This window comes from Halomonas sp. LES1 (assembly GCF_031846005.1).
Taxonomy (GTDB): domain Bacteria; phylum Pseudomonadota; class Gammaproteobacteria; order Pseudomonadales; family Halomonadaceae; genus Halomonas.
The window spans coordinates 450,343-507,284 of sequence record NZ_JAVRGC010000001.1 but is presented as its reverse complement, the minus strand read 5'-3'; the positions used below and the strand labels follow the sequence as shown (position 1 = coordinate 507,284).

The following is a 56,942-nucleotide window of genomic DNA, read 5'->3' as shown; positions in this document are numbered from 1 at the left end:
CATGGGCCAGGTGCTCTCGCCCGGCAACTTCGCGTTGGGCAACGAGCGCCTCTCCTTGACCGACGCCGTGGCACGGGCCGGTGGTATCAACGAAACTACCGCCGAGCCCTCGGGAATCTTCGTCATTCGCAGCCAGACTTTCGACAGTGACAAGTTGGCCACCGTGTATCTGCTCGATGTACGCAACGCCGCCGCCTTCAGCATGGGCAGCCAGTTTGTCCTCGAGCCCCAGGATGTGGTCTACGTTACCACCGCGCCCCTGGCGCGCTGGAACCGTGTGATCAGCCTGCTGCTACCCTCGCTGGTGTTGCCGGGTAGTGTGGCGGAGAGTGCCAGCGACGTCAGCGATCTCTAATCCACCCATAGCGAGCGGCTTGTGTTTCAACGTATCTTGGTGGTGTGTACTGGTAACGTCTGTCGTAGCCCCGTGGCCGAAGCCATGCTGCGCCGGGCCCTGCCGGGGAAGCAGGTCGCCTCGGCAGGGTTAGGTGCACTGGTCGGTCAGAACGTCGATCTCAGCGCCAGAGAGCTTGCCGAGGCGGAAGGACTTGACGTCTCCATCCACCAGGCCCGCCAGCTCACCACCGAGATGCTCATCAACCACGATCTGATCCTGGTGATGAGCAGCGGCCAGCGACGCGCTGTCGGTGAGCTTGCCCCCGAGGCCCTCGGCAAGACCATGCTGCTTGGCAAATGGCTCGCAGCTGGCAAGGGACTCGATATCCCCGACCCGTATCGGAAGAGCAGGGAGGCGTTTGAGCATGTTCACCAACTGCTGGCTGAGGCCACCGCCGGGTGGGTTGCCCGCCTATAAAAAGTCCAAACCCCAGGCGATGGCGTCGTTAGACTTCGGCGTACTCACGGATACCGACGAAACATCCTGGCTTAAATTACCTTCCTTTCACTCTTACAAATACAAAGCCACGCCATGACTGACACCTCCAACACCGCAGCTTCACCTATGGCCCCGGTCGATAATAAAATCGACCTCGCACGCCTGTTTGGCCTGCTCCTCGATCACAAGTGGCTGATCCTCGCCATCACCCTCTTGTTCGCCTTGGGTGGGGTGGTCTATGCCCTGCTGCAGACGCCGGTGTACCGCGGCGATGCGCTGGTACAGGTGGAACGGCGCTCGACCGTCAGCCCACTGGGCGATCTCTCCGAGGTGTTCGGCCAGGAGGGCGAGTCCTCCACCGCCGCCGAGGTGCAGATTCTGCAGTCTCGCATGGTGCTGGGCCAGGTGGTCGACCGGGTCGGGCTGGATACCGTGGTGAGTCCGAATCTGCTGCCGGTGGTGGGTGGCTTCCTGGTGCGCCGTGGCATCGAACGACCGGCATTCATGGCCGGCAAGCCCTGGGTATGGGCGGGTGAGACCCTGGCCCTGGGACGCCTGGAGGTCGCCGACTCGCTGCGCGGCATGCCGCTGATCGCAACCGCCGGGGAAGCGGGGGACTATCGGCTGCGCCTGGGCGGCGAGATGCCGCGGGAGCTGGGCCAAGGGCGAGTCGGGGAGCTTGCGAGCTTCGCCGATGGCGATATCCAGATACGCATCGCTGAACTGCAGGCGCCTCCCGGCACGGAGTTCACCCTGATCAAGCGCTCGCGGCCTACAGCCATCAATGTTCTTGGCTCGCGGCTTAGCGTCAACGAGTTGGGCGCCGGGCGCGGCACCAGCATCGGCACCGGCATGCTTCGGTTGACCCTGACTGGACCCGATCGCAGCGAGATTCGTCGCTCACTGGATGCCGTGGCAGAGACCTTCCTGACCCAGAACGTCGAGCGTCAATCCGCCGAGGCGGAGCAGAGCCTGGCCTTTCTCGAGGAGCAAGCGCCGGAACTCCGCGATCAGCTTGCCGCCGCTGAAAATCGTCTTAACGAGTATCGCGTCGAGCAGGATAGTGTCGACCTCAGCTCCGAGGCACAGTCCGTAATCCAGCGCTTTATCGAGCTCGACAGTCGACTCAGCGAGCTGGAGTTCCAGGAAGCCGAGCTGGCCGAGCGATTCACCCCAAGTCACCCTAACTATCAGGCGCTGCTGCGCCAGAAGAGTCAGCTGCAGCAGCAGCGGGCCGATCTTGATGAACGCGTCAATGAGATGCCCGCCGCCCAGCAGGAGGTAGTGCGTCGTACCCGCGACGTCGAGGTCACCCAGGCCATCTACGTCAACGTGCTGAACAAGATGCAGGAGCTGCAGGTCGCCCGGGCTGGTACCGTTGGCAACGTGCGTATCATCGATGACGCGCTGGTCGGCCCGTTCCCCATCGCTCCGCGCAAGTCACTAATCGTGATCATCGCCACCGTGCTCGGCGGCATGCTGGGGGTGGGTATCGTGCTGCTGCGCGGCCTGCTCAACCGCGGCGTGGAGTCACCTGAGCAGATCGAGAGCGCCGGCCTGCCGGTTTACGCCACCGTGCCGCTCTCCGACGAGCAGCGAAAGCTGGTTCGACGAGTCAAGCATCGCCGTGATCGCCAGGCACGGGAGGTGGTCAGCGGGGTGCTCGCCGAGCGCCACCTGGCTGATACCTCCATCGAGGCCCTGCGCAGCCTGCGCACCAGTCTGCACTTCGCCATGCTCGAGGCCAGCAACAACCGCCTGATGATCTCCGGTCCCAGCCCTGGTATTGGCAAGACCTTTATCTCGATTAACCTGGGCGCTGTCTGCGCCCAGGCCGGACAACGGGTGCTGGTCGTTGATGCCGATATGCGCAAGGGGCACATGCATAACGCCTTCAAGGGGCGCAGCAAGGAGGGGCTCTCCGAGCTGCTGAGCGGGCGCAAGGGCCTGCTGGAGATCATCCGGTCCAGCGGTATCGAAGGGCTGGATTACGTGGCTCGCGGTGAATCTCCGCCCAACCCCTCGGAGTTGATGATGACCTCACGCTTCACCACCTTCCTCGAAGAGGTCAGCCAACGCTATGACCTGGTGATCATCGACACTCCGCCGGTGCTCGCCGTGACCGATGCCGCGGTGGTTGGCGCCCAGTGTGGCACCACCCTGATGGTCGCTCGCTTCCAGACCAACCCGATACGCGAGCTGCAGATCGCTACTCGTCGCCTCGAAACTGCCGGCGTTACAGTCAAGGGCTCGATCCTTAACGCCATGGAGCGCAAGGCCGCCACCAGCTATGGGTATGGGTACTACAACTATTCGTACAAGTGAGTAAAGGATGAGGGGCGCACCTACCTCGCGGACCTTGCTCCTCGCACCTGGTACTACCTATTTCATACTTGCCTAACAGATACAAAATGTCACATTAATAGGGCTGGCCGCGCAGACGCGGCGTCGATGATTTTGTGAGGCCCTATGTTCGCCAATCTCCGTGCCTTGTTAGGCTTGCTTACCCGCGAGCAACGCCGGCGCTTGCTGCGCCTCCAGGGGTTGGTGGTGCTGATGGCCTTCGCCGAGGTGGGTGGGGTGCTCGCCATCGGCCCCTTTATGGCCCTGGTGGGCGACATGAGCCGGCTGCAGGGCGATGCCCTGCTCGCCCAGATCTATGCGGCGAGTGGTATCGGCGAACCGCGCGATTTCCTGTTCTGGATGGGAGTGGGGGTGCTGGTGGCGTTAGCGCTCTCTGCGGCCATCTCGGTGGTCGCCGTATGGCGTCTGACGATTTACGGTCAGCAACTCGGTGCCGAGCTGAGCGTACGGTTGTATCGCCACTATATGGCGCAGCCCTGGCTGTTTCACGCCGAAGGAAGCAGCACTCGCTTGGTCAGCAATATTGCTCAGGAGACCCAGCGCATCACCGATACCCTGATCTCGCCGCTGATGCGCATGAACGCCAAGGCGGCCACCGCCATCTGCATGGTGATCGCCCTGGTGCTGTTCAACCCGATGGTGGCGCTGATTGGCCTGGCGGTGTTCGCCTTCTGCTTCGTGGGCCTCTATGGCACGGTGCGGGCGCGCTTGGCCGCTAATGGTCGTGCCGTGTCGCGCAGCCAGGTGGCACGCTATCAGCTGATGGCGGAAGGCTTCGGGGGTATCAAGGACACTCTGTTGTTGGGGCGCCAGGCGATGTTCAATCAGCGCTTCGAAACAGCCAGCCGTCGCTATGGCCGCGCCCAGGGGGTGACCAAGGCACTCGCTCAGGTTCCACGTTACCTGGTTGAGCTCGTCGCCTTCGGCACCGTGATCTTCCTGGTGCTCTATCTGCTTGCCGCCCATGAGGGCAACCTTGGCACCATTCTGCCGTTGCTCTCGGTCTATGCTCTGGCCGGCTTCAAGCTGCTGCCGGCATTCCAGCAGATCTACGGCAGCGTGGCCCTGATGCGCGGTAATATCGCCGCCTTCGAGGCGGTACATCAGGATCTCAAGGACAGCCGCGGCAAAGAGGAGGTCAGCCTCAAGGCATCGTCTGTTACCAGGCCGACCACGTCAACACCTGCGCACGTCAAGTTGGTGCCGCGAGACTCGGTGGCTCTCAGCGGGGTGACATTTTTCTATCCTGGCAAGGAGCAGCCGGCGCTGGATGATGTCTCGCTGGTGATACCGGCTCAGCAAGTGATCGGGTTGGTGGGACCTTCCGGCTCCGGCAAATCCACCGCCATCGACTTGCTGCTGGGACTGATCAGTCCCCAGCGGGGAGAGCTCAGGGTCGATGGCCAGCCGCTGACGGGGCCACGCAAGCGTGCTTGGCAGAACGCGGTGGGCTTCGTGTCCCAGGCAATCTTCCTGGCCGATGCCAGCATCCGAGAGAACATCGCCTTCGGCCTGCCGTGCGAGGAAATCGATGATGAGCGGGTGCGCCACGCCGCCCAAATGGCTCATCTCGACGAGTTGCTTGAACAGTTGCCTGCAGGGCTCGATACGCGGGTCGGCGAGCGCGGCACCCAGCTCTCCGGGGGGCAGCGTCAGCGTATCGGGATAGCCCGAGCACTCTACGACGATGCCGAAGTCCTTATTCTCGATGAGGCCACCAGTGCCCTGGATGGCATCACCGAACGCCAGGTGATGCAGGCGATCCATGGTTTTGCCAGCAGCAAGACCATCATCATGATCGCCCATCGGTTGAGCACGGTGCGCCGTTGCGACGTGATCTACCTGATGCAGAAAGGGAAAGTGGTCGACCAGGGGAGTTACGACGAGTTAGTTGAGCGCAACCCCACCTTCCAGCGCATGGCCGCGCACTCCTAAGGATGTCGTCATGCTAAAACATTTGCTCAAGTCTACCCTGAGTCGTAGTGGATTTGCGTTAATGCGCACGCCGCCGCTTCCCCGCGGCGCACCGAGTGCCACCCATGGCCAGCGGGTGGAGATGATTGCGCCCTCCGGAGCGGGCAAGACCACCCTCTATCGTCAACTGGCGTTCCACAACGAGTGGATGCGTGCCGAGCGCATACTAATTGGCCGCGATGCCTTCCCGGAGCTACCCGGCGGCCATGTGGGGGAGCTCTACGCAAGACTCTTGTTCGGAAGCCTTCAGGCGCTGGAGAGGTTGCCGTTAACCCCCAGCCACAAGCTACGCCTGGTGGACTACATCACCACCACGCTGCGTCACGATATTGCCTGGCGCAGTCGCCACTATCCGCGTGGCATGGTCAGCGAGGAAGGCATCTGCCATAACTTCTCCGCCCAACTGGCAGCCCTGGCGGCCGAGGATCCAGAACCGCCAGGGCTCGCAGGACTACTTGCCGGCCGTTCACTGATACGGCTCGAGACAAGTGTCGAGCGGGTCATGGCGCAGCTGGCCAGTCGCCACAGACAGCGCCCCGGTGGCGGCAACGACTGGCTCGGCTATCTTGGCGAAGAGGCGGCCCTGGCCCACGTCGAGCAAGAGTTGGCCTGGGGCCTGGCCGTCTGCCGACTCTTCGAGCGGCACGCGCGACCGGTACTAATGCTCAAGGCCGAGGATGACCTGGCTACTCATCAACATCGAATTAACGCCTTCCTTGCCCGTCTGGCAGAAGGCGCCTAGCCGTGACACGACGCCTTGGCCCTTAGCGCCTTTGATCGCTTGAGTTCAGGGTTTCCAGCGAGCCTAGTGTCAGCAGCGAAGAACGGCATGAGGCCGGCCATTGCGACCCGAACATTGACCCATGAGGTCACCGTGCCCACCTGGACCAATAACAAGGAGTTGTCATGAAGGTTCTCGTCACCGGCAATGCCGGCTTTATCGGTTTCCACACCGCCAAGCGTCTGCTCGAGCGCGGCGACAGCGTAATCGGCTTCGATGAGGTCAACGACTATTACGATCCGACGATTAAGGAGGCGCGGCTCGAGATTTTGAATGAGACTGCCTCACGTACTGGTGCCGAGTATGTGTTCGTGCGTGAGGACCTGGCCGATCAGGCGGCGGTCAACGCTGTGTTCGAGAGTCACAAACCCGAGCGGGTGATCCATCTGGCCGCTCAGGCGGGGGTGCGTTACTCGCTGGAGAACCCCCATGCCTATGTGCACAGCAATATAGTGGCGTTCACCAATATCCTGGAGGCCTGCCGTCATCACCCAGTTAAGCATCTCACCTATGCCAGTACCAGCAGCGTCTATGGTGCCAACACCAGCATGCCGTTCTCGGAGCACGAGGGCGTCAACCATCCGCTGCAGTTCTACGCCGCTACCAAGAAGGCCAATGAGCTGATGGCGCATAGCTACAGCCACCTGTTCGACTTGCCCACCACTGGTTTGCGCTTCTTCACTGTGTATGGCCCCTGGGGGCGCCCCGATATGGCGCTGTTTCTCTTCACCAGGAAGACCCTGGCCGGCGAGTCGATTCCGGTATTCAACCATGGCCAACACACCCGAGACTTCACCTACATTGATGACATCGTGGAAGGGGTGATCCGTGCCAGCGATGATATCGCCGCGCCCAATCCCGAGTGGAACAGCGATGCACCTGACCCGGCCTCCAGCAACGCGCCGTATCGCATCTTCAATATCGGTAACAACAACCCGGTCAAGCTCTCCGCCTATATCGAGGCGATCGAGCAGGCTTTAGGCAAGGAGGCGATCAAGGAGTTGCTCCCTCTGCAGCCCGGCGACGTACCGGATACCTTCGCCGACTCCAGCGAGCTGGAGAAGGCGGTGGGCTACAAGCCTTCTACCACGGTGACGGAAGGGGTGGCGAACTTCGTGGCCTGGTATCGGGATTTTTATCGGGTCTGAGGAACGAGAGCCTCGAGCCGCGTGCCCTCTACATCCGTACCACTAAGGACAAAGCCTGCATAGACTATCGATAACGCTCGCGTCACCGGCCTGGACTATGTGGGGCTGCCGTTTAGGCAGCCCCCTTTCATCACTTCGACTAACGTCCAAGCACGGCCCTGTGCCGGGCTTTGGCGGTTACGGCTGGCTGAAACATAAACATGAATAATACTAATTTTAAAAACATATTGAATTTATTTGGGTCATCGAAAAGCCCACTAAATGCCTGATTAGCTGTCTAATTCGAAGGCATTAATGCTAGAGATACGTTGGTGACCATCGAATACACAAGTTAACAATATTTTACGTTTCTTAGTGAGTAGGCCATACTTACCTCCAGCTGTACTCCCTAACAACAACGCATACAGACACAACTCGTCATGAGGAGGAAAGCATGAGCCAACGGAATGGGGGGGTGGCGTTTGTCACGGAGCAGAATCCGCAATCGTCATTATTCATCGACTACATCAATGACCACGTCGACTGCACTGTCACGTTGCTTTCGCCCGCCGATGCTCCTTCCAGCGTTGCTGAGGAGACCTCAGTGGTGCTGCTGGATCATGATCATGTCGATGACGCCCTGCTGCAGGCGTGGCAGGAGGAGGCGTCGAGTCGTGGTCATCGACTGTGCATCGCGGCACTGAATCTGAAAGATGGTGATGAGGCAGCCGAGGTACTCTCCTATGCACATCTGTCGGGCGTGTTCTATCGCACGGATTCGCTGGACATGATCTGCAAGGGAATCGGTCGGCTGCTGGAAGGGCATCTCTGGATGTCACGCTCGTTGATGTCGCACCTGATCGAGTTCTTCCGCAAGCAGTCCATCAACTCTTACCGGCCGGCCTGTGGCCTGACCCAGCGTGAGCTGGAGATCATCGGGCTGCTCGGCTCCGGTGCCTCCAATATGCAGATCGCCGATCGCCTGTTCGTCAGCGAGCACACGGTGAAGTCGCACCTCTACAACATCTTCAAGAAGATCGATGTGCACAACCGTACCCAGGCGGTCAACTGGGCACGCCAGAATCTGGGCGCCCCCCCTCCGCTGTTTCATTTCGACCAACGCAAGGGAGCCAAGAGATGCAACCACAGTACGCCTTAGTCGCGGGTTGTGTGCTGCTCCTTTCGCTGATCTGGGGAGGGAGCCGCCCGGCGCAGGCTCAGGTGGCGCCCGATGAGCCGGCGATGACGATCGAGGAGTCGGAGGAGACCATCGAGACGCCCGGGCAGGCCGAGGAAGAGCTGGAGCGCCAGTTCAGCCTGCAGGAGCCGGGGATCTCGGGCCTGGTGATCGACCGCACCGTGACCATGACCGGCCGCACCTTCTATCGGCAGTTCAGCCAGCTGAGCCTGGAGCGCCCGGTGTTGAACAACGTGGTGCTGACGGTGCATGAGCGACCTTCGGCGCGTTGGGGCAGCCAGGTCTGGATCACCCGGGACAATAACCGTGTGGTCTATCAGGCCACCATGTCGCCCCGTCTCAGCGATATCGACGGGTATGTGCAGGCGGCGGTGGAGCAGGTGGAGAATCTGGTGATTCGGCAGACGCTGACGGAAGCCCTGGCCGATGACCCCGATCTGGCAGATGAAGAACTCTAGTGCATCGAGGAGAACGACAATGAAACGCACAAAGCAGCGGATGACGGCAAGAGTGGCGGCAGGGGTAGTGACGACGAGCCTGTTGCTGGGGAGTGGTTTCGCCTGGGCGGGCCAGCTGGTGTATGAGCCCATCAACCCGTCATTCGGGGGCAGCCCTCTCAACGGCAGCTATCTCTTCAACAAGGCGCAGTCCCAGGATGACAACAAGGATCCCGATGCGCCGGATTTCGGCAACCTGTCGGAGACCGATCTGTTCCTGCAGGACCTTAGGGCCGGGGTGGTCAACGATGCCATCAATGATGCCAAGGAAGGGGAGGCGGGGCGCACCAGTGTGATCGAGAGCTCGACGCTGCGAGTGCGGATTCGCAGCCTGGGGAATGGGGGTTTCGTGATGAATATCGTCGACCGGCGCACCGGCGAAGAGACGACGGTCAACTTTGGCCAGCCGTCGGGCCAGTTCTGAGCGGATACACGGACAGGGACAAGGGAGCAGAATAATGAAACTCATCACGACACTGGTTACCGCGGGCATGTTGACCCTGAGTGGGTGCGCCAGCCAGGTGACATCCTACGACCACCTGGAGGGGGCACCCGCCACCCTGACGCCGCGGACAGCGACCTACGATGATCTCAAGAGCCTGCCGGCACCCAGCTCGCGGATTCTGGCGGCGGTATACGACTTCCGCGACCAGACGGGGCAGTATCGTCCCCAGCCGGCGAGTACCTTCTCCACCGCCGTGACCCAGGGCGGCGCCGCCATGCTCAGCTCGGCGCTGGCCGAGTCCGGCTGGTTCATTCCTCTCGAGCGTGTGGGGCTGCAGAACCTGCTGACCGAGCGGCGCATCATACGTGCCAACCTCGAACGCATGGGCCGGGAGAATGAGCTCTCGTCGCTGAATGCCGCGCGGGTACTGCTCGAGGGGGGGATCATCGCCTACGACTCCAACATGAAGACCGGCGGTATCGGTGCCGAGTATTTCGGCATCGGCGCCTCGGGGGAGTATCAGGTCGACCAGGTCACGATCAACCTGCGTGCGGTGGATATCGCCACGGGGGAGGTGCTGGGGAATGTCACCACCAGCAAGACGATCTACTCCCACGAGCTGCGGGCCGGGGTCTATCGCTTCGTCAGCTTCCAGCGTCTGCTCGAGGCCGAGGCGGGCTTTACGCATAACGAACCGGTCCAGATGGCGGTGATGTCGGCGGTCGAGTCGGCGGTGATCCATCTGATTACCCAGGGGGTCGATCGCGGGCTGTGGAGCCTGGCGAATCCTGAAGATGCCGACCATGAGGTGTTGGCGGCTTACCGTGACGAAACCGTGCCAATGCTCTGATCTTTCCGAGCGGAAATTGTCGAGGAGCGGTAGTTGTCAAGGAGTCTGTCGCTGGCTGCCAATGCTTTTTCAGGCCCTGTCAGGTAACACCAAGTCTAGGTAGTAGTAGTATTAGGCTTCTTTTCTGAAGAAAAACCTCTGTTAAACGGGCGCCGCTTCCTGCGAGAAGCGGCGCCCGTTTCGTTTGATGATGCGAGCCATTTTCTCAGTATGAGAAAAGATGATCTAGCAAGGCCAAAATGATGAGTTATCTCGCCTTCAAAAATAATGAAATACGATGATTGCTGATGCGTTTCTTTATGTAAATACTTGTAAGCATCAAGGGCGGTATGAAACAACGCTCAAGAAACATCAGAAATGACACAACAATGATTACGAGGCGAGGCGAACTTCCTATGAAAACGTTAATGGCTCTTGGCTGTATCGCTTTCGCTACCGGGGTATCGATGACGCCGACCGCTGATGCCGGTGATCTGCACCTCGAGTCGGAGTTCGGGCAGGTGTCGCCGAGTTTTGTGGTCAATAACCTGGCCAGAACCGACCAGGACGGTATCAGTCATGAGGCCAATATCTTCCAGTCCGGTCAAGGGCAGGAGGCACTGATCGTACAGCGAGGTTACTACAACCTTGCCGAAATCGATCAGGTGGGGCAGCAGCATGACGCGGCGGTGCTGCAGGCTGGCGGATATCTCGAGGCGAGCATCGCACAATCGGGATATGGCCATGGGGCTACCATCGAGCAACGCGGTGTCGGCAAGCAAGCGTCCATTGTTCAGAGTGGTGTTCACGGCAGTGCGAGCATCATGCAAGTGGGATCCACGCGTCGAGCGCCTGTTGAGGTAATACAGCACTCGCGTGGTCAGGCAGCCATCCAGGTGATCCAGCATTGATAGATCAATATGGACATCTGGTGCTGTGGAGTCGACTGGGGTCAGCGACTTCATGTAACGACCTCCTGGTGAATGCCAACAATAGCTAAACCAGGGCACAATACGAAGGGGATCAATCATGAAAATGAAGATGACTTTACTTGCCGCCTCTATCGCCATGATCAGCAGCCATGCGATGGCCAGCGGTGGTAACGTTGCCAACACCTATCAAACGGGCTGGGGCAATGATGCGCTGGTCGCTCAGGATCGTGGCAACGGTAATCAGACCTCCAATATCACTCAGCTTGGCGATTACAATGATGCCGAGGTGCTCCAGACTGGCTCCTATCAGGAAGCAAGCATCCATCAGGAAGGTTGGAGCAATGACTCCTTCAGCTATCAGACAGGTCGGGGCAACGATGCCGAGGTGACCCAGAAGGGTTCCTACAATAACTCTAGTATCGAGCAGCGCGACCGCAACAATGATGCGACCGTTGAGCAGCATGGTGTTGGTCATAAATCCAGTGTCGATCAGCGTGGCTACCGTCAGGAAGCCAATGTTTATCAGACCAACTACTACAACGAATCCGAGGTCAATCAGAGCGGCAGTGATAACACCGCCAACGTCAATCAGACTGGGTCGTTCAACGACTCCACCGTTAGCCAGAGCAATGGTGCCTGGGGAATCTGGGGTGGTGACAACACGGCCAACGTGAATCAAACGGGGCTGGTGGGTGATTCCAGTGTCGAGCAGTCTGGTAAGAAGAACTACGCCGAGCTGAATCAGGGCGGTCTTCTTAACAGCGCCGATGTCAGTCAGACTGGCGCGTGGAACGACTCCATGATTAACCAGAGTGGCGTGCTTAACGGTGCCGAGGTCAGCCAGGCCGGCATGTCGAACACCTCCTATATTGATCAGGGTGGTGCCGGCAATGGGGCCGATGTCAGCCAGACTGGCTGGGCGAATACTTCCGATATCGACCAGAGTGGTGTCGGTGATATGGCCAGCGTCTCCCAGGATGGGGAATGGAACTACTCCTATGTGCATCAGGATGGGCTGCTCAACGACGCCGATGTTAGCCAGTCAGGCCTGGGTAACGTCTCGCTGGTCAGCCAGACCGGAGCCTTCGGCGATGCGAATGTGAGCCAGGCAGGCGTGGGTAACTTCTCCTACATCTCGCAGGCCAATGGCGCCTTCAACACGGCGACCCATACCCAGACTGGGGGAGGCAACTGGGCTGTCACCACTCAGAGTGGTTGGGGCAACAACGCTCTCGTGGTTCAGTAAGAGCTCCTGCCTCAAGAGCAGCACTGGCTCAAAAGGAATCTGCTCCAAAGCAACCGGCCTCCCAGGAGGCCGGTTTCATATTAATGGATGTTGCTATTGCTTCGGCTCGTGTTGCTATTGCTTCGCCTCGTTAGTTGACCGATACCTGAATGCGACTCCCCACACCCGATACGCGTGAGACGCTGCGATTACCTCGCTTGATAACCTCGATGGTCAAACTACCCGGGCTCTGCTGGGTCAGCTCCAGCCTGGCCTGTTCACCAGGGTAGGTCAGCTGAGTGGGGGCGGTGCCCTCCAGCCGGTGGGTCTGCGTATCGTCCTGCGATGACACGGTCAGGTTGCCATGGTAGCGGGTGCCTTCGCTGCCGCCGATATGGATTTGGATCATCTCTGGGCTAGGCTCCGGGTTCGAGAGTGAAGAGGAGTCGGCGTGGGCCGCAAGTGCCGGGGGTAGGAGCAGGGCGAGCGCCGGCAAGGCGTTCAACCAGCGGGTACGTAGCATGGCAGGGCTCCCTTGTGTCAGGGCAGGTTTGTTGATCTGGGACCTGCGTTTGTTAATCTGGTCCAGCGTTTAGAGGCTGGGGGTGCCGTTGGGAAGGTCTCGACGTTGGCAAGCCTCCCGCATCACGCTTTCCAGCACATCACAGGTTCTGTCGAGTTCAGCCGCCCCGAGAGTCGGGTGACACAGAAACATCAGGCTTGTATCGCCTAGTTCCCGGGCTACCGGCCGCCGCGTTGCGGGGTGCCAGCCGGGGTGATCGCCCCTGGGCCCGAAGGCCTTCTCGCGATAGACCTCCGAGCAGGAGCCGCTGAAGCAGGGCACCCCCTGACTGACGATGGCATGCAGGATGCGGTCTCGGTCCCATCCTGCCTTGAGGTGCTCAGGCTCGACGAAGAGATAGCACTTGTAGGCGGCGTGGTCGATATATGCAGGAATGTGCGGCACCCTGAGGCCGGGAAGCTCCTGGGCGGTGTTCCATATGCGCCGGGCATGGGCCTGGCGTGTGGCCTTCCATTCCGGCATTCGGCCAAGTTGAATGCGACCGATGGCGGCCTGCATCTCGGTGAGACGCCAGTTGGTGCCGATGCTTTCATGCAGCCAGCGAAACCCGGCTGGATGCTGGCGTTCGTAGACGGCTGACCAGCTCTTGCCATGATCCTTGTAGGCCCACATGCGCTGCCATAGTTCGCTGTTCTGGGTGGTGACCATGCCACCTTCACCGCCGGTGGTCATGATCTTGTCCTGGCAGAAGGACCATGCGGCGATATCTCCCAGGCTGCCCACGCGATTGCCGTGATAGCGGGCGCCATGGGCCTGGGCACAGTCTTCGATCAGGGCGAGGTGGTTGTCGTTTGCCAGTGCCCTGAGCTCATCCATCTCACAGGGCCAGCCCGCCAGATGCACGGCGATGATGGCCCGCGTTCTCGGCGTGATCAGGGGGGCGACCGTGGCGGCGGTAATGTTCTGGGAGTCGCGATCAATGTCGGCGAAGATGGGGCTGGCGCCGGCATTGACGATGCTCGAGGCCGAGGCCAGGAAGGTGCGGGAGGTGACGATCACCTCGTCGCCTGGGCCGATGTCGAGTGCCTTCAAGGCCAGGTCCAGCGCGTTGGTGCCGTTTGCGACGGCGATGGCATGCTGTACCCCCACGTAGCCGGCAAACTCCCTCTCGAATTGTCGACACTCCTGTCCGGTCCAATAGTTGACACGATTGGACATCAGCGCGCGTGTCACCGCGTCGGCTTCCTCCTGGGTATAGGAGGGCCAGGGGGGAAAGGGGCCGTCCAGCATGCTGTCATCTCCTGTCGGCGATCGCGATCGGCTGTGCCGCATCCTGAGCGTGACACGCTTCGCGATCCAATTTACAAAACTTACTATTGATACATAAGTTTACCGAATCCATCTCTCATTGAGTGTGATGATTTTTCTCATGCTCGGATTCTCCTCCGCCGAATCCAGTCAGTGATCTGACGTCGTTCGGCGCTTCGAGATCAGATGCCTCACCCTTTCAGGCGCTAACAGACCCCCCCTTACTCGTCCTGGCTGGACTGAGTGTGTCTGTTTCAAGTGACTAAATAATTCGTACGGCAGCGTTTCACGTAAAGTGTAACAATGAGTGACATTGATGGTCGAAATGTTACTTGGGCGGGAGCTGCCAATGAGCCTTCAGTTGATTCCGGCGAGTCGTACTCGTGGTGTTACCAAAAAGCGTGTTCGCGTCCGTGCCGGTTCATCATCGTGGAACACTAGAGTCCTGGCCCCCAGTGAACACAGCTTGTATGCCGATGAACTGCGGCGCTTGACCCATGAAGAGCAGGCGCGTCAGCAAGGGGAGCTGGTGCACGGTATCGATCTCGATGCCTATGTCACCAAGATTCTGGAGAAGGCCGATATCGCGGTGCTTATCGTCGATGGCCATTTGGCCGGCTTCTGCGCCTTCTATACCTATGATCCTGGCCGGCCGAGCGCTTTCATCACGCTCCTCTTGTTGGCATCCGAGGGGCGTCGCGGTGGCATGGCTCGGTCCCTGTTGGAGGCGACGGCAGCGTTGGCGGTGGCAAGGGGCTTCGACTGTTTAACCCTGCAAATTTCACACAGGGACTGGCCGGCGATTCGTTTCTACTTGCGTCAAGGCTTTCGTGAGTCGGGTCGATATGGTCGTGACCTGGAAATGTGTCTGGATCTTACAGGTGCTTTCTCTCTGGAGGCATGTCCAAGAAGATATTCGGCAAGCGGTGTGGGGCGGTGAAGAGGAAACTTGGTTCAAGGGTCGTCGGCTTCCGTATCAAGCCGGCGGTGAACCATGCACGCAGGCTGGGTAAGGAGTATGGATGCTCGCTATCGCCGCTGACGCGCCAGATGCTTGGTAATAACGCGCGGGTTCCGGTGAGTCTGAGTGGTATCGCCCGTCGGGCGAGCACTTTTACCGATACGGAGCGAGGATGATATGACGATGTGCGAGCATGCATTTCTGGACAAGATCGCACGAGAGGTCGGCGACAGCTTCTACCTCTTCGACGAAGCGGCCTTTCGGCGCAATTATCTCGGACTACGGGGTCGCCTACGGCAGCACTGGCCCGGCACCGATGTGGCCTATGCGCTCAAAGCGAACTATATGCCGGCCCTCGTGGCCTGCGTGGCGGATATGCAGGGTCAAGTGGAGGTGGTCTCTCGCTTTGAATATGACGTGGCGCGCCGCTTTCTGCTGGCCGAGCGAATCATCTACAACGGGCCGATCAAGCGTGAGGCTGATCTGCGGTTCGCCCTCGAGGCGGGTAGCCAGGTCAATCTGGACTCGTTCGCCGAGCTCGAGTCCCTTGCTCGGCTCGCCGGCGAGTTGCCACGGGTGAGAGTCGGGCTGCGCCTCAACTTCCCATCATCGCAGTTGATGAGCCGCTTCGGCTTCGATGTGGAAAACGGTGAACTCGACGAGGCCCTCACACATCTGGAGGCCCTGCCTGGGGTCGAGGTGGTGGCGCTGCACTGTCATGCGACATGTCGTGCGCTGGGGGTGGAGGATCCGGTGCGGCGTATCCGGCGGCTGTGCGAGGTGGCCAGTCGCCTGCTTCCGACCCACCCCATCGAGACGATCAATATCGGGGGAGGCTTGCTCGGTGAGATGCCGGCCAGTCTGCGTTCTCAGTTTTCCTTCCCGGTGCCCTCTCTGGAGGAGTATGCCGATGCCATCGGCGAGGCGTTCGTGCACCACCGGCCTTCGGCGGTAACACGATTGGTAGTCGAGCCGGGTGTCTCGTTGGTGGCCAATACCATGTGCCTGGCCGCCCGGGTGATGGAGGTGCGACAGCGTCGCGATGGCTGGCAGGCGCTGCTGGATACCAGCATCAACGCCGTGAATCCGACGCGTTCTAGCGTGGCTCCGCTACTTGAGGCCGTGAGCGCGAGCCGCGACGAGGCGAGCCAGCCGCAGTCTTTAAAGCTGGTGGGACACACCTGCATGGAGCATGACGTGATCTGTAAAGACTTCACGGCGGCTCTGCAGCCGGGGGACTTCGTGCTGGTCAAGAATCGCGGTGCCTACTCCCTGAACTATACCCCTCCCTTCATCGTGCCGGCCTGTGGGGTCGTCGATCTTGAGGGGCGCGTCCTCAAGCGTGCCGATGGGGAAGCGACCATTCTCGCCAGCTATATGCAGCAGCTTGATGTATCCCAGGCGTCTCAGCCGGCCTCAAATAACAAGGAAAATGCCGATCATGAACATACTTTTCACCTGTGCCGGTAGACGTAACTATCTGATCACCTATTTTCGTCATGCCTTGGGGGGTGCCGGTCAACTGGTAGCGGCCGACTGCTCCGACCAGGCCACGGCGCTGCGGGAGGCCGACGAGGCGGTTATCCTGCCGCGGGTCGATGCCCCGGACTATATCGACGAGCTGCTGGCACTGTGTGCGGAGAAGCAGATTGCTCTGCTGGTGCCCTTGAACGACCACGAGCTGCCGTTGCTGGCCCGTGAGCAGGCGCGCTTTTCCGCTATCGGTACCCGGGTGCTGGTCTCCTCTCTGGAGGTGGTCGAGCTCGCCGCCGACAAGCTGGCCACGGCAAGCTTCGCCGAACAGGTAGGACTGCTTGCCCCGAAGACCTATCACAGCCTTGAGGCCGCGCTGGTGGCCCTCGACTGCAACGAGATTCAGTTCCCCCTGATCATCAAGCCACGCTGGGGTAGCGCCTCGCTGGGGGTCGAATGGGTCGAGGATCGTGAAACGCTGGTGCTGGCCTGGCGCTGGAGCCAGCACCGTTTTCCGGCCCTGGGGCTGCGTCAGGACGCCGTTGACGGCAGTGGCCTGATCATTCAGTCCGCGCTGCCGGGGCAAGAGTATGGCCTCGATGTGGTCAACGATCTGTCGGGGCGCTATCGCGCGACCTTCGTCAAGCGCAAGCTGTCGATGCGGGCCGGGGAGACCGAACGCGCCACCACCGAGTCACACCCGGTGCTCGAGGCCGTGGGGGAGCGCCTGGGGCAGGCGCTGGGCCATATAGGCAATCTCGACTGCGATCTCTTTTACGATGGCCAGCGGGTCTATCTGCTGGAGCTCAATCCGCGCTTTGGCGGCGGCTATCCCTTCAGTGCCGAAGCGGGGGCTGATGTACCGGCGGCGCTGATCGCCTGGGCCCAGGGGCGGGAGCCCACCTCCCGCTGGTGTGAACTGTGTGCCGGGGTGAGCGTGGCAAAGTGCGACCGTCTGGTGCAGATGGCGCGAATCAATAGACAAGCTGAGGTGGTCTCCATGTCGGGTCCTGCGGAGGCGATGGAGATACCGGGCGTGTCTAGTGTCGGCCACTAGTATCAGCCGTTATCAGTCAGCCACCAAGGGAGCAAGGATGATGCGGGTCTGGACCGGTTTGGCTGTTTGGTCAGCGGGAGCGCTGGCGCTAACTTTCCCTGGCAGCTATCTGGCCTTCATCATTCTATTGAGCATGGCGATTCCGGTGTTCGGATGGTCATTAACCCGGTTATGGGATTATGCCCTGCCCATGGTGCTGCCGGTTGTCTGCGCCCTGTTCGCGTTCCTGTGGCTGTTGGGTAGTAGCTGGCACGGCGAGACGCTGCAGGCGTTCCAGCTGGTGTGGCCGACCATGCTGATGGCCCCCATGCTGATGGTGCTATTACGATTTCCCCCCGCCTCGGCGTGGTTTTGGGCCGGTGCATTGACCGGTGGGGTGGCGAGTGGTGTGTTCAGCCTGTGGCAGCGCGCTGTCTGGCATGAGGTGCGCTCCGAAGGGTCCGGGAGCCTGAACGCGATTCTCTATGGCAACTTCAGCCTGCTACTGGCGATGTTCTGCCTGGCCGGACTGGGGTGGGCCTGGGGCTATCGGCGCTCCTCACTCTGGGTAGTGGCGTTGCTGGTGGGAGCCGGTGGGGGCCTGCTGGGGTCGATCCTCTCGGGTACCCGAGGCGGCTGGGTGACGCTGCCGGTTCTGTTGGGAGTGTTGTGGTGGGTCTATGGCCGGGGCTTCAGCAGCTTCCAGGTGCTGACCTTGGCGTCGGGGGGGATATTGGCGCTTGCGTTAGTGGTCATGCTGCCCCAGACCGGTGTGCAGCAGCGAATCACCGGTGGCCTCGAGCATGCGACACGCTACCTGCAGGGCGAGCGGAGCGTGGAAACTGGTGCGCGGCTCGAGATATGGCGCGGTGCGATCATGTTGATTGCCGAACGGCCCGTGTATGGCTGGGGCTCGCGGGAGTCGCGACTGGAACTGGAGCGCCTGGGAGCCGACGGGCAGCTTGATCCGAGGGTGGCGGGTTACGTTCATTCGCACAGTGACCTTCTGGATGCCTGGGTGCGCCGTGGGTTGCTGGGGGTTCTGGCACTGTTGATGCTCTATATCGTACCGGTGGTGCTGTTCTGGTCAGGACTCGGTGATAGCAGTCCCAGGCGCCGCGCCCTGGCCACCTGCGCCGTGCTGTTGGTGGTGGGCAGCTTCGGCTTCGGTCTGAGCTATAGCTTCATGTTCTATCCCGTGGGGGTAACCCTCTACACGGGCTGGCTGTGCGTGCTATGGGGGCTCTACTGTAGCTCATCCCGAGAACCCTCCTGACTCCATGAGCTTCCAGCCTTTGCCGGTGAGGCCAATTCTTGGGCCTGGTGGGGTGCGAGACGACAGCAAGCCCCGTCACGTTCTCAGTGAACAACACGAGCAGCCGCCATGTAGCCCCCAAAACTTAGTACTTTAAGCATTATTGAATGAGAAAAATGGTGCAGGAAAGGTGTCGGTGCGGAGTGTAATATTATGTATGTGAAGAGTAATAACGTGCATCGGGTTGGCGTGAAAGATTAGACGACCACTTCTTTGCATGAGTATGGGAACGCCTTGGCTGTTGGCGCGTGATATTAATTTGGGTACTTCTGTAGCTGGGGTATTGAAAATGTATACCGGAATGGCGATGACAGAGTATGAGCACCAGATGAATGAAGCAGGATGGGTCATCTTCGAGAAGGCAGTGGACGATGATTTGGTCGCTGAAATGAAGGCTGACGTATTCAAGTGGATTGATATCTGTGAAAGCTACCAGGTCAAGCGTGGGTTGAATGATGCCGGTGATGGTACGGCGCATCAGACGGTCGGGGGCAATGATAGTCTCGACAGGTTCTATCACCTGCACCTCTTCCACGATTACATAGCACGCTACTTCGATGAAAAGCCCTACACCTTGTGCTGCAGTACTCCTACGGCAGGCTATGCACGCAAGCGCAATTACCTGCACAGCGTGCATCGTGACATCGGCACTTACATTCCTGGTTACAAGGCGCGCCTTAACATGATCGTGATGCTCGATGACTTTACCGTCGAGAATGGTGCTACCCAGATCCTGCCTGGTTCTCATCTCACGGAAAAGAAACCCACCGATGAGGAGTTCGAGGCCAATCTTGTGCCGGTCATCGGTCCTGCCGGTTCCGTGGTGTTCTTCAACTCCTATCTTTGGCACCGCGGTGGACAGAACAGGACTGAAGATACTCGTGTCGCCCTAACCAGCGGCTTCACCCGACCCTTCATTAAGCCGCAGATGGATTACGCACGCATGCTGGGAGAGGAGTATGGACGGAACCTATCGGCGCTGACTCGGCAGTTACTGGGCTACAACAGCCGGGTTCCGGTGAATCTAGACGAGTGGTATCAGCCCGATGTTGAACGCTTCTATCAGAAGGGCCAGGGTTGATGCCGGGCGCCTTGGCTGAGGCTCAAGCGCTTTAGAAATCACGAAATCTCCGGGTTGGTGTGACATGACGAAGAGCAAGAACATGGTGGTGCTGGCGTCTTCAGGCGGCAGTGTGCTTGATCAGGCACTCAAGGTGGAGGCCTGCAGGCAGCACATTGCCCTCGTGGTGTGCGACCGCGAGTGCGGTGCCGTAGAGGTCGCCCGACAACATGGGGTTGCCGTTGAGGTCTTGCCATGTCGCACCGGCAGGGAGTTCTCGGATGCCCTCTATGATTATTTCCTGGACCAGCCCGAGGTGGATCTCTTTATCTCTTCATATTCCAGGCTGCTCTCTGGACTGTTTCTGCAGAAATACCGAGGGCGCATCATCAATTTTCATCCCGCTATCCTGCCTGCCTGCCCCGGCCTGGATGGATTCGGCGATACGCTGAAAGCCAGCTGCAAGTTCATTGGGGCAACCGCCCACTTCGTGGATGAAGGTATGGATACCGGTAGCCCGATTCTCCAGGCGGCCAGGCCTCATGATCCTGAGCTTAGCGACGAGGAGAACCGCCAGAGGGTTTTCCAGCAGATGTGCCGAATGTTCGTTCAGGTCGTCGTCTGGTTTGCTGAGGGGCGCGTTGATCAGCTAGGTCGCGTTGCCGGGGCTCGTTACGAGCTGTCGGAGTTTTCTCCTAACCTCGACGAATGGGTGAAGCTGTCATGATAAAACGCACCTTCGATATTGCAATGGCCGCCATCTTGCTTCTGTTACTGAGCCCTATCATGCTCGTTGTAGCCTTGCTAATACGATTCGATATGGGCGGGGAGGTCTTTTTCCGTCAGTGGCGTCCAGGAAAGGACGAGATTCCCTTTCAGGTGATCAAGTTCAAAACCATGCGTGATGCAGTAGACGATCAGGGGCGCCCTCTGCCTGACGAAGAGCGTGTGACTCGTCTCGGACTTTGTATCCGTCGTGCAAGCCTCGATGAGCTTCCCCAGCTGTTCAATATCCTCAAAGGCGATATGTCTTTCGTGGGGCCACGCCCATTGCTGATGGAATATCTTCCTTACATCATAAACGACGAGCGGCGCCGCCACGAGGTTCGCCCCGGAGTGACCGGGCTGGCTCAGGTCAACGGACGACAGGATGTCAGCTGGGAGAAAAAGCTGAGACTGGATGTGGAATACGTTGAACAACAAACGTTTTGGCTAGATCTCAGAATTCTATGCGCCACCTTAGTGGTCGTTTTCAAGCGTGAGGGTATTCTCTACGCCGCTCCCCAGGGGAGGTTGGATGATTACCGTAAACGCCTGGGGCTTCGGCATGTGGCCTGACTACTCATTTCTCTCCTCCCCGCACGCACCTTCTATCCAAGATCTTCGAACAAATACCTGTAGCAGGGCGGCGAGCTGGGCTCCCTGTCCGCCGCATCCTCCTCCTGCAGGGCGAAGAGCAACCACTCCTTCAGTATCGGCAGCGGCGAGGCATCGAGATCACGTTCGGCGGTCAGCAGGGTGAGGGCCCCACGATAACGGACCTGGCGCATCAGCGGCAGCAGCCGTTCGGGGTGGTCGCGTAGCTCGCCGCGATAACGGACGGCGAACACGGTCGGGCTGACCTCTCCCTGCTGATACTGGCGCCTGAGCACCGGGCTCGGCGAGGCGTCACGGTACCAGTCGTCAAGCGCCAGTGCTTCCCGGGAACGCCCCCGGGGCCACAATCGATCCACCAGCACGCGGGCGCCGTCACCAGGCTCGGCGGGCTGGGCGATGCCCTTGATCTCGATGTGATAGCTCATTCGCTCTTCCTCCCTCCTCGTTACTCGCCAAAGCGCTCCAGGGCTTCGCGGCTGTGCGACTGCCAGCGCCCGGGGAGTGCCGCGGCGCGCGCCAGAGCCTCGAGGGCCGGCTCCCTGCGTCCGGCTGACTCCAGGGCGAGCCCCAGGTTAAGCCACGCCGGGGCATGCGATTCGTCCACCGCCGCGGCAGCGGTGAAGGCGTCGATGGCCCCCTCGAGATCGCCATCGGCATGGCGGGCATTGCCCAGACCGAAGTGGACCGTGGCGTTTGCCGGATAGCGCTTGGCGAGTGCCTCCCAGGCGGGGAGCGCCGCCTGACTGCCGTGCACCGCCTCGAAATCACCGATCGCCTGGAGGGCTGCCTCGGTGCCGATGGTGGTCGGCATCTCCCCGGGGGGAAGTGCCACGAAGGCCCAGCGATCGCTGCGTGCCCAGGTGGCATCGAAGCGCTTGAAGGACTCCTTTCGCCTGGCCTCCATGCCGCTGTGCAGGATCATCGTCTCCTCCTGCAAATCGTAGCCGATGGCCACGGCGTAGTGCCACAATGGCCAGGCGGGCAGGGAGAGATTCTGCATCACCACCACCGGATGACCGGCATCGAGTTCACGGAGCAGGGTCTCGAAGCGACCTTCAATGACGAAGGGGATTCGCCCCTGGCGGCGCACCGTGGCCAGCATCTCCGGCTGCACGCTACCCTCGCGGCCGGGGGTAAAGACCTGGGGTATCAGAGTGTCGACGTCGGTCGCCACACCGTCATGCTGCAGCACCATGGTCAGTGAGGCGGGCCCACACTGATAGTCGCGCTGGCCATGGAAGGGCACATCGTCGATCAGCACACGCGGGGCCACCTTGCTGCGGGTGGCGCTATCGAGCCGGGGCGTGGTCGCACAGCCGGCGAGCAATAAAAGCAGCAGCACCAACGCAAGAACGCCCGCGTGGCGGGCGTTCCTGTCGCGGGTCGGCTGCCGTTGAGGGCAGTCGATCATGCTGGCACCTATCAACGCGTGAAGGGGTAGACGTTGGTCAGGCCGAGGATATCGGTGACCAGCAGGATCACGAAGACGGCGAACAGGGCACCGACCACGCTGGCGCCGGCAGGCATCTGATCGAGGCGCTCGGCCATCTGGGCGGCCTCTGCATCGGAGAGCGCGGCGACACGGGCCTCGACCTCGGCGGGGTCCACGCCCTGGGCGACCAGCTGCTCGCGCACGTCATCACGGGCCAGCACGGCATGGATCCGTTCGCGATCCGACTGGCTACGCTCGGCGGCGAGAGCCTCCTGGGTGGTGATCATGCCACCGGCGGGAGCGGGTGCGGCCACGACCGGCAGGCTGCCCAGCATCAGGGCGAGGATCAGCAGCGGGCTGAGGTAGCGGTAAAGCTTCTTCATCATGTCGGTGTTCCTTTTCTTCGTATGGGGCTCTGTGTGGATTTCCGGCTCCTGGGGTGGTCCACGCGTCGCGTCCTGGCGACTGGGTGGCGTCACGATGATACTCGCCCAGTATAGAATGAAATGGTGTGAAATTTCATACCCTTGCTGCTTAAGGTAAGGGTTATCGTAGGTAGCTCGGTAGCTCGGTAGCTCGGTAGCTCGGGGCTGATCTGGCGACAAGCCTGCGAGGAGGCGCTGTAAATACCTCCCTGTACGCTACCTCGGCCGTCCCTGGTCCTCGGACCTCCTCTTCGACTTGTCCCCAGCGCCCCTTGGTTTCAGTAACTGCAATAGACCTGTGTTTAAGAGTCAATTGATACGGTAGGAGGAGGGCAGCTCGGCGAGCAGGCCGCGGCCGCCTGCCAGGGTAAGCGCCAGGTCATGAAGGCCATCCTGGAGGGGCAGGGTGGCGGCACCCTTGATGGAGAGGTCCAGCCGCTGGGCAAACAGCAACAGCTTGTGCAGGCGCTTGACCGGCAGGCGGGAGAGGGCCTGCTGATAGGCGGGGCGGCGCTTCTCGAAGATGGCCGGTTTCTGCGCCTTGCAGGCGTGGTCGAAGCTCTGGCCCTGGTCGAGGTGCTGATGAAGTGAGAGCAGGGTGCGCAACTCCCGGGTCAGGGCCCACAGCACGATGGGGGCCTCCACCCCTTCGCCGGCGAGGCCGGCCATGATGCGGGCGACCCGCGAGCGTTCGCCCTTGAGGCAGGCATCCACCAGGGTGAAGACATCGAAGCGCGCGCTGTCCTCCACACCGCCGGCGACCTCGCGGGGGGAGACCCGGGCGCCGGCGGGCAACAGCAGGGCGAGCTTCTGCAGCTCCTGGTCGGCGGCGAGCAGATTGCCCTCGGTGCGTTCGCCCAGCAGGCGAGCGGCGTCGAGATCGAGATTGAGGCCATGGCGAGAGGCGCGATCGCGCAGCCAGAAGCCCAGCCGCGAGACATCCACCGGCCATACGGGTACGAACAGTCCCGCCTTGTCGAGCGCCTGGAACCAGGCACTCTTCTGCTGACGGAAGTCGAGCTTGCCCATGGCCAGCAGCAGCACGTTGTCGCTGGCCTTCATCTCCTCGGCATAGGCTCTCAGCGCCTTGGTGCCCTCCTGACCGAGGTTGCTGCCGGAGAGGCGAAGTTCGATCAGCTTGGCACTGGCAAACAGCGACATGCTGGCCGAGGCTTCGTGGAGGCGTCCCCAGGCGAAGTTGCCCTCGACATGCAGGATCTCACGCTCCTCGATGCCCCGTGAACGCGCGGCGGCGCGCACGGCGTCGCAGGCTTCCATATGCTGCAGGGGCTCTTCGCCGGCGACGATCACCACCGGCGGCAGCTTCTTCGCCAGGGCGTCGGCCAGCTTGTCGGGGAAGACTTTCAAAGAGTGTATCCTTTACCAACGGGGCTGATCCGGGGACAGGCCTGCGAGGAGGCGCTTTAAATACCTCCCTGTACGCTACCTCGGCCGTCCTTGGTCCTCGGACCTCTTCTCCGACCTGTCCCCGGCGCCCCTTTTTCGGTATCTCAAGCTTTGAAATTTATAGTGAACGCAGTCGCTCGATCAGTTGGAGGACGGCCTCCTCGAGCAGTTCCTCGCGCACGGTGTCGCGACGCTCCTCGCGGCCCAGCAGGTCACCGTCATCCACGCTGTAGCGGCGGCTGACCTCGAGGCGCTGTTGGTCGAGCAGATAGGCCCCGTCGGCGCGCTGCACCGAGAAGGGGGCGACGAGCCGCATCTCCTCGTCCCGCGGCCCCGACTCCAGCACGCTGACGCGGCGCTGGCGAATATCGGGCCTGCCCAGGTTGAGAATCCGGTCGGCGCCGTCGTGTACCCGGGTACCGGCGGCGACCAGGCGCTGCTCGACCCGCCTGGCCAGGTCGCTGTCGGACCCCGCCAGGGCGAGCTCGCTCATCGGTGCCGATGGACTGTTCAGGCCGCGCAGCTGAAAGCCGCAGCCGGCGAGAGCCAGGCCGGCACCGCCGACCAGACCCAGGGTTAGGAAAGTGCGTCGCTGCATGGCTTAGCCCACCACGATATTGACCAGCTTGCCCGGCACCACGATCACCTTGCGGACCGTCTTGCCCTCGGTGTGGCGCTGGACGTTGTCGGAGTCGAAGGCCGCGGCCTCGGCGGTGGCCTTGTCGGCATCGGCGGGCACCTCGATGCGCGCCCGCAGCTTGCCGTTGACCTGCACGACCAGCTCAATGGTGTCGCGAGCCAGGGCGCTCTCGTCAAGCGCCGGCCAGCGGGCATCGATCACCGGCTCGGCATGGCCCAGCGCCGACCACAGCGCATGGCAGGCGTGGGGGGTGATGGGCGCGAGCAGCAGCACGCAGGCCTCCACGGCCTCGCGCGCCACGGCCAGACCTTGGGGCGAAGGCGAGTCGCCCTGCTTCTGGAACTGGCCGATGGCGTTGGTCAGCTCCATCACCGCGGCGATGGCGGTGTTGAAGGTGGTGCGTCGGCCGATATCGTCACCCGCCTTCTTGATGGTCTCGTGGGTCTTGCGACGCAGCTCGCGCTGGGCGTCATCCAGATTGGCGACGTCCAGCGTGCCGGGCTGGCCTGCCTCGAGGTGCTCGCCGACCAGGCGCCAGAGGCGCTTGAGGAAGCGATGGGCCCCCTCGACGCCGGCATCGGACCACTCCAGGGACTGCTCCGGCGGGGCGGCGAACATCATGAACAGACGCACGGTGTCGGCGCCGAAGCGGTCGATCATCGACTGAGGGTCGACGCCATTGTTCTTCGACTTGGACATCTTCTCGATGCCGCCCATCTCCACCGGCAGGCCGTCCTCGAGCAGCACCGCGCTGACCGGGCGACCCTTGTCGTCGCGCTTGACCTCGACGTCGGCGGGGTTGAACCACTGCTTGCTGCCGTTCGCTTGTGGACGGTAGTAGGTCTCGGCGATCACCATGCCTTGGGTCAGCAGGCGCTGGAAGGGCTCGTCGACGTTGACCATGCCCAGGTCGCGCATCAGCTTGGTGAAGAAGCGCGCGTAGAGCAGGTGCAGGATGGCGTGCTCGATGCCGCCGATATAGAGGTCCACCGGCAGCCAGTAGTCGGCGCGCTCGTCGAGCATCGCCTCCTGGTTGTCGGCGCAGCAGAAGCGCGCGAAGTACCAGGAGGACTCCATGAAGGTGTCGAAGGTGTCGGTCTCGCGTACCCAGCCGTCGCCCAGGTCGGAGAACTCCGGCATGCGCTTGAGCGGCGAGCCGGTGGCGTCCACGGTGACTTCCATGGGCAGGGCCACCGGCAGCTCCTCATCGGAGAGCGGCTCGGTCTGACCCTCGGGACCATACTTGACCGGGATGGGCGCGCCCCAGTAACGCTGGCGCGCCACGCCCCAGTCGCGCAGGCGGTAGTGGGTCTTGACCTCGCCGCGGCCGAGCTCGGCAAGCTTGGCGGCGATGGCGTCGAAGGCCGCCTCGAAGTCGAGACCGTCGAATTCGCCGGAGTTGATCAGGATGCCGTGCTCGTCATGGGCGCCTTCGGAGAGATCCGGCACCTGGCCGTTCTCGTCGGCGATCACCGGCTCGATGGCGATCTCATACTTGGTGGCGAACTCCCAGTCGCGCTGGTCATGGGCGGGTACCGCCATCACCGCGCCGGTACCGAACTCCATCAGCACGAAGTTGGCCACATAGACCGGCACCTCACGGCCGCTAAGAGGGTGCACCGCCAGATGGCCGGTGGGCATGCCCTTCTTCTCGCGGGTGGCAAGCTCCGCCTCGCTGGTGCCGCCCTGGGCACACTCCTCGCGGAACGCGGCCAGTTCGGGATTGTTCTCGGCGGCCTGGCGGGCCAGCGGGTGGTCGGCAGCCACCGCCACATAGGTCACCCCCAGCAGGGTGTCGGGGCGGGTGGTATAGACCGACAGCGGCTCGACGACTTCGCCCTCGGCGGTCTTGATATCAAACGCAAGCTCGACGCCGCGGGACTTGCCGATCCAGTTGCGCTGCATGGTCTTGACCTGCTCGGGCCACTCGATGCGGTCGAGGTCGGCCAGCAGCTCGTCGGCGTAGTCGGTGATGCGCAGGAACCACAGCGGGATCTCCTTGCGCTCGACCAGCGCGCCGGAGCGCCAGCCGCGGCCGTCGATCACCTGCTCGTTGGCGAGCACGGTCTGGTCCACGGGGTCCCAGTTGACCGTGGACATCTTCTTGTAGACCAGTCCCTTCTCCACCAGCTTAGCGAAGAACCACTGCTCCCAGCGATAGTAGTCCAGATCGCAGGTGGCGAACTCGCGGCTCCAGTCATAGGCGAAGCCCAGGGCCTTGAGCTGCTGGCGCATATAGTCGATGTTGGCGTAGGTCCATTCGGCCGGGGGGACCTGGTTCTGGATCGCGGCGTTCTCGGCCGGCATGCCGAAGGCGTCCCAGCCCATGGGCTGCAGCACGTTCTTGCCCTGCATGCGCTGGTAGCGCGAGACCACGTCGCCGATGGTGTAGTTGCGCACGTGCCCCATATGCAGCTTGCCGCTGGGGTAGGGGAACATCGACAGGCAGTAGAACTTCTCGCGGGTGGCATCCTCCACCGCCTTGAAGCACTGGTTCTTTTCCCAGAACTGCTGGGCGTCGCGTTCGATCTCTTGGGGCTTGTACTGTGCGTCCATCGCTGTCAACGGGTACCTTGGCTATCGGTTCGGCGCGCCGGGGGCGCACGCTCGAATGGCTTGTCCGGCGTCATGTTGCCTGTGCATGCTGGTGACAAGGCGTTGAACTGACGGCGGGAAGTCGTCTAAATGGTAGGGAGAGGATACCCCAGCACGGCCTTGCCCGGCTACGTTGGGGCTCGGCGTTTCCCTATTCGCATATCGAGGAGAGCACCATGAGTGATTCACACAAGGAGCACGAGGAACGCCACCTGCGCCAAGGCTATGAGCGCATGCTGGACCGTCTGCGCGAGGGGGCCCGGGAGCTGAACTGGGAGAACCTGCAGAAGGAGCTGGATGACGCCGTGGAGTTCGAGTCCGAGCTCGAGGAGTTCACCAAGGACGAGCTGTCGCTGCTTCGCGCCTGGGTGGAGCGCGATCTCAAGGATATGCGGCGCTACCTGAATGCCGGCGGCGAGGGCGTGGCGGCCTGGCTCGGCATCGATCTCTCGGCGCTGTCGCGCCAGGTGAGCGAGTCGCTGCTCTCGATCGCCGATCGCAGCGTGGTGGAGCGCGAACGCTTCGAGGAGGAGCTCGAGGCGGCGCGTGCCGACTACTGCGAAGGGGAGATGGCGGTACCCGGCCGGCTGGCCTGCGTGCACTGTGATGCCGAGGTGGATCTGCCCGAGCTGACCCGCATCGACCCTTGCCACCAGTGTGGCCATCGCTTCTTCCGGCGGGTGTCTCAGTAGGAACAAGGGGCGAGGAGCGAGGTGCGAGGGATTGGCCCCTCGACCCTCGCCCCTGTTACAGCCAGGCGTCCAACACCACCACTCCCGCGACGACCAGCGTGGAGAGCACGGCGGCATAGCCCAGGTTCTGGCGCATCATGCGCGTGCCGCTGATGCCGTAGCGGCCCTGCAGCGAGAGGTTGATGCCCGAGAGGGGCCCGACACTGGTGCCCACCGCCCAGGCGGCGAGGGCGATAAAGGCGAACAGCGTCTGGCGGTCGCCGCTCAGCTCGAGCATCGAGGCGAGTACCGAGACGCCGATGATGGGGTGTAGCCCGGCCACGGCGCTGGCGACGATGGCCAGGAAGCTGGCGATGGCCTGGGGGGCGGCGAAGTGCGCGAAGAGCTGCCAGTCGCTGCCGGTGGCGGCACTGATAAAGGCCGAGAGCCCCTGGGTGAGCAGCCCCGCACACAGGAAGAGCGAGATCTCGCCGCGCATCGCCGGCAGCCGCTCCAGCGCGTGGTTGCGCACCCGCGCCAGGGTCCAGCGCGGGCCGCGGGGCAGGTTGCTGGCCAGTGCCACTCCGGGGAGCAGGAAGGTGATGATGCTGACGATGGAGAGCCAGGGTGTGAGGCCGAAGTGGAACAGCATCACCAGGGCCGCCATGGTCACGGGCATCAGCAGGCTGCGCGGCGACAGCGAGTAGCCGGCCACCCTGTCCAGATCGAAGCGCCGGGAGAGATCGAGCAGCGACAGGGTGCCGGCGGCCAGTCCCAGGGGCACGCCAAACGCCAGGATGGTGGCATACTCCATCTGCGGTGCCAGGGTCATCACCACCCCCATGGAGGCGAAGAAGGGCGACCACAGCGCGGCGGCGGAGATGCCACGATTGAGGGCCAGCAGCTGGGGCATGCTCAGCTCGCCATGCCGGCGCAGGCGGTCGCCGACCATGAAGATCGTGGAGAGGTTGAGGATGGCGCCGAGCAGATGCACCCCGAGCCAGGTGCCGGCGGTGCCGCGTCGCCCGGTCACCGCGCTGCCGGGGGGCGGCGCATGCCCCTGGCGGGTGCCGATCAGGCCGATAAAGCTCACCCCGACCAGCATGGCCACCACGTAGGCGTTGCCATCCAGCATATGCGCCCAGACGATATCGGCGTCGTAGCGCTGCGCGGCGGCGAGCAGCAGCGCCACCCCCAGTCCGGCCAGGACGCTGGCCTGGCGCCGATTGCTGCGCTTCAGGTCTCGCCAGAGGAGTGCCACCGCCAGCCAGAAGGCGACGCTGACCGCCGGCAGCATCACGGGCAGTCCCGCCAGGCGCAGGATCTGCAATACCAGGCCGGTGAGGATCAGGCCGCCGGCGAGCCGATGACGAGGCGGTGTCGAGGATGGGGGCGAAGAGGAGGGGGGCTGAGACAAGGGCAGGGCTCCTGGCGGTTCGGCTAGCAGTCTAACGAATCCTGCGCTCCCGTGCCGCCTCCAGCGCCGCGAGCATTGCCTGCGCAGCATTGGATAGGGTGCGGTTGCGATGTACCAGATAGCCCAGCGGACGATGGATCGGCGAATGATCGACCACCAACTCGTGCAACTCACCGGCCACCAGCCGCTCCGGCAGCAGGCTCCAGCCCAGGCCGATGGCGGTCATCATCTTCAGTGTCTCTAGATAGTTGGTGGAAAGCGTGGGTGGCAGGCGCAGGCCGGCGGCTTCGAAGCGCGCCTCGATCAGGCCGCGGGTGAAGGTCAGCGGCCCGGGCAGCACGCAGTCGAAGTCGCACAGCTCCTCTAGGGCCAGGTGCCGGCGCCGGGCCAGCGGATGGTCATGGGCACAGACAAAGCAGAGACGGTCGGTCCACAGCGGCACGGCCTCGAGCTGGGCGTCCGGGTGAGGCGCCAGGGTGACCACGGCGATCTCAAGCGAGCCATCCAGCACGCCCTGATAGGCCTCTTCGGAGTCGAGGAAGTGCAGGTCGAGGCGCACGTCGGGATGGGCGCGGGTGTAGGACTTGAGCAGCGGCGGCAGGCGATGCAGGCCGATATGGTGGCTGGTGGCCAGGGTCAGGCTACCGCCCACGGCGCCGGCCAGGTTGCCAAGGGCACGGCGACTGTCGTTGACCATCACCAAGATCTCCCGGGCGCGGGGCAGCAGCACGCGTCCCGCCTCGGTCAGGGTGACGCGGCGACCGATGCGGTCGAACAGCCGGGCGTCGACCTGATTCTCGAGCACGGCGATGCGCTTGCTGACCGCCGGCTGGGTCAGATGCAGCTGCTCCGCCGCGCGAGAGAAACTGCCGCTATCGGCCACGGCGAGGAAGGCCTGCAGGCTCTGGGTATCCACGGCGCCTCCATTTCGGATTCCATGTAGGAATGCAATACATAAATAACATGAATTGATTTTATGGGCGAGGGGCGGGAGACTAGCCCTAAAGCGCCAAGACTGGAGCGCCGTGGGGTCAGGCCCCCTTGACCGGCTGGAGCGGCGCCGGGGCAGGCCGAAGCGGGGGTCCTATGCCATGGATGGCATCGGTAGCGTACAGGGAAGTATTCACAGCGCCCCCGCAGAGGCCTGTCGCCGGAGAAGCCGCTCCTGGAAAGTGTATCAAGGCGCTTCCAAGACCGACTGAAAAAGCACAGGGCTTCAGGCCCGGGAGAAACGATATGGCAGGCCAGACACTCTACGACAAGCTGTGGTCGCAGCATCTCGTCAAGGAGCGCGATGACGGCACCGCATTGATCTACATCGACCGTCAGCTCCTCCATGAGGTGACCTCGCCCCAGGCCTTCGAGGGGCTGCGCCTGGCGGGCCGCAAGCCGTGGCGCATCGATGCGAACCTGGCCACGCCCGACCACAACGTGCCGACCACCCTCAAGGAGCGCGCCGAAGGCAATGCCGGGATCAAGGATCCGGTATCGCTGATCCAGGTTCAGACCCTCGATGACAACTGCAGCGAGTTCGGCATCGAGGAGTTCAAGATCAACGACCCGCGCCAGGGCATCGTCCATGTGGTGGGGCCGGAGCAGGGCGCGACGCTGCCGGGCATGACCGTGGTCTGCGGTGATTCCCATACCGCCACCCACGGCGCCTTCGCCGCGCTGGCGCATGGCATCGGCACCTCGGAGGTGGAGCATGTGCTCGCCACCCAGTGCCTGCTGGCCCAGAAGATGAAGAACATGCAGGTGCGCGTCGAGGGCACGCTGGGTGCCGGCGTCACCGCCAAGGATGTGGTGCTGGGGATCATCGGCAAGATCGGTACCGCCGGCGGCACCGGCTACGCCATCGAGTTCGCCGGCAGTGCCATCGAGAGCCTCTCCATGGAAGGGCGCATGACCGTGTGCAACATGGCCATCGAGGCGGGTGCCCGGGTCGGCTTGATCGCCGTCGACGACAAGACCATCGACTACCTGCGCGACCGCCACTACGCCCCCCGAGGCGAGCAGTGGGAGGCCGCGGTGGCCGACTGGCGCGGGCTCGTTTCCGACGCGAATGCCGAGTTCGACAAGGTGGTGACCCTGGATGCCGCCGAGATCGAGCCTCAGGTGAGCTGGGGTACCAGCCCCGAGATGGTCACCGGCGTCTCCGGCGAGGTGCCTGACCCGGCCGCCCAGAGCGACGACAGCGTGCGTAATGGCTATACGCGTGCACTGGAGTACATGGGGCTCGAGCCGCGCCAGAAGATCACCGATATCCGCCTCGACAAGGTGTTTATCGGCTCCTGCACCAACTCGCGCATCGAGGATCTGCGTGAGGCGGCCAAGGTGGCCCGCGGCAAGAAGGTGGCCGACTCCATCACGCTGGCCATGGTGGTGCCGGGCTCCGGCCTGGTGAAGCGTCAGGCCGAGGCCGAGGGCCTCGACCAGATATTTATCGAGGCGGGCTTCGAGTGGCGCGAGCCGGGCTGCTCCATGTGCCTGGCCATGAACGCCGACAAGCTCGGCGCGGGCGAGCACTGTGCCTCCACCTCCAACCGCAACTTCGAGGGTCGTCAGGGCTACGGGGGGCGCACCCACCTGGTCAGCCCGGCGATGGCCGCCGCCGCCGCCATCGCGGGCCACTTCGTGGATGTGCGCGGCTTTGGCAACGATGGCGCCGCCAACGACGACGCCCAGGCGCAGGAGGCCTGAATCATGAACAAGTTTGAACGCACCACCGGCATCGTCGCGCCCCTCGATCGGGCCAACGTCGACACCGACCTGATCATTCCCAAGCAGTTTCTGAAGTCGATCAAGCGCACCGGTTTCGGCGTCAATCTGTTCGACGAGCTGCGCTACCTCGACGAGGGCTATCCCGGCCAGGACTGCTCCCAGCGCCCGCTGAATCCCGACTTCGTGCTCAACCAGCCGCGCTATCAGGGGGCCAGCGTGCTGCTGGCGCGCCGCAACTTCGGCTGTGGCAGCTCTCGCGAACACGCCCCCTGGGCGCTGGAGGACTTCGGCTTTCGGGTGGTGATCGCACCGAGCTTCGCCGATATCTTCTACAACAACGCCTTCAAGAACGGCCTGCTGCTGGTGACCCTGCCCGAGGAGACGGTGGAGCGCCTGTTCCAGGAGGTAGAGTCCAATGAAGGCTATGCCCTGGACGTGGATCTTGAGAACCAGCGCATCACCACGCCTTCGGGCGAGGCCATCGAGTTCGAGGTGGATGCCTTCCGCAAGCACTGCCTGCTCGAGGGGCTCGACGATATCGGCATCACCCTGAAGGATGAGGATGCCATTCGCGCCTTCGAGGCAAGGCATCGTGAAGCGCGTCCGTGGCTGTTCCGCGATAGCACGCAGGCCTGATACTTCTCGCACCTGTCGGCGGGAAGCGGGGCAGATCCGCGACGGCGCCCATGCCCTGGTGGCTCAGGCCTAATGACATAGACTGGCCGCCTTGCGGGGGAGGGGCGCCGGGGACAAGCCGAAGCGGAGGTCCTACGCCATGGATGGCGTCGGTAGCGTACAGGGAGGTATTCACAGCGCCTCCTCGCAGGCTTGTCGCCGGAAAAGCCCCGTTCCGGAGGTGGTTCATACAAGGAAGCAAAGATGACGCAGAAAATTCTGGTACTGTCGGGCGATGGCATCGGCCCCGAGATCACCGCCCAGACCAGCCGTATTCTGGCCGCCTGTCAGGCCCGCGGCCTCGATGTCGAGGTCGAGGAGGGGCTGCTGGGCGGCGCCGCCTATGATGCCCACGGCGAGCCGCTGCCCGCCGAGACCCTCGAGAAGGCCAGGGCCGCTCGCGGCATCCTGCTCGGTGCGGTCGGCGGTCCCAAATGGGACAAGATCGAGGATCTCGCCAAGCGCCCCGAGAAGGGGCTGCTCGGCGTGCGCAAGCAGCTGGGTCTGTTCGGCAACCTGCGCCCGGCGATCACCTATCCGCAGCTGGCTGAGGCCTCGAGCCTCAAGCGTGAGCTGGTCGCCGGTCTCGATATCATGATCGTGCGCGAGCTGACCGGTGGCATCTACTTCGGTCAGCCGCGGGGCATCGAGGAGCGTGACGGGCAGCGGGTCGGCTTCAACACCTACGTCTACAGCGAGGGCGAGATCGAGCGTATCGGCCGGGTCGCCTTCGAGATGGCGCAGAAGCGCAACAAGAAGCTCTGCTCCGTGGACAAGGCCAATGTGCTCGAGGTGACCATCCTGTGGCGTGAGGTAATGGAGCGGCTGGCGCCGGAGTATCCGGATGTCGAGCTCTCCCATATGTACGTCGACAATGCCGCCATGCAGCTGGTACGTGCCCCCAAGCAGTTCGATGTGGTGGTCACCGGCAACATGTTTGGCGATATCCTCTCCGACGCCGCCGCCATGCTGACCGGCTCCATCGGCATGCTGCCCTCGGCCTCGCTCAACGAGACCGGCCAGGGCATGTACGAGCCCTGCCACGGCAGCGCCCCGGACATCGCCGGCCAGAACGTGGCCAACCCCCTGGCGACCATCCTCTCGGTGGCCATGATGCTGCGCTACTCCCTGGACGCGCCGGCCCTGGCCGCTCGCATCGAAGAGGCCGTGGGCAAGGTGCTCGACGATGGCCTGAGAACCCCCGATATCGCCTCCGAGGGCACCCGTACCGTCTCCACCAGCGAGATGGGGGATGCGGTGCTGGCCGCCTTCGAGGCGCTCTGAGACGCCTCTAGCTGATGGCGTTGCGAAAGGCGCCGGAGCCTCGAGCTTATGATGACCGGGCCCGCCTGCGAGGTGGGCCCGCTTTCTGTATAATACGTAGCACATTCGATTTCTGGAGGACTTCACATGTTGAAAGTCGGTTTCGTTGGTTGGCGCGGCATGGTGGGCTCGGTACTCATGCAGCGCATGGTCGAGGATGGTGACTTCCAGGGCATCGAGCCGGTCTTCTTCACCACCTCCCAGGTCGGCCAGGCCGGTCCCGACGTAGGTGTGGAAGTGCCGCCGCTCAAGGATGCCTTCGACCTCGACGCGCTCAAGGCGCTGGATGTGGTCGTCACCTGTCAGGGCGGCGATTACACCAAGAAGGTCTATGCCGATCTTCGTCAGGGTGGCTGGAAGGGCTACTGGATCGATGCCGCCAGCACCCTGCGCATGGAGGACGAGGCCACCGTCGTGCTCGACCCGGTCAACCGTGGCGTCATCGACGCACAGCTGGCCAAGGGCGCCAAGACCTTCGTCGGCGGCAACTGCACCGTCAGCCTGATGCTGATGGGCCTCGGCGGGCTGTTCGAGGCCGACCTGATCGAGTGGATGACCTCCATGACCTATCAGGCGGCGTCCGGCTCCGGTGCCAAGCATATGCGTGAACTGCTCAACCAGATGGGCAGTCTGCGTGACAGCGTGTCCGGCGAGCTGGCCGACCCGGCCAGTGCCATCCTCGATATCGATCGCAAGGTCACCGCGGCCATGCGCTCCGGCGACTTCCCCACCGATAACTTCGGCGCGCCGCTGGCCGGCAGCCTGCTGCCGTGGATCGACAGCAAGCTCGACAACGGCCAGAGCCGCGAGGAGTGGAAGGGCTCCGTGGAGACCAACAAGATCCTCGGTCTCCAGGACAACCCCATTCCCATCGATGGGCTCTGCGTGCGTATCGGCGCGATGCGCTCCCACAGCCAGGCCTTCACCATCAAGCTGAAGAAGGATGTGCCCCTCGACGAGATCGAGGACCGTCTCGCCAGGCATAATGAGTGGGTCAAGGTGGTGCCCAACGAGAAGGAGGCGACCATTCGTGACCTGACACCGGCCGCCGCCACCGGCACCCTGAGCGTGCCGGTGGGGCGCCTGCGCAAGCTGGCCATGGGCGGTGAGTATCTTTCCGCCTTCAGCGTCGGGGACCAGCTGCTGTGGGGGGCCGCCGAGCCGCTCAAGCGGATGCTGATGATCCTCAAGCAGCAGTAACGCCTCGCGGTACCGCACTTGTGCGATGCGGGGAGTCTCGAGAGAGACTCCCCGCTTTTCTTGGTTCTTTGCCGGCGGCTTGTCAAGGCCCAAAGGTTGATGCGGCGGGACGCATAGGTATCAGGTTTGTGGTACACAGACAGTAATGGTATCTGGCATAACGGCTCTGCCTCGACTGATACGACGCATTCGATTCTGCCGTCGTTGGTAAGGGAAGCACATGAAACGCAAGCTGACACTCGCCATGCTGCTATCGCTCTCCGCCACCAGCCCCATGGCGCTGGCTCTTGGGCTGGGAGAGGTAGTCGTGCGTTCGACTCTCAATACGCCGTTGCGAGCCTCGGTGCCTCTGGTGGATGCCGCCGGCATCCAGCCAGGATTGCTCAATGTCTCCGTGGCCGGCGAGCGGGCCTATGATGCGGCAGGCCTGGCTCGTACCTCACTTGCCGCCAGTGTGGGGCTCAGCGTCGAGCGTCGTCAGGGACGGCTGTATGTCGACTTCACCACCGAGCGCCCGGTGCGTGAACCCTGGCTGGACCTGCTGCTGGAGCTGGAGTGGCCGTCGGGTCAGATGGTGCGTGAGGTGACGATGCTGCTCGACCCCCCCAACTACGCCGAGATGCCGGCACTGGTGACCGGCAGCTCGAGAAGCGTGGCGGCTTCCACGCCGACCCCGGGAGATCGCCGGCCGGAGTCCTCGACTCCATCTTCGGGGGTAGCCCGGTCGGCCGCTTCCACAAGCAGGGAACCTGCCTGGGTACGCAGCGGCGATACCCTCTGGGGGGTGGCGGGTCGTCTGAGGCCGGACAGCGGCATCAGCATGAAGCAGATGATGGTGGCGCTGGTGGCGGCGAACCCCGAGGCCTTCCCTTCAGGCAATATCAATGCCATGCGCGCGGGTGTCACCCTGTCGGTGCCCGGTCGCGCCGCGATCGTTTCACGCTCACCGGCGGAGGCGGAGCGTGTTGTCAGTGCCATGAATCAGGCCTGGGCCAATCGCGGCAGGGGAGCCCCGGCGCGGGTGCCTCTGGACGCCACCCGAGGCGTCGCCGAGCGTGCCGTCGCCGCCACCCAGGAGGCACCCCGTCAGACCGAGGTCTCCTCTGTGGAGGGGGGTGAGTCAGCGGCGAACGCTGATGTGTCTGCCACCGATGCGCCTGCCACTGACGTCGCCCAGGCTGAACCCACAGCAGCCGAAGAGAGCGCTTCGGTCGACGAGAGCGCCGAGCCTCGCCTGACCCTGCTCACCGACGCCCAGGTGGCGGCGGAGCAGGGCGCCAGCGAGACGGACGACACGGCGGTATCGACCGAGAACGGTGGCGACGGTGCGGCCGAAAACCCGGCACCGGCCCTGGCCGAGGCTGACGCCTCGTCGCCGTTCGATATCGACCCCGAGCTCTCCGAGGCGCTCCATGCCGAGGGGGGGCTTACCGAGGATCAACGCCTGGTGCGCCTGGAAGAGCGTTGGCGGCAGAGCCAGGCTCAGCTGGAAGCGGTACAGGCGGAGCGTAATGCGCTGGAAGATGAGCTCGGCGACATGCGTGACGAGCTGGCGACGTTGCGCGATCAGCTGGCCGCGTTGACGGCCGATGGAACGGGCGTTCAGGGGCCGGGCGCCGTAGGAGGCCTGGATGCTGCCTCCGTCAATGAACAGGAGATGCCCTGGTGGGGTGGTTTCTACCCGGGCGAGTGGGATCGCAACCTGGTGCTGGGTGGGGCCGGCCTGGCCGCTCTTCTGGCGCTGTGGCTAGTGCTGCGACGCCGGCGCGCCGGTGGAGAGGGGCGCTCTTCGGAAGCCGGCGTGATTCGTGTTGCCACCCCGGGTGCCGCCTCTCCAACCCAGGCGACCTCGCCGACGATAGCCGCGGCCAATGAAAGCACGATGAGCGCCAATCTTCTCCAGGCCGAGGCCGTCAACGAGGCCGATATCTATATTGCCTATGGTCGTTATGATCAGGCCCGTGAGCTGCTGGAGGACAATCTCGAGCGTGAGCCCGAGCGCGATGACCTGCGCTTCAAGCTGCTGGGGGTCTATCTGGAGCTCGGCAGTTATCAGGCGGCCGAGCGCCAGGCAGAAAAGCTGATGGTGGTCGGCACCCCCGCGATGGCCGAGGAGGCCGAGCGCCTGATGGCGCAATATGGCCTTGCCGCGGCATCGAGGGGCGAGGTGCCGGCTGGCGAGGATCGAGGGGAGCCCGCCGACTTCGGTGAGGCGGCGGCGTTGCCGCCGAGGCTCTTCGACCAGCCGCCCGGCGATGGGGCGGCGGAGACCGAGACACCGCCCCTGGCGACCGATAATGAATCGCCCCCACCGGTCAGCGAGTCCCTGCCCGATGAACGCCCGGAAAGCACTGGCAGTCCTAGGCCCGCAGGGGCAGGGATGGCGTCCCCGGTCGGGGAGGAGGCGCCTTCAGAGCCCGCGGCTGAGCCTGAGAAAGGCCCTGGCCCGGAATCCGAGCGTCAGTCAGGGGCCGAGCGAGCGCCCGGAGCCGGGAGAGGGCAGGAGACAGAGCCAGAGTCCGTATCGAAGCCTGTTGCCGCCGAGCCCGAGGAGTCATCGTCGTCGCTCGGTGTGACCAGCCGTCGCCTCGATAACGACCACGAGATGCTCGACTACCGTCCGCCGGCCCTCGACTCGCCAGCCCCCTCTCGCGAGGAGACCCCCATGCAGCCCAGCGTCGAGTTCACTACCGAGGGGCTTGGTGTAGCCGAAAAGGACGCGGGCTTCGAGAGGGGTGAGAACCTGGGCCGTGGTGATGTCGGGACGCCGGCCGATCGGGCATTTGCCGATAATTGGGAGGTGGAAGAGGTTTCCTTCCCGCCGCTTCAGACGGATAATAGTCAATTTTCCATCAGCGCCGCCCAGCGCCTGCTCGATACCGGTGAAGCGGGTCGGGCCCGTGAGCTGCTCGACGAGCTGAGTCGCAATGGCGACCCGGCGACCCGTGCAGATGCCCTGGCGCTGCTTAGACGACTGGATGCCTGATCACCGCATGACCCTCTTCCAACGCCTCGACGAACGTACCCCCATGACCGGACGCCTGGCCATGGGGGTCGAATATGACGGTAGCGCCTACTGTGGCTGGCAACGCCTCAAGCACGCTGCCTCGGTGCAGGCCTCGCTCGAGGATGCGCTGGGCAGGGTCGCAAGCCACCGGGTCAAGGTGCATGCCAGCGGGCGCACCGACTCGGGCGTCCATGCCACCCGTCAGATTATACACTTCGATGCGCCGGTGCCGCGCTCCCAGAAGGCTTGGGTGTTCGGCACCAATGCCAACCTGCCGCGAGACATCGCCGTGCGTTGGGTCACCGAAGTGCCCGATGAGTTTCATTCACGCTTCAAGGCCCTGGCGCGCCGCTATCGCTACGTGCTGCTCAATCAGCCGAGCCGCCCGGTGCTGGAGCGTGCCAACGTGACCTGGTGCCGCGACCCGCTGGATGCCGATGCCATGCATCGTGCCGCCCAGGCTCTGGTGGGCGAGCATGACTTCTCGAGCTTTCGTGCCGCCGGCTGTCAGTCCAAGACTCCCTGGCGGCATCTGCACTTTATCGAGGTACACCGCCACGGACCCCTGGTGGTGGTCGATGTCCAGGGCAACGCCTTCCTGCACCATATGATCCGCAATATCGTCGGTGCCCTGGTGACGGTGGGGCGTGGCGAACGAGGTGATGACTACCTGGCCGAGCTGATGGCGCTGAAGGATCGCAGCCTTGCCGATGTGACGGCGCCGGCCTGCGGCCTGCACTTCGTGGACTCGCTCTATGACGAGCAGTGGGGGCTGCCCAGGGAGCCGCTGGGGCCGAACCTGCTGGCCTTTCTTGGGGAGTGGAGCGGCGAACGTGCGCTTCCGGACTGCCCCATGGTGGCGTTTCGTCGCGGCCGCCCCCTGGCGCTCGAACAGGAGGCGACATGATGCATCGGACCCGGGTGAAGTTCTGCGGCATGACTCGCATCGAGGATGTGGAAGCCGCGGTGGCGGCGGGTGCCGATGCCCTCGGCTTCGTGCTCTGGCCAGGCAGCAGGCGTGCCATCGATGAGAGTCGTCTGGGCGAGCTCGCCGCTCGGGTGCCGGCCTTCGTCACCCGAGTGGGGCTGTTCGTCGATGCCGAGCCCGAGTGGGTCGCGCGCTGTGCCCCCCATCTCGACCTGCTGCAGTTCCATGGCAATGAAACGCCCGAGCGGTGTGCCGCCGCGCCGCTGCCCTGGATCAAGGCGCTGCGCATGCGCGAGGACCTCGATCTGGTCGCTGCCGCCGAGGCCTACGCCGGGGCGCGGGCGCTGCTGCTCGATGCCTATCGACCGGGTGTGCCGGGGGGAACCGGGGAGACCTTCGACTGGTCGCGGATCCCCTCAAGCCTGGCAAAACCTGTTATTCTCGCCGGAGGCTTGAGTGCCGCCAATGCCGCCGAGGCGATCGCGGCGGTCGCCCCCTTCGCGCTGGATGTTTCCGGCGGTATCGAGGCCGCTCCGGGCGTCAAGGAGGTGTCGCGCATGGCGGCCTTCATGGGCGCGGTCCTCGATGGCGACGGCCGATGCTGAGTGCCGCGAGCTCGATTTGCCGACAATCGATTTTCTGTAACCTCAAGCTTCTGTAATCCCAAGTTCCTATAACCCTAAGCCCCTATAAACCTAAGCCCAATGGCGACCTGTGAGGTGTCTTTCGTGAGCAAGTTCAGTGACCTGACCCGACTGCCGGATGCCCGTGGCCACTTTGGCCCCTATGGCGGCCGGTTCGTCTCGGAGACCCTGAGCTTCGCCCTGGATGAGCTGGAGAAGACCTACCTGAGTCTTCGTGATGATCCGGCGTTCCTGGCGGAATTCGACTACGACCTGGCCCACTATGTAGGCCGGCCCTCTCCGCTCTATCATGCCGAGCGGTGGTCGAAGCAGCTCGGTGGGGCACAGATCTGGCTCAAGCGTGAAGACCTCAACCACACCGGCGCCCACAAGGTGAACAACACCATCGGTCAGGCGCTGCTCGCCAAGAAGAGCGGCAAGCCGCGGGTCATCGCCGAGACCGGTGCCGGTCAGCACGGCGTGGCCACCGCGACCGTGGCGGCTCGTCTGGGGCTCGAGTGTGATGTCTACATGGGGGCCGAGGACGTGCAGCGTCAGAAGCTCAATGTCTATCGCATGCGCCTGCTGGGGGCCAATGTCATTCCGGTGGAGTCCGGCACGCGCACCCTCAAGGACGCCATGAACGAGGCGCTGCGGGACTGGGTCACCAACGTCGACAATACCTTCTATATCATCGGCACCGTGGCCGGCCCGCACCCCTATCCGATGCTGGTCCGCGACTTCAATGCCGTGGTCGGTCGCGAGGCGCGCCGCCAATCCTTCGAGGAGTTCGGCGCCCTGCCCGATGCCCTGATCGCCTGCGTGGGCGGTGGCTCCAATGCCATGGGGCTGTTCTATCCCTTCGTGGAGGATGATGGCGTCGTCATGTATGGCGTGGAGGCCGGTGGCGATGGTGTCGAGACGGGGCGCCACGCGGCACCGCTCTCTTCCGGGGCGCCACGCGGGGTGCTTCACGGCAATCGTACCTATCTGATGTCGGATGAGGGCGGGCAGGTCTCCGATACCCACTCCATCTCGGCGGGCCTCGACTATCCCGGGGTCGGTCCCGAGCATGCGCTGTGGAAGGATCTCGGGCGCGTCAACTACGTGGCCGCCAACGACAACGAGGTGCTCGAGGCGTTTCGCGAGCTGACCCGCATTGAGGGCATCATGTCGGCTCTGGAGTCGGCTCATGCCCTGGCCTATGCCAAGAAGCTCGCCCCCACCCTGCGCCCCGACCAGAATATCGTCGTCAACCTCTCGGGGCGCGGCGACAAGGACATCATGACGGTGGCAAACCTCGACGGGATCGAATTCTAGATGACGGGCCAGACCATGAATCGTATCGACCAACGCTTCGCCGAACTCAAGTCCCAGGGGCGCCGTGCGCTGATTCCCTTTATCACCGCCGGCGACCCCGGTCCCGAGCACACCCTGGGCTTCATGCATGCCCTGGTGGAGGCGGGGGCCGATATCATCGAGCTGGGGGTGCCGTTCTCCGACCCCATGGCCGACGGGCCGGTGATCCAGAAGGCCTGTGAGCGCGCGCTCAAGCGTGGCGTGCGTCTCTCTCACCTCTTCGAGATCGTGCAGGAGTTTCGCCAGAGCGACACCACGACCCCGGTCGTGTTGATGGGCTACCTGAATCCCATGGAGCGTATCGGTCTGGAAGCCTTCGCCGACCAGGCCGCCGCGGCTGGCATCGATGGCGTGCTGACGGTGGACATGCCGCCGGAGGAGGCCGAGGAGCTGGGGCCGCTGTTGAAATCTCGCGGCCTCGCCTCGATTTTCCTGGTCGCACCTACCACTTCCGAGGAGCGGGCCGCTACAATATGCGCCCATGGGGAGGGATATCTCTACTACGTCTCCCTCAAGGGCGTTACCGGGTCTGCCATCCTCAATGCCACGGATGTGGCCGACCATCTGGCGCCGCTGCGCCGCATGACCGATCTGCCGCTGTGCGTGGGCTTCGGTATCCGTGACGGCGCCTCCGCGGCCGAGGTGGGCAAGGTGGCCGACGGGGTCATCGTCGGTTCGGCACTGGTCAGCCGCATCGCCGCGAATGCCGACACCCCCAAGGCGATTCCCGCCGAGCTCAAGGCGGTACTCGGCGAGATGCGTCAGGCCCTGGACGCCCTGAGCGCCTAATTAAGTAGTGGCAACACGAATCGATTCACGCGCCCGGGGCCTTCCCGGGCGCCGACACGAACACGGACCCTTTCTGACATGAGCTGGCTAGACAAGATCGTGCCCTCCATTGGGCGTATCCAGCGCCAAGACCGCCGTGCAAGCGTGCCCGACGGGCTGTGGCGCAAGTGTCCCAAGTGCGAGTCGGTGCTTTACCTTCCCGAACTCGAGAAACAGCACAACGTCTGCCCCAAGTGTGATCATCACCTGCGGTTGACCGCCCGCAAGCGCCTCGACTGGTTCCTCGACAAGGAGGGACGAGAGGAGATCGCCGCGGAGGTCGAGCCCGTCGACCGCCTCAAGTTTCGTGACTCCAAGAAGTATCGGGACCGCCTGGCGGCGGCCCAGAAGGAGACCGGCGAGAAGGATGCCCTGATCGCCATGCGCGGTACCCTGGATGGCTTGCCGGTGGTAACCGTGGCCTTCGAGTTCTCCTTTATGGGGGGCTCCATGGGGGCGGTGGTCGGCGAGAAGTTTGTACGCGCCGCGACCCTGGCTCGAGAGGAGGAGATCCCGCTGATCTGTTTCTCCGCCTCCGGCGGCGCGCGCATGCAGGAGGCGCTGTTCTCGCTGATGCAGATGGCCAAGACATCGGCCGCGCTGGAGAAGCTCAAGGAAGCCGGGGTGCCCTATATCTCGGTGCTGACCGATCCGGTCTTCGGCGGGGTCTCGGCATCCCTGGCCATGCTCGGCGACCTCAACGTGGCCGAACCCAACGCCCTTATCGGCTTCGCCGGTCCGCGGGTCATCGAACAGACGGTACGCGAGAAGCTGCCGGAAGGCTTCCAGCGCAGCGAGTTCCTGCTCGAGCACGGCACCGTGGACATGATCGTTCACCGTCGTGATATCCGTCATCGCCTGGGCCGGGTGCTGCGCAAGCTGACCCATCAGCCCGCCATCGGAGAGCCCGAGCTGGCGGTCGGTCCGACTCCCGACCTGCTGGAAGAGGCCGGGCAGGGCGAGTCTCTCGCTGACGCCGAATCGGCGGTCGTCGACGCTCAGGCCGAGGTGCCGGAAACCGGTGCCGATGACGCTTCGTCAACGAGTGATGATGCACCCGCCGACGAGCGGCGCTGACACCCCATGAGCGAGGCGCTGCCCACCACTCTTGACGCCTGGCTGGCGCGTCTCGAGGCCGCCCACCCCGTGGGGATCGACCTTGGCCTCGAGCGCGTGGCCGAGGTCGCCAGACGCCTGCATCTGCTGGATGGCCCCCTGGCCAGGCGTGTGATCACCGTGGCCGGCACCAATGGCAAGGGCTCCACGGTGGCCATGCTGGAGGCCCTGGCACGCGCCCATGGCCTGACCACGGCGACCTACACCTCCCCTCATCTGGTTCGCTACAACGAGCGGCTGCGTCTCGATGGCGAGGAGGCGGATGACGCGACACTGACCGCGGGGTTCGAGGCGGTGGAACAGGCGCGTCAGGCGGGGGGGGCGATCAGCCTGACCTACTTCGAGGTGGGGACGCTGGGGGCCCTATGGGCCATCTCCCGTCGCCCCCCCGATCTTGCCATTCTCGAGGTGGGCCTCGGAGGACGGCTCGATGCGGTCAATATCATCGACCCCGATGTGGCGGTGGTGACCACCGTGGCTCAGGATCATGCCGCCTTTCTCGGTACCGATCTCGAGCAGATCGGCCGTGAAAAGGCCGGGATCATGCGTACCGGACGCCCCGCGGTGCTGGGCAGTCGCACACTGCCGGCCAGCGTGCGCGAGACCGCCGACCGGATCGGTGCCCCTATCCACGCGCTGGGTGAGTCGTTTGTCCGCGAGGGCGAGGGCGATGGGTGGTGCTGGAGGGGAGTGCCAGTCGGGTTGCCTGCGGGGTCAGACCCCGGGGGCTCGGGGTCTGACCCCGCCGCCTTCCTGAGTGATCTCCCGGATCCTGGCCTGCCCCTGGATAATGCCGCCACCGCGCTACAGGCCCTCGGCCTGGCCGATGTGCCTCTGGAGCCCGGTGCATGCCGTCAGGCACTGGCGAGCGTTCGGCTGCCCGGGCGCATGCAGTGGTGGGGCCGGTGGTGCCTGGATGTGGGCCATAACCCGCATGCCGCCACCTATCTGGCCAGGCGGCTCCAGGCTCGCCCCTGTGGTGGGCGTACCCTGGTGCTGCTGGCGATGCTGGGCGACAAGGATGCCGATGGAGTGATCGCCGCCCTGGCGCCGGTGGTGGATGGCTGGGTACCGGCGAGCCTCGAGGGGGATCGCGCCCGCAGTGCCTATGAACTGGCCGAACGGCTCGCCGCCCAGGGCGAATCCGTGCTGCATCGCGCCCTGTCTCCCGGCGAGGCCGTGGAGTGGCTGTCGACGCGGCTGGGTGACGAGGACCGTGTGCTGGTATGTGGCTCCTTCCTGACGGTAGGTGAGGTGTTGCAGCGGCTGGCGAGTCTCGAGCAATCGGTACAGACTGACACGGACCAGAGCTCCAGGGAGGTAGCCCCGTGAAGTATGGTATGCGTGAGCGCCTGAGTGGCGCGGTGATCCTGATCGCCCTGGCGGTAATCTTCGTGCCCATGCTGTTCGATGAGCCGGCGCCGCGTGACGGACGCCCAGAGCCGTCGATTAGCATCGAGGCACCCATCGAGGTCGAACGCCACGATGTGGCCGACCCCAAGCCGCCGGCCAGCCTGTCGGGCGGCGAGACCTCTATCGAGATTCCAGCTCCCACCCCCCGTCTCCTGCCCGACGACGGTACGCCTTCCTCCCGAATCGCCTCGACAGAGGCGTCGGGGCAGAACGAGGCGGCATCCAGCGAACAGGTCCCCAGCGGGCAGGCCTCTAACGAGCCGTCGTCCGCCGAGCAGAACTCCACTCAGGAGCCGGCCGATACCGCGCCTGCCGTCGACCCCATCGCCGAACTGGCGCGGGCGGCCGACCAGCGCATGGCCGAGCGCCCCTCGACCTCCAGCCAGTCGGGTAGCGAGTCGGTGGAGCCGGCCGTGGCGCAGGGCGAGTGGGCCGTTCAGGTCGGCAGCTTCGGCAAGTCATCCAACGTCGAGAGGCTGCTGGCCCAGCTGCGTGACGAGGGCTTCAATGCCTACAGCCGCCCACGGGGCAACGATCTCACGACCGTCTATGTGGGTCCCTTTGCCACCTCGGAAGCCGGTGAGCGAGCGGTCGCCGAGGTCAAGTCGCGGGTCAACCTACAGGGCCTGCTGGTCCGGGTGAAGGAGTGACATGACCCTGACCTGGCTCGACTGGATCTTTATCGCGCTGCTCGCGGTGACCGGCATTACCGGCCTGCTGCGTGGCCTGGTGCGTGAAGCGCTGGGCCTGGGGGCCTGGGTCGTGGCGCTGCTGGCGGCACGGATGTTCGCACAGCCGGTGGCCGATCTGCTGGCGGGTGTCATCGACAGTCCCGATGGCCGCCTGGTGCTGGCCTTCGTGCTGGTCATCCTCGGTGTCGTCCTGGCCTGCGGCATCATCATTCGTTTGGTGCAGGCCGCCGTGGAGTGGGTCGGCATGGGTCTGGTCAACCGTCTGCTGGGGGCGGCCTTCGGGGTGGCCAAGGGGGCCGCTATCCTGGTGCTGGTGACCATCGTGATCGGCCTGACCCCACTGGCCAGGCTCGAGGCCTGGCAGGACGCGGTATTGCGCCCCCATCTCGAGCAGTTGCGCGACTGGGCGGTGAGCCACTTCGAGGCCTGGGATGGCCGCATCCCCGAGGCGCCGACATCGCTCGATGAGCTGTCCCTGCCGGGTGGTGACGCCACCACGCAGAGAGTCACGACGTCCCCCGAGAGTTAATTTTTCCGCGGCGCCCTCAGGGCCTTCCGCGGTTCTAAATAGCAGTTACCCATCCAGGACTATTGCAGTTACACAAAGCAAGGGGCGCTGGGGGTAAGCCGAAGAGGAGGTCCTACGCCATGGATGGCGTCGGTAGCGCCCAGGGAAGGGTTCACAGCGCCTCCTCGTCGGTCAGGCGCTCCGGGGCTTGCCACCAGACCAAGCCCCGAGCTACATGCGATAGCCTGGCTACCAGTCAAGGCAAGTTCCAGGAAAGCGAGGTAAGGTGGAATGTGCGGTATTGTGGGCCTGATGGCCAAGCAGGCGGTGAACCAGGGCATCTATGATGCCTTGACGGTGCTACAGCATCGCGGACAGGACGCCGCCGGCATGATGACCTGGCACGAGGGCCGCTTCCTGTTGCGCAAGAGCAATGGACTGGTACGCGATGTCTTCCATACCCGCCATATGACGCGTCTGAAGGGCAACCTCGGCATCGGTCATGTTCGCTACCCCACCGCAGGCTCCTCCAGCGAGGCGGAGTCCCAGCCGTTCTACGTGAACTCCCCCTACGGCATCGCGCTTGCCCATAACGGCAACCTGACCAACTCCGACCAGCTCAAGCAGGAGCTGTTCTCCTCCGATCTGCGCCATATCAATACCAGCTCCGACTCCGAGGTGCTGCTCAACGTCTTCGCTCATGAACTGGGCAAGCAGGGGCTGCACCTGGGGGCGGGCGATGTCTTCGACGCGGTGCGCCGCGTCCATCGGCGCTGTCGGGGTGGCTATGCGGCGGTATCGATCATCAATGGCGTGGGCCTGGTGGCCTTCCGCGATCCCCATGGTATCCGCCCGGTGGTGTTCGGTACTCGTGACGAGGGGGCCGGTCAGGAGGTGATGATCGCCTCCGAGTCGGTGGCACTGGACGTGGGGGGCTTCGAGCTGCAAAGGGACCTGGCCCCGGGCGAGGCGATCTTCGTCGACATGCAGGGCAAGATCTATACCCAGCAGTGCGCGGATGCTCCCCAGCTGACCTCCTGCATCTTCGAGCATGTCTATCTGGCGCGTCCCGACTCGATCCTCGACGGCGCCTATGTCTACGGTACCCGTATGCATATGGGCCGCAAGCTGGGGGATCGCATCCAGAGCGAGTGGCCGGAGCATGATATCGATGTGGTGATCCCGATTCCGGACACCTCGCGCACCTCGGCGCTGGAGCTCGCCCAGCACCTGGGGGTGACCTACCGCGAGGGCTTCATGAAGAACCGCTATATCGGGCGGACCTTCATCATGCCGGGCCAGACCCAGCGGCGTAAGTCGGTGCGACAGAAGCTCAATGCCATCGGCGTCGAGTTCAAGGACAAGAACGTGCTGCTGGTGGATGACTCCATCGTGCGGGGGACCACCTGCAAGCAGATCATCCAGATGGCGCGGGAGGCCGGCGCCCGCAAGGTCTACTTCGCCTCCGCGGCGCCGCCGGTGCGCTATCCCAATGTCTACGGCATCGATATGCCCTCGGCCGGTGAGCTGATCGCCCATGGACGCAGCGAGGCCGAAGTGGGAGAACTGATCGGCGCCGATCGCATCTTCTACCAGAATCTGGACGATCTGAAGGCCGCTTGCCGTGAGGCCAACCCGGCCCTGGATGCCTTCGACTGTTCGGTGTTCGATGGCAACTACGTGACCGGTGATATCGACGATGTCTACCTGGCCGCGCTCGAGGCCTCGCGCAACGATGATGCCAAGCAGCAGAGCGCGGGTGACCACGCCCTGGTCGGTACCCACAACCTCGACGATGACATCGACGACTGAGGCTGATCCGCATGCATGACGAACACGATAGCGCCTCACCCTGGGCGCTGGAGACCCTGGCGATCCGTACCGGCCACGACCGTACCGGCGAGCAGGAACACAGCGAGCCGATCTTCCCTACCTCGAGCTTCGTCTATGGCAGCGCCGCCGAGGCGGCGCGCAAGTTCGGAGGCGAGGAGCCCGGCAATATCTATTCGCGCTTCACCAACCCCACGGTGCGTACCTTCGAGCGCCGCCTGGCGGCACTGGAGGGGGGGGAGCGCTGCGTGGCGACCAGTTCCGGCATGGCGGCGATTCTCTCCACGGCCCTGGCGCTGCTCTCGGCCGGTGACGAGATCGTTGCCTCGCGCTCACTGTTTGGCTCGTCGGTGAGCCTGTTCGACAAGTATCTGGGCAAGCTGGGCATCACCACCCGCTATGTGGAGCTGTCGAACCTCGAGGCCTGGGAGGCGGCGATGACGCCCGCTACCCGGCTGCTGTTCGCCGAGACCCCTTCCAACCCGCTCTCCGAGGTGGTGGATATCGCCGCGCTGGCCGAGATCGCCCATCGTCACGGGGCCCTGCTGGCCATCGACAACTGCTTCCTGACTCCGGCGCTGCAGCGTCCCCTGACCCTGGGGGCCGATCTGGTGATCCACTCCGCCACCAAGTACCTGGACGGACAGGGCAGGGCGGTCGGTGGCGCCGTGGTGGGGCGCGATCGGGAACTGGAGGAGGTATTCGGAGTGGTGCGGACCTGTGGTCCCTGCCTGAGTCCGTTCAATGCCTGGATCTTCACCAAGGGGCTGGAGACACTGGAGCTGCGCATGCGGGCCCACTGCCAGAGCGCTCAGGTCCTGGCCGAGTGGCTGGCATCGCACCCGGCGGTGACCCGCGTCCATTACAGTGGCCTCGCCAGTCATGCCCAGCATGCCCTGGCCGCACGCCAGCAGCGGGGCTTCGGCGCCGTGCTTGGGTTCGAGGTCGCGGGGGGGCGCGAGGCCGCCTGGTCGGTGATCGATGCGACCCATCTGCTCTCCATCACCGGCAACCTGGGGGATGTAAAGAGCACCATCACCCATCCCGCCACCACCACTCATGCTCGCCTCAGCGACGCCCAGAAGTCGGCGGCGGGTATCGCCGAGGGGCTGATCCGTGTCGCGGTAGGGCTCGAGGCGGTCGAGGATATTCGTGGCGATCTGGCCCGTGGACTCGACGCCCTGATCTGATTCCGACCGTCGTTCTGACGCCCGTGCCGGGTTGGGCTATTGCAGTTAGCTTGGCAGATACGTAGCCGGGGCTGATCTGGCGACAAGCCCCGGAGCGCCGGACCGACGAGGAGGCGCTGTAAATACCTCCCTGTACGCTACCTCGGCCGTCTCTGGTCCTCGGACCTCCTCTTCGGCTTGTCCCCAGCGCCCCTTAGTTTCGGTAACTGCGATAGCCCTGCCGGGCGAGGAGACTCGGTACGGGCGCCGTTGGCTGTGCCGGTCTTGTAAACATCGTTTTTATCGAATGAAGTATTTGGCTTTATTCAACAGATTCGAAGGGTGGATTCGGGTAGCCTTTATCCATCGATTACAGGCTTATGGAAATCAGGTCGGGAGGCATCATGTGGCGTAATACCCATCAGGGCTGGGGAGTCGTCAGCATTCTGTTGCACTGGACCCTGGCGGTCGCCATCATCGGGTTGTTTGTTCTGGGCTGGTGGATGACCGGCCTGGGTTACTATGACCCCTGGTACAACCTGGGACCCTGGTGGCACCGTTCACTGGGCATGCTGGTGCTCTTCGCCACCCTGTTGCGCCTGGTTTGGCGTCTGGTGAATCCGACGCCTCTCGCTCAGGGGCGCCCCCAGGAGCGATTGGCCGCCCATCTCGGGCATGTCGGCCTCTATGTGCTGATGCTGGTGGTGCTGGTCAGTGGTTATCTGATCTCCACCGCCGATGGCAAGGGCATCGCCATATTCGACTGGTTCACGGTGCCGGCGCTGATCAGTGGTCTGCCCAACCAGGCCAGCGTGGCCGGTGAGGTGCACTGGTATGCCGCCCTGGCGCTGATGATCCTGTCCGCCGGTCACGCCGCCGCGGCCCTCAAGCACCACCTGGTCGACCGCAACGCGGTGCTTCGCCGGATGATCGACCCCCGGCTGGGGCGGCGCTGACCGATTTCGTTTCGTGAGAAGTATTCCTCAACGTGTCTTGTACCAACAGGAGTCAATGTCAATGTTCAAGAAGAGTGCCATTGTTGCCGCGCTGAGCGCTACCGCCCTGATGGGTGTCAGTCAGGCCCAGGCCGCCGACTACGCCATCGACAGCGAAGGGCAGCATGCCTTTATCCAGTTCAAGATCAGCCATCTTGGCTACTCCTATATCCTCGGCAGCTTCGAGGAGTTCGGCGGCAGCTTCCAGTACGACCCCGAGAATCTCGAGTCCGCGAGTGCTCAGCTCGAGGTGCAGGTCGCCAGCCTGAACAGCAATCACGCCGAGCGTGACAAGCATATCAAGAGCGATGATTTCCTGAATGTCGGTGAGTACCCCACCGCCACCTTCAGCTCCACCGGCTTCGAGCCGAGCGGTGAGGGTGAAGGGGTGCTGACTGGCGAGCTGACCCTGCATGGCGAGACACGAGAGATCGAGATGCCGGTCACCCTGCTGGGTGAGGGAGAGGATCCCTGGGGCGGCTACCGTGCCGGTTTCGAGGGCAGCACCACCCTGGAGCTTGCCGATTATGGCATCGATATGGGGGACTTCCCCGAGGTGATGCATGAGCTCGAGCTCTACGTCACCTTCGAGGGCGTGCGCCAGTGAGCCGCATTTTGCCGTCCTGCGTGAGACAGTTGCGTTAGCTAGCAGCGCGAGACATACCGCGTGGAAAGGAACCGCCCCCGGCCTCGGCCGGGGGCGGTTCTTGCGTCAAGGGGAAGCGAGTTCCCCTGCGGGACAGGCCGCTCGGCCTGCTCTCGGCTACTCCTTCTTCCAGCTACTATCCGCGCGGCGAATGCAGCACCGCCTCGGGGAAGTGACGCCGCAGGATGCGATTCTGGAACTCATCCACGAAGCGACTGTTGATGATGATGATGAAACGCTCGAAGGGGCGCGCCTCATCGAGCTGGCGGATGCCATCCACGCTGTGATAGATGCGGTCATCTCGCAGATGCAGCACTTCGCCAGGGGCCAGAGTGGTATGCGCGATCGGGTGTTGGCCGGCCTTGTCGAGATAGAGATGATTCTCGGCTCCGGTGACGTTCTCGCGGTTGACCACCATGATGCTCAGCGCCTTGCAGCCATCGGCGTGGATCCCCTGGCCCTGCAGGGGGTCAACCTGACCCTTGCCGCGTACGCCGGTGATCTGCATCAGGATGGGCTCGCCCGCCCCTAGGTTCCAGAGTCCCGCCCAGCCGCGGACAAAGGCCTTGACGTCCGGTCGTGAGAGGAACGCGTCGGTCAGCGGCGCATAGTAGCGCAGTTTGTCGGCCATGCTCTCGGCATCATTGAACGCGCCGCCCTGGGCCATGGGACATTCACCCAGGCTTGTCACGTCTCCGGATGCTGTCAGGGCCAGCCATGACATGCGCTTCCAGCGTTGGTTGACATAGGGGTCCCGTGGCAGGTCATCAACGAACCCCTGCCAGGCCGCCAGGTCGATCTGCTCGCTGATGTCGGCCTGGCACCAGTCCTGCTGGGCAAGCGACTCATGCACTGCACGGGACCAGTAGTCGGCCTGCGCGGGGTGAGGGTGTGTGCCGGTGATGTGGCTGGACTTGAGGATGTCATGTTTCATGTTGTCTCTCCTGAGATATTTGGCTCTATGGCCTGAAATGCCGGTCATGCTGCCGGCGGACGTGAATCGCCGCGGGTCGTGCGTACTCTCTCGAGTGGCGCGGCCACCGCGACGAGCGGGCAGTGTAAGTTTGTCCGTCTGCGGCCGGCGAAGCTGGCATTGGGCAGGAGGGTGGGGATGAGATATTCTCATTCTGAAATGAGAGGACCTCCCCGATACCGCCCTGACCGTCTGGTGTCAGGGGCAACGCGATAACGAGAGCCGGAATGAGTGGACTCCAATCACGCCTCAAGCAATGGTTGAGACGCCGGCGAGCAGCTCGTCACCACCGGGGCTCTCGCTTGGCAGACCAGGTCGCGGCCTCGGTGGATGAGGCCAGCCGGGTCCGTCGTCAGTACCTGGAGAGTGAGCAGCGCTTTCGTGCCCTGCTGGAGAGCCTTCCCAAGGTGGCGGTACAGGGTTATGACCGACATCGCCGAGTGATCTACTGGAATGAGGCCAGCACTCATCTGTATGGCTATACCGCCGAGGAAGTCTTCGGGCGAGCTCTGGAGGAGCTGATCATTCCCGACGACATGCGCGATGGCCTGATCGCGGCCCATCGCGCCTGGATCGAGGAGGGACAGGAGATTCCCGCCGAAGAGCTGGAGCTTCGTCACCGCAGTGGTGAGCTCGTGCCCGTCTTCTCGCACCATGTGATGCTCAACGAGCACACCGATGAGCCGTTGATGTTCTGTGTCGACGTGGACCTGTCGGAGCAGAAGCAGGCCCACCGTGAGCTGGACTTCGCCAGACGCTTCGATCGCCTGACTCAGCTGCCCAACCGCGAATACTTCGAGGAGCAGCTGTCCGCGGCGGTGAAGGACGCCCAGGCACAAGGCATGCTGTTGGTGCTGGTCTATCTCGATATTGACCGGTTCGTGGAGGTCAACGACACCCTGGGTTACCAGGAGGGCGACCGGCTGCTGCTGCAGCTGGCCACCCGGCTCGACCAGGGGCTACGTTGCACGGATCTCATGTCTCGCGCCTCCGGCGATGAGTTCCTGCTGGCATTCCCCGGTATTGCCGGCGAAGAGGATATCCCGCGGCTGGTGCTCAAGGTCCAGCAGGTGCTGCGCTCCCCCTTTGCGCTGGAGGAGGCATCGCGCAAGTTGACCGCCTGTCTGGGGGTGAGTGTCTTCCCCACCAATGGCGAGAGTGCCGCTGAACTGATCCGCAGCGCCGATGTGGCCAAGAACCGCGCCAAGCTGAAGGGGCGCGGAGAGGTGGTCTACTTCGACCAACGCCTTCACGACGAGCTGCTCTACCAGCACCGTCTCTCCGATCGGCTCGAGCGGGCCGTGGAGGCAGGCGAGCTGATGCTGCACTACCAGCCTCAGGTCTCGGCGGCGAGCGGTCGGCTCGAGAACCTCGAAGCGCTGCTGCGCTGGTACCCCGCCGATGGGCCGCCGGTATCACCAACCGAGTTCATCCCTCTGGCGGAGCGGTCCGGCTTGATTCACCGTATCGGTGACTGGGTCATGGAGGAGGCTTGTCGTCAACGCGCGGCATGGCGTAAGGCCGGCCTGGAGGTGGGGCGCATCGATATCAACTTCTCCGGCAGCCAGATGAACAGCCCGGATCTGTTCGCGCGGCTGGATGAGTGTCTCGAGCGCTTCGCCCTTGGCCCCCGGGACATAGGCCTGGAGTTGACGGAGAATGTGTTGATCGACGCCGATCAGCGCGTTCTCGAGGGGTTGCAGCGGCTCTACCATCGTGGCTTTCGTATCGCCATCGATGACTTCGGCACCGGCTACTCATCGCTCAGCTATCTCAAGCGTTTTCCGGTGACGGCACTGAAGATCGATCGTGCCTTCGTGCGTGACGCTCCGACCCAGCCCGAGGATCGTGCCATCATGGAGGCCACCGTTTTCATCGGCCATCGGCTGGGCCTCGAGGTGGTCGCCGAGGGGGTCGAGGATCTCGAGCAGCTGACCCTGATCCGCGAGATGCGCTGCGACCTGGTGCAGGGCTTCTATTTCTTCGCACCGATGGCGCCAGGGGAGATAGAGCGCCTGGTGATCGGCATGTCCGCCACTCCCTCGGGCCTTTCCAGCTGAGGGGCGAGCCATTCTGGCGTAGAATCCCGCCCCCCATCCCTCGATCCGGAGCCCGTGTGACTCGAACCGACTCTTCCCCATCTTCTGTCTCTTCTGGCTCTCCTAACGCGCTCGGCGTGACCCTGTGGCGCCAGACCTGGCCCATGGCCATCGGTGCGCTCTCGCTACTCGGCTTCCAGCTGGTCGACAGCGCCTTTATCGCGCGGCTGGGTACCGCGCCGCTGGCGGCTCAGTCCTTCACCTTCCCGCTCAGTTTCTTGATCATCGGTGTTCAGGTGGGCATGGGGATCGCGATCGCCGCACAGATCTCGCGCTCCCTCGGCGCCGGCGACGCCGCCCGTGCACGACGCCTGGGGAGCCTGGTGCTGGTGGTCGGTACGGTGGTCATCGGGCTGCTGGCGCTGGCCCTGTGGGCCCTTCAGGAGCCGATATTCCTGCGGCTGGGAGCCGATGCCTCGGCGCTCGAGCTGATTCGCGACTACTGGGCGCCTCAGTTGCTGGCCGCCTGGCTGGGCGCGGCCATCTATTTCGGCTATAGCCTGTTTCGGGCCCACGGCAATACGCGCCTGCCGGGCAGCATGATGGTGATGACCAGCCTGGTGAACCTGCTCCTCGACCCCTTGCTGATCTTTGGCATCGGCTCCTGGGAGGGGCTGGGGCTGCCGGGTGCCGCCTGGGCCACGGTGATCGCCTTCGGCACCGGCCTGCTGGTGCTGGGGTGGCAGGTTGGCCGCACGGACTGGCTGAGCCGGGAGGGTCTGCTCGAGGAGCTGCGTGTCTCGGCGAGACCCTTCGCCGGCATCGCCGGGCCGGCCATGGTCAGCCAGCTGATGCCGCCACTGGCGGCAATGCTGGCGATCGCCGTGGTGGCGAGCCAGGGGGAGGCTCAGGTGGCCGCCTGGGGCCTGGCCAGCCGCCTGGAGACCCTGTCGCTGATGGTGGTGCTGGCCATGACCATGTCGCTGCCGCCCTGGCTGGGGCGTTGCTATGGTGCCGGGGACTGGTGCCAGATACACCGTCTGATGCGCCTGGCGCTGCGGGTCATCGTCGTCTGGCAGCTGGCGCTTGGCCTGCTGATGGCCGCGGCCGCCCCCTGGGTGGCGCTGGCCCTGTCCGGCAACCCCGAGGTGCGCGATGACCTGGCGTTGCTGATCCGCTTCCTGCTGCCCAGCTATGCGGCCCTTGGCGTCTGCATGATCGTGGTCTCGGCGGGCAATGCCCTGGGCTGGCCGCTGCGTGCCATGCTGATGTCGGGGGCGCGGCTGTTCGTCTTCTATCTGCCCTGCCTGGCGCTGGGGGCCTGGCTGGGTGGGTTCCTCGGGCTTGCCGCCGGGGCCGCCATCGGCAATCTGATGGCTGGCTTCGCCGCCTGGTGCGTACTAAGGCGCGTCCTGGCCAGCCCCCGGCGTCGCCCACGGGTGGCGTAAGCCTTATGCGTGGTGTACTTCATACATGATGGGTTTCCTGGCCGCCATCCGAGAAGCCGGGCGGGGTGTTGGCGCTGACGATCACGCACTCCTCCTCGCCCAGGTTGCGGAAACGGTGGGGGAGACGGGACTCGAAATAGTAGCCGTCGCCCGCCCCGAGAACCCTGCTCTCGCCATTGACGGTGATCTCGATCTCGCCCGAGACGATAACGCCTCCCTCCTCACCTTCATGCTCCAGCATCTCCTCACCTGTATCGGCCCCCGGGGGGTAGCGCTCATGGATGATCGAGAGCTGTCGCTCGGGTCGGCGTGCTGCGACCAGGCGGAATGACAGGTGGCCGTCACCGATCTCGGTAAGCTCCTCGGCGCGGTAGAACATCTGGGTGGCACCAGGCTCGTCGCCGGCGAAGAAGGTACTGATCGATACCGGCAGGGCGTCTAGTATTTTCTTCAGTGAGCTGACCGAGGGGCTAACGCTGTTCTGCTCGATCAATGAGATGGTGCTGTTGGTCACGCCGGCACGCTTGGCCAGTTCACGTTGCGAGAGGCCGTTTGCCAGTCGTAGCTGGCGAAGGCGTCCGCCCACATCGAATCCGCTTTCCGCTTGCATGAGGCATCCTGTCAAGAAAACTGCACATATGATAGCGGTTAACGCCCTCGTCGATAAGGGTCGTCCGACGATGCTGACCCAGGCGCAGTGAGGTGATTTTGATGCCCGTCAAGACAATGACTTGCGCCACGCTTCGACATGGCGTCCGGGTCCGGGGTCAGGCATCATGGTGGATGGATGAGGAGGCCTTCGATGACCCCGTTACACGACCTTACCGGATTGATCCTGGCCGGTGGCCAGGGACGCCGCATGGGTGGCGTCGACAAGGGATTGGTGCCTTTCGCCGGTCGACCGCTGGTCGCCCATGTGCGCGATCGCCTGGCGGGCCGGGTGGCCGAGCTGCTGGTCAATGCCAACCGCAGCCTTGCTGACTATGACGACTTCGCCGACCGCGTTATCGAGGACGCCGAGGATGGCTATCAGGGGCCATTGATGGGCATCTACAGTGGCCTGCGGGCGGCGCGTACCCCCTGGCTGCTGGTGGTGCCCTGCGATACTCCGAGACTGCCCGATGATCTGGTGGACCGCCTGGTGACCGGTATCGGCGAGGCCGATATCGCCGTGGCCGGCGATGGCCAGCGCCTGCACCCCGTGGTGGCGCTGATACGCACATCCCTGGCCGACGACCTGGCCGCGGCACTGGCTGCCGGCGAGCGCAAGATCGACCGCTGGTATGCTCGCCATGACTGGGTGCAGGTGGATTTCGCCGAGGGGGCAGAAGCGTTCGCCAATCTGAATACCCAAGAGGAAAAGCGCCGCCTGGAGCTGGCGCTTGTCGAGGAGCCGGCCAAGCGATGAGCGAGCCTGTTGACACCCTGATCCTGGACGAGTATCTGCCGCTGCTGGGCATCGCCGCCTGGAGCGGTACCGGCAAGACCACCCTGCTCGAGGCGCTGTTGCCACGCCTGAGTGAGCGGGGGCTGCGCGTGGCGGTGGTCAAGCACGCGCATCACACCTTCGATGTCGACCAGCTCGGCAAGGACAGCCACCGG

General features: G+C 63.6%; 53 protein-coding genes (2 of these 53 only partly in view). 41 read left to right on the top strand and 12 right to left on the bottom strand.

Annotated elements, in window-relative coordinates:
- The 12 genes from RM463_RS02475 to RM463_RS02420 all read left to right on the top strand — a co-directional run.
- Positions 1-355, top strand: partial view of a polysaccharide export protein gene (locus RM463_RS02475; RefSeq protein ID WP_195688263.1) — the 3' end only. Its footprint begins 788 nt before the window's first position; only the last 355 of its 1,143 coding nucleotides appear in the window; its start codon lies beyond the left edge, outside the window; its stop codon occupies positions 353-355.
- Between the two features lie 21 nt (positions 356-376).
- Complete coding sequence (locus RM463_RS02470; RefSeq protein ID WP_195688262.1) at positions 377-814, top strand: low molecular weight protein-tyrosine-phosphatase; 438 nt, start codon at positions 377-379, stop codon at positions 812-814.
- A 114-nt stretch (positions 815-928) separates the two neighbouring features.
- Positions 929-3,160, top strand: a complete 2,232-nt coding sequence (locus tag RM463_RS02465; protein WP_311428841.1) for a polysaccharide biosynthesis tyrosine autokinase — start codon at positions 929-931, stop codon at positions 3,158-3,160.
- A 144-nt stretch (positions 3,161-3,304) separates the two neighbouring features.
- Positions 3,305-5,134 carry an ABC transporter ATP-binding protein gene (locus RM463_RS02460; protein ID WP_195688260.1) on the top strand — a complete coding sequence of 610 codons (1,830 nt, stop codon included), beginning with the start codon at positions 3,305-3,307 and terminating at the stop codon, positions 5,132-5,134.
- A gap of 10 nt (positions 5,135-5,144) precedes the next feature.
- Positions 5,145-5,915 carry a hypothetical protein gene (locus tag RM463_RS02455; protein WP_195688259.1) on the top strand — a complete coding sequence of 257 codons (771 nt, stop codon included), beginning with the start codon at positions 5,145-5,147 and terminating at the stop codon, positions 5,913-5,915.
- A 164-nt stretch (positions 5,916-6,079) separates the two neighbouring features.
- Entirely contained in the window at positions 6,080-7,102 is a 1,023-nt protein-coding gene (locus tag RM463_RS02450) for an NAD-dependent epimerase (protein ID WP_195688258.1), read from the top strand.
- A gap of 433 nt (positions 7,103-7,535) precedes the next feature.
- Positions 7,536-8,240: a LuxR C-terminal-related transcriptional regulator gene (locus RM463_RS02445; RefSeq protein WP_195688257.1), complete on the top strand. Its 705-nt coding sequence runs from the start codon at positions 7,536-7,538 to the stop codon at positions 8,238-8,240.
- Entirely contained in the window at positions 8,219-8,737 is a 519-nt protein-coding gene (locus RM463_RS02440; RefSeq protein ID WP_195688256.1) for a CsgE family curli-type amyloid fiber assembly protein, read from the top strand. The genes RM463_RS02445 and RM463_RS02440 overlap by 22 nt, the downstream gene beginning before the upstream one ends.
- Positions 8,738-8,756: 19 nt before the next feature.
- Positions 8,757-9,200, top strand: coding sequence for a curli assembly protein CsgF (locus tag RM463_RS02435; protein ID WP_229332988.1), 444 nt, complete (start codon positions 8,757-8,759; stop codon positions 9,198-9,200).
- 34 nt (positions 9,201-9,234) lie between these two features.
- The gene (locus tag RM463_RS02430) at positions 9,235-10,071 is read left to right on the top strand and encodes a CsgG/HfaB family protein (RefSeq protein ID WP_195688255.1); all 837 of its coding nucleotides are present in this window, start codon (positions 9,235-9,237) and stop codon (positions 10,069-10,071) included.
- Between the two features lie 395 nt (positions 10,072-10,466).
- Positions 10,467-10,961 (top strand): hypothetical protein, encoded by a 495-nt coding sequence (locus RM463_RS02425; RefSeq protein ID WP_195688254.1) that lies wholly within the window; start codon positions 10,467-10,469, stop codon positions 10,959-10,961.
- Positions 10,962-11,079: 118 nt separating this feature from the next.
- Positions 11,080-12,228 (top strand): hypothetical protein, encoded by a 1,149-nt coding sequence (locus RM463_RS02420; RefSeq protein ID WP_195688253.1) that lies wholly within the window; start codon positions 11,080-11,082, stop codon positions 12,226-12,228.
- Positions 12,229-12,358: 130 nt separating this feature from the next.
- Here the strand turns inward: RM463_RS02420 and RM463_RS02415 are convergent, their stop codons facing one another.
- Both RM463_RS02415 and RM463_RS02410 read right to left on the bottom strand, forming a co-directional pair.
- Positions 12,359-12,730: a hypothetical protein gene (locus RM463_RS02415; protein ID WP_195688252.1), complete on the bottom strand. Its 372-nt coding sequence runs from the start codon at positions 12,728-12,730 to the stop codon at positions 12,359-12,361.
- A gap of 69 nt (positions 12,731-12,799) precedes the next feature.
- Positions 12,800-14,020: a DegT/DnrJ/EryC1/StrS aminotransferase family protein gene (locus tag RM463_RS02410; protein WP_311428840.1), complete on the bottom strand. Its 1,221-nt coding sequence runs from the start codon at positions 14,018-14,020 to the stop codon at positions 12,800-12,802.
- Between the two features lie 367 nt (positions 14,021-14,387).
- Here RM463_RS02410 and RM463_RS02405 point away from each other — a divergent pair, with 367 nt between their 5' ends.
- From RM463_RS02405 to RM463_RS02375, 7 genes are all read left to right on the top strand, one after another.
- On the top strand, positions 14,388-14,978 hold the full coding sequence (locus tag RM463_RS02405; RefSeq protein ID WP_311428839.1) for a GNAT family N-acetyltransferase: 591 nt from the start codon (positions 14,388-14,390) through the stop codon (positions 14,976-14,978).
- A gap of 204 nt (positions 14,979-15,182) precedes the next feature.
- The gene (locus RM463_RS02400) at positions 15,183-16,469 is read left to right on the top strand and encodes an alanine racemase (RefSeq protein ID WP_311428838.1); all 1,287 of its coding nucleotides are present in this window, start codon (positions 15,183-15,185) and stop codon (positions 16,467-16,469) included.
- Positions 16,441-17,529, top strand: coding sequence for an ATP-grasp domain-containing protein (locus RM463_RS02395; RefSeq protein WP_311428837.1), 1,089 nt, complete (start codon positions 16,441-16,443; stop codon positions 17,527-17,529). Before RM463_RS02400 ends, RM463_RS02395 begins: the two co-directional genes overlap by 29 nt.
- A gap of 37 nt (positions 17,530-17,566) precedes the next feature.
- A complete protein-coding gene (locus tag RM463_RS02390) occupies positions 17,567-18,784 on the top strand; it encodes an O-antigen ligase family protein (RefSeq protein ID WP_311428836.1) in 1,218 nt (405 codons plus the stop codon).
- Positions 18,785-19,040: 256 nt separating this feature from the next.
- Positions 19,041-19,904, top strand: a complete 864-nt coding sequence (locus tag RM463_RS02385; protein ID WP_311428835.1) for a phytanoyl-CoA dioxygenase family protein — start codon at positions 19,041-19,043, stop codon at positions 19,902-19,904.
- 64 nt (positions 19,905-19,968) lie between these two features.
- Positions 19,969-20,610, top strand: coding sequence for a formyltransferase family protein (locus RM463_RS02380; RefSeq protein ID WP_311428834.1), 642 nt, complete (start codon positions 19,969-19,971; stop codon positions 20,608-20,610).
- A complete protein-coding gene (locus RM463_RS02375; RefSeq protein ID WP_311428833.1) occupies positions 20,607-21,221 on the top strand; it encodes a sugar transferase in 615 nt (204 codons plus the stop codon). Before RM463_RS02380 ends, RM463_RS02375 begins: the two co-directional genes overlap by 4 nt.
- A 32-nt stretch (positions 21,222-21,253) precedes the next feature.
- On the opposite strand, the gene RM463_RS02370 is transcribed toward RM463_RS02375, so the two are convergent.
- The 6 genes from RM463_RS02370 to leuS all read right to left on the bottom strand — a co-directional run bounded on the left by RM463_RS02370 (position 21,254) and on the right by leuS (position 27,720).
- The gene (locus RM463_RS02370) at positions 21,254-21,685 is read right to left on the bottom strand and encodes a DUF488 family protein (protein WP_311428832.1); all 432 of its coding nucleotides are present in this window, start codon (positions 21,683-21,685) and stop codon (positions 21,254-21,256) included.
- Between the two features lie 20 nt (positions 21,686-21,705).
- Positions 21,706-22,671 (bottom strand): PA2778 family cysteine peptidase, encoded by a 966-nt coding sequence (locus RM463_RS02365; RefSeq protein ID WP_311428831.1) that lies wholly within the window; start codon positions 22,669-22,671, stop codon positions 21,706-21,708.
- A gap of 11 nt (positions 22,672-22,682) precedes the next feature.
- Entirely contained in the window at positions 22,683-23,075 is a 393-nt protein-coding gene (locus RM463_RS02360; protein WP_132042519.1) for a PA2779 family protein, read from the bottom strand.
- A gap of 351 nt (positions 23,076-23,426) precedes the next feature.
- Positions 23,427-24,485: a DNA polymerase III subunit delta gene (gene holA, locus RM463_RS02355; protein ID WP_311428830.1), complete on the bottom strand. Its 1,059-nt coding sequence runs from the start codon at positions 24,483-24,485 to the stop codon at positions 23,427-23,429.
- A gap of 157 nt (positions 24,486-24,642) precedes the next feature.
- Positions 24,643-25,122, bottom strand: a complete 480-nt coding sequence (lptE, locus tag RM463_RS02350; RefSeq protein ID WP_311428829.1) for an LPS assembly lipoprotein LptE — start codon at positions 25,120-25,122, stop codon at positions 24,643-24,645.
- A gap of 3 nt (positions 25,123-25,125) precedes the next feature.
- On the bottom strand, positions 25,126-27,720 hold the full coding sequence (leuS, locus tag RM463_RS02345; protein ID WP_311428828.1) for a leucine--tRNA ligase: 2,595 nt from the start codon (positions 27,718-27,720) through the stop codon (positions 25,126-25,128).
- 215 nt (positions 27,721-27,935) lie between these two features.
- Between leuS and RM463_RS02340 the strand changes: the two genes are divergently transcribed.
- On the top strand, positions 27,936-28,451 hold the full coding sequence (locus RM463_RS02340; RefSeq protein ID WP_195688238.1) for a zinc ribbon-containing protein: 516 nt from the start codon (positions 27,936-27,938) through the stop codon (positions 28,449-28,451).
- A 55-nt stretch (positions 28,452-28,506) separates the two neighbouring features.
- Here the strand turns inward: RM463_RS02340 and RM463_RS02335 are convergent, their stop codons facing one another.
- Together RM463_RS02335 and RM463_RS02330 are read right to left on the bottom strand one after the other, a co-directional pair.
- The gene (locus tag RM463_RS02335) at positions 28,507-29,847 is read right to left on the bottom strand and encodes a hypothetical protein (RefSeq protein ID WP_311428827.1); all 1,341 of its coding nucleotides are present in this window, start codon (positions 29,845-29,847) and stop codon (positions 28,507-28,509) included.
- A 31-nt stretch (positions 29,848-29,878) separates the two neighbouring features.
- Complete coding sequence (locus RM463_RS02330) at positions 29,879-30,763, bottom strand: LysR family transcriptional regulator (protein ID WP_311428826.1); 885 nt, start codon at positions 30,761-30,763, stop codon at positions 29,879-29,881.
- 320 nt (positions 30,764-31,083) lie between these two features.
- Between RM463_RS02330 and leuC the strand changes: the two genes are divergently transcribed.
- From leuC to RM463_RS02245, 17 genes are all read left to right on the top strand, one after another.
- On the top strand, positions 31,084-32,547 hold the full coding sequence (gene leuC, locus RM463_RS02325; RefSeq protein WP_311428825.1) for a 3-isopropylmalate dehydratase large subunit: 1,464 nt from the start codon (positions 31,084-31,086) through the stop codon (positions 32,545-32,547).
- 3 nt (positions 32,548-32,550) lie between these two features.
- Positions 32,551-33,204 carry a 3-isopropylmalate dehydratase small subunit gene (gene leuD, locus RM463_RS02320; RefSeq protein ID WP_311428824.1) on the top strand — a complete coding sequence of 218 codons (654 nt, stop codon included), beginning with the start codon at positions 32,551-32,553 and terminating at the stop codon, positions 33,202-33,204.
- Between the two features lie 243 nt (positions 33,205-33,447).
- A complete protein-coding gene (gene leuB / locus RM463_RS02315; protein WP_311428823.1) occupies positions 33,448-34,527 on the top strand; it encodes a 3-isopropylmalate dehydrogenase in 1,080 nt (359 codons plus the stop codon).
- A 126-nt stretch (positions 34,528-34,653) separates the two neighbouring features.
- Positions 34,654-35,766 (top strand): aspartate-semialdehyde dehydrogenase, encoded by a 1,113-nt coding sequence (asd, locus tag RM463_RS02310; protein ID WP_311428822.1) that lies wholly within the window; start codon positions 34,654-34,656, stop codon positions 35,764-35,766.
- A 220-nt stretch (positions 35,767-35,986) separates the two neighbouring features.
- Positions 35,987-38,752 carry a FimV/HubP family polar landmark protein gene (locus tag RM463_RS02305; protein ID WP_311428821.1) on the top strand — a complete coding sequence of 922 codons (2,766 nt, stop codon included), beginning with the start codon at positions 35,987-35,989 and terminating at the stop codon, positions 38,750-38,752.
- A 7-nt stretch (positions 38,753-38,759) separates the two neighbouring features.
- Positions 38,760-39,680, top strand: a complete 921-nt coding sequence (truA, locus tag RM463_RS02300) for a tRNA pseudouridine(38-40) synthase TruA (RefSeq protein ID WP_311428820.1) — start codon at positions 38,760-38,762, stop codon at positions 39,678-39,680.
- Positions 39,677-40,306, top strand: a complete 630-nt coding sequence (locus RM463_RS02295) for a phosphoribosylanthranilate isomerase (RefSeq protein WP_311428819.1) — start codon at positions 39,677-39,679, stop codon at positions 40,304-40,306. Before truA ends, RM463_RS02295 begins: the two co-directional genes overlap by 4 nt.
- A 123-nt stretch (positions 40,307-40,429) precedes the next feature.
- Positions 40,430-41,644: a tryptophan synthase subunit beta gene (gene trpB, locus RM463_RS02290; RefSeq protein ID WP_311428818.1), complete on the top strand. Its 1,215-nt coding sequence runs from the start codon at positions 40,430-40,432 to the stop codon at positions 41,642-41,644.
- Positions 41,645-41,659: 15 nt separating this feature from the next.
- Positions 41,660-42,472 carry a tryptophan synthase subunit alpha gene (gene trpA / locus RM463_RS02285; RefSeq protein WP_311428817.1) on the top strand — a complete coding sequence of 271 codons (813 nt, stop codon included), beginning with the start codon at positions 41,660-41,662 and terminating at the stop codon, positions 42,470-42,472.
- A 78-nt stretch (positions 42,473-42,550) separates the two neighbouring features.
- Positions 42,551-43,588 (top strand): acetyl-CoA carboxylase, carboxyltransferase subunit beta, encoded by a 1,038-nt coding sequence (gene accD / locus RM463_RS02280; protein WP_311428816.1) that lies wholly within the window; start codon positions 42,551-42,553, stop codon positions 43,586-43,588.
- A gap of 6 nt (positions 43,589-43,594) precedes the next feature.
- The gene (gene folC, locus RM463_RS02275) at positions 43,595-44,959 is read left to right on the top strand and encodes a bifunctional tetrahydrofolate synthase/dihydrofolate synthase (protein WP_311428815.1); all 1,365 of its coding nucleotides are present in this window, start codon (positions 43,595-43,597) and stop codon (positions 44,957-44,959) included.
- On the top strand, positions 44,956-45,690 hold the full coding sequence (locus tag RM463_RS02270) for an SPOR domain-containing protein (protein WP_311428814.1): 735 nt from the start codon (positions 44,956-44,958) through the stop codon (positions 45,688-45,690). Before folC ends, RM463_RS02270 begins: the two co-directional genes overlap by 4 nt.
- 1 nt (position 45,691) lies before the next feature.
- On the top strand, positions 45,692-46,261 hold the full coding sequence (locus RM463_RS02265) for a CvpA family protein (RefSeq protein ID WP_195688223.1): 570 nt from the start codon (positions 45,692-45,694) through the stop codon (positions 46,259-46,261).
- Between the two features lie 270 nt (positions 46,262-46,531).
- Positions 46,532-48,052, top strand: a complete 1,521-nt coding sequence (purF, locus tag RM463_RS02260) for an amidophosphoribosyltransferase (RefSeq protein WP_311428813.1) — start codon at positions 46,532-46,534, stop codon at positions 48,050-48,052.
- A gap of 11 nt (positions 48,053-48,063) precedes the next feature.
- The gene (locus tag RM463_RS02255) at positions 48,064-49,260 is read left to right on the top strand and encodes an O-succinylhomoserine sulfhydrylase (protein ID WP_311428812.1); all 1,197 of its coding nucleotides are present in this window, start codon (positions 48,064-48,066) and stop codon (positions 49,258-49,260) included.
- Positions 49,261-49,643: 383 nt separating this feature from the next.
- Entirely contained in the window at positions 49,644-50,195 is a 552-nt protein-coding gene (locus tag RM463_RS02250; RefSeq protein ID WP_311428811.1) for a cytochrome b, read from the top strand.
- Between the two features lie 61 nt (positions 50,196-50,256).
- Positions 50,257-50,841, top strand: coding sequence for a YceI family protein (locus RM463_RS02245; protein ID WP_311428810.1), 585 nt, complete (start codon positions 50,257-50,259; stop codon positions 50,839-50,841).
- Between the two features lie 175 nt (positions 50,842-51,016).
- Here RM463_RS02245 and RM463_RS02240 read toward each other — a convergent pair whose 3' ends face one another.
- On the bottom strand, positions 51,017-51,814 hold the full coding sequence (locus tag RM463_RS02240; protein WP_311428809.1) for a 2OG-Fe dioxygenase family protein: 798 nt from the start codon (positions 51,812-51,814) through the stop codon (positions 51,017-51,019).
- Between the two features lie 341 nt (positions 51,815-52,155).
- Between RM463_RS02240 and RM463_RS02235 the strand changes: the two genes are divergently transcribed.
- The gene (locus tag RM463_RS02235) at positions 52,156-53,913 is read left to right on the top strand and encodes an EAL domain-containing protein (RefSeq protein WP_311428808.1); all 1,758 of its coding nucleotides are present in this window, start codon (positions 52,156-52,158) and stop codon (positions 53,911-53,913) included.
- A gap of 143 nt (positions 53,914-54,056) precedes the next feature.
- Positions 54,057-55,340 carry an MATE family efflux transporter gene (locus tag RM463_RS02230; protein WP_311429117.1) on the top strand — a complete coding sequence of 428 codons (1,284 nt, stop codon included), beginning with the start codon at positions 54,057-54,059 and terminating at the stop codon, positions 55,338-55,340.
- 19 nt (positions 55,341-55,359) lie between these two features.
- On the opposite strand, the gene RM463_RS02225 is transcribed toward RM463_RS02230, so the two are convergent.
- Positions 55,360-55,950 (bottom strand): cupin domain-containing protein, encoded by a 591-nt coding sequence (locus tag RM463_RS02225; protein ID WP_311428807.1) that lies wholly within the window; start codon positions 55,948-55,950, stop codon positions 55,360-55,362.
- 192 nt (positions 55,951-56,142) lie between these two features.
- Between RM463_RS02225 and mobA the strand changes: the two genes are divergently transcribed.
- Together mobA and mobB are read left to right on the top strand one after the other, a co-directional pair.
- Positions 56,143-56,748, top strand: coding sequence for a molybdenum cofactor guanylyltransferase MobA (mobA, locus tag RM463_RS02220; RefSeq protein WP_195688214.1), 606 nt, complete (start codon positions 56,143-56,145; stop codon positions 56,746-56,748).
- On the top strand, positions 56,745-56,942 hold the beginning of the coding sequence (mobB, locus tag RM463_RS02215) for a molybdopterin-guanine dinucleotide biosynthesis protein B (RefSeq protein ID WP_311428806.1). Its footprint extends 393 nt past the window's final position; the window shows 198 of its 591 coding nt (coding positions 1-198); the start codon lies at positions 56,745-56,747; its stop codon lies off the right edge, out of view. Before mobA ends, mobB begins: the two co-directional genes overlap by 4 nt.

Bases quoted from the DNA above. Each gene is read 5' to 3' on its own strand.
- RM463_RS02465 (WP_311428841.1), top strand. From the start codon at position 929: ATGACTGACACCTCCAACACCGCAGCTTCACCTATGGCCCCGGTCGAT.
- RM463_RS02460 (WP_195688260.1), top strand. From the start codon at position 3,305: ATGTTCGCCAATCTCCGTGCCTTGTTAGGCTTGCTTACCCGCGAGCAA.
- RM463_RS02455 (WP_195688259.1), top strand. From the start codon at position 5,145: ATGCTAAAACATTTGCTCAAGTCTACCCTGAGTCGTAGTGGATTTGCG.
- RM463_RS02450 (WP_195688258.1), top strand. From the start codon at position 6,080: ATGAAGGTTCTCGTCACCGGCAATGCCGGCTTTATCGGTTTCCACACC.
- RM463_RS02445 (WP_195688257.1), top strand. From the start codon at position 7,536: ATGAGCCAACGGAATGGGGGGGTGGCGTTTGTCACGGAGCAGAATCCG.
- RM463_RS02440 (WP_195688256.1), top strand. From the start codon at position 8,219: ATGCAACCACAGTACGCCTTAGTCGCGGGTTGTGTGCTGCTCCTTTCG.
- RM463_RS02435 (WP_229332988.1), top strand. From the start codon at position 8,757: ATGAAACGCACAAAGCAGCGGATGACGGCAAGAGTGGCGGCAGGGGTA.
- RM463_RS02430 (WP_195688255.1), top strand. From the start codon at position 9,235: ATGAAACTCATCACGACACTGGTTACCGCGGGCATGTTGACCCTGAGT.
- RM463_RS02425 (WP_195688254.1), top strand. From the start codon at position 10,467: ATGAAAACGTTAATGGCTCTTGGCTGTATCGCTTTCGCTACCGGGGTA.
- RM463_RS02420 (WP_195688253.1), top strand. From the start codon at position 11,080: ATGAAAATGAAGATGACTTTACTTGCCGCCTCTATCGCCATGATCAGC.
- RM463_RS02415 (WP_195688252.1), bottom strand. From the start codon at position 12,730: ATGCTACGTACCCGCTGGTTGAACGCCTTGCCGGCGCTCGCCCTGCTC.
- RM463_RS02410 (WP_311428840.1), bottom strand. From the start codon at position 14,020: ATGCTGGACGGCCCCTTTCCCCCCTGGCCCTCCTATACCCAGGAGGAA.
- RM463_RS02405 (WP_311428839.1), top strand. From the start codon at position 14,388: ATGAGCCTTCAGTTGATTCCGGCGAGTCGTACTCGTGGTGTTACCAAA.
- RM463_RS02400 (WP_311428838.1), top strand. From the start codon at position 15,183: ATGTGCGAGCATGCATTTCTGGACAAGATCGCACGAGAGGTCGGCGAC.
- RM463_RS02395 (WP_311428837.1), top strand. From the start codon at position 16,441: ATGAACATACTTTTCACCTGTGCCGGTAGACGTAACTATCTGATCACC.
- RM463_RS02390 (WP_311428836.1), top strand. From the start codon at position 17,567: ATGATGCGGGTCTGGACCGGTTTGGCTGTTTGGTCAGCGGGAGCGCTG.
- RM463_RS02385 (WP_311428835.1), top strand. From the start codon at position 19,041: ATGAGTATGGGAACGCCTTGGCTGTTGGCGCGTGATATTAATTTGGGT.
- RM463_RS02380 (WP_311428834.1), top strand. From the start codon at position 19,969: ATGACGAAGAGCAAGAACATGGTGGTGCTGGCGTCTTCAGGCGGCAGT.
- RM463_RS02375 (WP_311428833.1), top strand. From the start codon at position 20,607: ATGATAAAACGCACCTTCGATATTGCAATGGCCGCCATCTTGCTTCTG.
- RM463_RS02370 (WP_311428832.1), bottom strand. From the start codon at position 21,685: ATGAGCTATCACATCGAGATCAAGGGCATCGCCCAGCCCGCCGAGCCT.
- RM463_RS02365 (WP_311428831.1), bottom strand. From the start codon at position 22,671: ATGATCGACTGCCCTCAACGGCAGCCGACCCGCGACAGGAACGCCCGC.
- RM463_RS02360 (WP_132042519.1), bottom strand. From the start codon at position 23,075: ATGAAGAAGCTTTACCGCTACCTCAGCCCGCTGCTGATCCTCGCCCTG.
- lptE (WP_311428829.1), bottom strand. From the start codon at position 25,122: ATGCAGCGACGCACTTTCCTAACCCTGGGTCTGGTCGGCGGTGCCGGC.
- leuS (WP_311428828.1), bottom strand. From the start codon at position 27,720: ATGGACGCACAGTACAAGCCCCAAGAGATCGAACGCGACGCCCAGCAG.
- RM463_RS02340 (WP_195688238.1), top strand. From the start codon at position 27,936: ATGAGTGATTCACACAAGGAGCACGAGGAACGCCACCTGCGCCAAGGC.
- leuC (WP_311428825.1), top strand. From the start codon at position 31,084: ATGGCAGGCCAGACACTCTACGACAAGCTGTGGTCGCAGCATCTCGTC.
- leuD (WP_311428824.1), top strand. From the start codon at position 32,551: ATGAACAAGTTTGAACGCACCACCGGCATCGTCGCGCCCCTCGATCGG.
- leuB (WP_311428823.1), top strand. From the start codon at position 33,448: ATGACGCAGAAAATTCTGGTACTGTCGGGCGATGGCATCGGCCCCGAG.
- asd (WP_311428822.1), top strand. From the start codon at position 34,654: ATGTTGAAAGTCGGTTTCGTTGGTTGGCGCGGCATGGTGGGCTCGGTA.
- RM463_RS02305 (WP_311428821.1), top strand. From the start codon at position 35,987: ATGAAACGCAAGCTGACACTCGCCATGCTGCTATCGCTCTCCGCCACC.
- truA (WP_311428820.1), top strand. From the start codon at position 38,760: ATGACCCTCTTCCAACGCCTCGACGAACGTACCCCCATGACCGGACGC.
- RM463_RS02295 (WP_311428819.1), top strand. From the start codon at position 39,677: ATGATGCATCGGACCCGGGTGAAGTTCTGCGGCATGACTCGCATCGAG.
- trpA (WP_311428817.1), top strand. From the start codon at position 41,660: ATGAATCGTATCGACCAACGCTTCGCCGAACTCAAGTCCCAGGGGCGC.
- accD (WP_311428816.1), top strand. From the start codon at position 42,551: ATGAGCTGGCTAGACAAGATCGTGCCCTCCATTGGGCGTATCCAGCGC.
- folC (WP_311428815.1), top strand. From the start codon at position 43,595: ATGAGCGAGGCGCTGCCCACCACTCTTGACGCCTGGCTGGCGCGTCTC.
- RM463_RS02265 (WP_195688223.1), top strand. From the start codon at position 45,692: ATGACCCTGACCTGGCTCGACTGGATCTTTATCGCGCTGCTCGCGGTG.
- purF (WP_311428813.1), top strand. From the start codon at position 46,532: ATGTGCGGTATTGTGGGCCTGATGGCCAAGCAGGCGGTGAACCAGGGC.
- RM463_RS02255 (WP_311428812.1), top strand. From the start codon at position 48,064: ATGCATGACGAACACGATAGCGCCTCACCCTGGGCGCTGGAGACCCTG.
- RM463_RS02250 (WP_311428811.1), top strand. From the start codon at position 49,644: ATGTGGCGTAATACCCATCAGGGCTGGGGAGTCGTCAGCATTCTGTTG.
- RM463_RS02245 (WP_311428810.1), top strand. From the start codon at position 50,257: ATGTTCAAGAAGAGTGCCATTGTTGCCGCGCTGAGCGCTACCGCCCTG.
- RM463_RS02240 (WP_311428809.1), bottom strand. From the start codon at position 51,814: ATGAAACATGACATCCTCAAGTCCAGCCACATCACCGGCACACACCCT.
- RM463_RS02230 (WP_311429117.1), top strand. From the start codon at position 54,057: ATGGCCATCGGTGCGCTCTCGCTACTCGGCTTCCAGCTGGTCGACAGC.
- RM463_RS02225 (WP_311428807.1), bottom strand. From the start codon at position 55,950: ATGCAAGCGGAAAGCGGATTCGATGTGGGCGGACGCCTTCGCCAGCTA.
- mobA (WP_195688214.1), top strand. From the start codon at position 56,143: ATGACCCCGTTACACGACCTTACCGGATTGATCCTGGCCGGTGGCCAG.